A 56612-nucleotide genomic window follows, 5' to 3' on the forward strand; every position below is an offset into this window, starting at 1 on the left:
CGGCCGAGCTTGTCGCCCAGGTGGCCGGCGATGATCGCGCCGAGAGGGCGGAACAGGAACGAGATGCCGATCGTCGCGAACGAGAGCACCTGGGCGAGCCCGGGGCTCGACTCGGCGATCGGGGCGAGGAACAGCGGTGCGAGCACGAGGCCGGCGGCCTGCGCGTAGATGAAGAAGTCGTACCACTCGATCGATGTGCCGACGAGCGTTCCCGCGAGGACGCGGCGCTCTTCGGCGGGCATTCGCCGGGTGCGGACAGGTGCTTCAGACGTCATGCGAACTCCGTTGTTCAGCGGTGGATGTCGGGCGGACCACTTACCGAATGATCGGTCAGTAATTGCCGAGCGTACCGCATACCGTCGTCGCGTGCCCAGAGGTCTCCGGTCAGATGCGTCCGAAGGCGCGCAGCGGATGCTCGATCAGGTCGGTCACGCGCTTCAGGAAGCTCGCTGCGTAGCCGCCGTCGCATACGCGGTGATCGAACACGAGCGACAACTGCGCGATGCGGCGCGCGACGATCTCGCCGTCGACCACCCAGGGGCGCTCGATCATGCGACCGATGCCGAGGATCGCGACGTCAGGGTGGTTGATGATGGCTGCCGAGCCGTCGACTCCCAGTCCGCCGTAGTTGTTGAGTGTGAAGGTCGAGCCGCGGAGGCGCTCCGGGGGCATCGAGCCGCTGCGCGCGGTGGTCGACAGCTCACGCAGCCCTGCATCGAGCGCGTCGACGCTGAGCGCGTCGGCATGGGGCATCACGGGTACCAGGAGGCCGCGGTCGGTGTCCACGGCGACGCCCAGGTTGACCCCGTCGAACGACACGAGCTCGGTCGCGTCATCGCTGAGGCGTGACGCCAGCACCGGATGCTCGGACAGCGCGATCAGCACGAATCGAGCCACCAGCGCGGTGATCGACGGCGCGCGCCCCTCGGGCGGCGCCATGCGGCGACGGAGCTCCCACAGCTCGGTGGCGTCGACGTCGACCCACACGGTCGCCTCGGGGATCTCGGAACGGCTGCGCGACAGTTTCGCGCTCACCGCCTTGCGCAACGGCGACAGTCTCTCGCGCGATCGGACGGCCAGTCCGTCGATCGTCGCGGCGTCGCTCTTGTCGATGGTGCCGGTGGTGTCGGGGGTGGTCGTGTCGGTGGTGGTCATACGGGCGTCGGCGCCGGGCGCGTCGCCACCCGTTCTGGCCCCGACCTCGTCCGAGTGCGTGCGGACCCCGTCGACCGCGCTGTCGACCGCCGCCGCGATGACGTCTGCTCGGGTGATCGCGCCGTCGTGGCCGGTGGGCGTGATCGTGCGCACGTCGAGACCCAGGTCGCGAGCCAGGCGGCGCACGAGAGGGGATCGCACCGCGATGGGCCGCGCAGCCGGCTGCGCAGCGGCGGCGCTGCTCTGCTCCGCCGGGCTCGGCTCCGCCGAGCCCGGCACCGCCGGGGTGTGATCCGCCTGACTCGGCTCCGCCGGGCCAGGCCCCGCCGGGTTCTGCTCCGCCTGGCTCGGCTCCGCCGGGGTCAGTTCCGCACGGGTCTGCTCCGTGCGCGCGACGTTCCGCGGCGGGCGTCGCCGGCCTGAACCGGTGCGCGCGCTGGTGCCGTATCCGATCAGCACGTTGCCGGACCCCGCGCGCTCCTCCGCCCGGTAGGCCTCGTGCTCGACCGTGCCGGCATCCGCGGTGCCGACCGCATCCACAGGCTTCGCAGCGTCGGGATCATTCGCAGCATCCGCAGCATCCGCGGTGATCCCCCCTCCCGCCGTGCCCGCAGCTTCCGAGACTTCGAGCACCGGAGCGCCGACGTCGATCGTGTCTCCGGGGGCGCCGTGCAATGCCGTGACGACTCCCGCGTACGGCGACGGGAGCTCGACGATGCTCTTCGCCGTCTCGACCTCGGCGATCGGTTGATCCGTGGCGATCGTGTCTCCCACCGCCACCAGCCATTGCACGAGTCCCGCTTCGGTGAGACCTTCGCCGAGATCCGGCAGCCGGAACACCCGGGCGGTGAGCGCGGTCATGCGCCGTGCTCCCAGTGCAGCGTGTCGATCGCGTCGAGGACGCGGTCGACGTCGGGCAGATACCAGTGCTCGAGCTTCGGCGGGGCGTAGGGCGTGTCGAATCCGGTCACGCGACGCACCGGTGCCTCCAGGTACTCGAAGCACCGCTCGAACACGCGCGCCTGGATCTCCGAAGCGACGCTCGCGAATCCCGGAGCTTCGGCGATCACGACCGCGCGTCCCGTCGACCGGACGGCGGCCGTCACGGTCGCGTCGTCGAACGGCGAGATCGAGCGGATGTCGACGACCTGCACGCTTCGCCCCTCGGCCGCGGCGGTCTCGGCGGCCTCGAGCGCGAGCGGCACGGAGGCGCCGTACGCGAGGAGGGTGACGTCGGAGCCCTCGCGGGCGATGCCCGCGGCGCCGATGTCGACGGTCACGCTCGTGTCGACCTCGCCCTTGCCCCAGTAGAGCTTCTTGGGCTCGAGGAAGATCACGGGGTCGGGTGACGAGATCGCGGCACGCAGCAGCGAGTAGGCGTCCTGAGGCGTCGAGGGGCTGACGACCGTGAGCCCGGGGGTGTGCGCGTAGTACGCCTCGGAGGAGTCGCAGTGGTGCTCGACGCCGCCGATGCCGCCGCCGAAGGGGATGCGGATGACGAGCGGCAGTCGCACGCCGCCCCGGGTGCGGTTGCCGAGCTTCGCGACGTGACTCACGATCTGCTCGAACGCCGGGAGCGCGAACGCGTCGAACTGCAGCTCGACCACCGGGCGCATGCCGTTCATGGCCATGCCGACGGCCATCCCGACGATCCCCGATTCGGCGAGCGGGGTGTCGAAGCAGCGGTCTTCCCCGAAGCGGGCGGTCAGCCCGTCGGTGATGCGGAAGACTCCGCCGAGCGCCCCGACGTCCTCTCCGAACACCGCCACCTCCGGATCTGCGGCGATCGCGTCGGCGAGGGCGAGATTGAGTGCGGCCGCCATGCTCATGGTCTGCACGGAGGGTGTCGTGGCGTCGACGCGGATGTCGTCGTGGGCGATGGTCATCGGACTCCTCCGGCGGTCTCGTGGGTGGTGTCGCTCGGCTGTGCCGTCTCGCGCTCGATCTCGTCGCGCAGCAGTTGCCACTGCTCCTGCAGCTGCGGTGAGCGGATGCTGGTGACATGGCGGAAGAGGTCTTCGGGGTCGAGCTCGGCGTCGGTGTTCAACGCGGCGCGCATCGAGGCGGCGATGCTCTCGGCCTGCGCGGCGGCGTCCTCCTCGACCGACGCCGTGAGGGCACCGGTGCGGGCGAGGTGGGCGCGCAGTCGGGTGAGCGGGTCTCGGTCGACCCACGCGCGCACCTCGTCGCGTTCGCGGTAGCGGGTGTCGTCGTCGGCGTTCGTGTGCGCCTGCATCCGATAGGTGTGCGCTTCGATGAGGGTCGGGCCTCCGCCCGATCGCGCGCGGTCGACGGCCTCGCCGAGCACGGCGAGCACGGCGGCGACGTCGTTGCCGTCGACGCGCTGACCGGGCATCCCGTATCCGATGGCCTTGTGCGCGAGTGAGGGCGCCGCGGTCTGGCGGCTGAGGGGCACCGAGATCGCGAACTCGTTGTTCTGCACGAAGAACACGACGGGGACGTGGAAGACGGCGGCGAAGTTCATCGCCTCATGGAAGTCGCCCTCGCTGGTCGCGCCGTCGCCGCACAGCGCGACGACGACCGTGTCTTCGCCGCGCCGGCGGGCCGCGTGCGCGAATCCGACCGCGTGCAGGAGCTGGGTGGCGAGAGGGGTGGCCTGTGGTGCGACGCGGTTCGCGTGCACGTCGTATCCGGAGTGCCAGTCGCCCTTCAGGAGCACCATCGCCTCGGCGGGATCCACCCCGCGCGCGATCACGGCGACCGAGTCGCGGTAGGTGGGGAACAGCCAATCGTCGTCGCCGAGAGCGAGCGCGACCCCGATCTGGCAGGCTTCCTGGCCGTGCGATGACGGGTAGACGGCGAGTCGTCCCTGGCGGACGAGGGCGCTGGCCTGGTCGTTGATGCGGCGGCCTTCGACGAGTCCGCGGTATGCGGCCAGCAGTGTCTCCGTGTCGGGGAGGCGGTAGTGCTCGTCGGAGACCTCGTCGCCGTGCTGATCGATCAACTGCACCGCGGTGTCTCGCGGGAGCATCTCCTGGTGCTGCATCCGTCCGCCCTCCTTGCCGAACCCGATGAGGACAGCATGACTCCCTGCGCGCAATCGTCCAAGGGGAAGCGCTCATTCATGGATGAATGCTCCGATGTTGCACGTGCATGCGACGAAGTGTCAGAATTCCGGGACGGGACGAAGGGGTGTCATGATCACGCTGGACGACATCGATCGCGCGATCCTCGACGAGTTGCGTCGCGATGCGCGCTCGTCGATGACGGCGATCGCGGAGGCGGTGCACGTGTCCCGAGCCGGCGCGCACGCGCGGATCAAGCGGATGACGGATGCCGGGGTCATCACCGGATACACGGTACGGACCGATCCGGTGCTGCTCGGCCATCATGCGAGCGCGTACGTCACGCTGGCGATCGAACAGGCGACCTGGCAGGACGTCAGCGCGCGGCTGCGGGCCATTCCGGAGATCGAGCACATGGCTCTGGTCGGAGGTGACTTCGATGTGATCCTGCTCGTGCGCGCGAACGATGCGCGAGATCTGCGACGCATCGTGCTCGAGGACATCCAGGCGATCCAGGCGATCCGCTCGACTCGCACCACGCTGATCTTCGAGGATCTCGCACTCGTCTGAGCGCAGTGAGCACAGGCGGGCACAGGCGGGCACAGGCCGGCACAGGCGCGCGCAGGTGGGCGCAGGTGCGCGCAGGTGGGCGCAGGCGGGCGGGTGCGAACACGTGTGGACGCGGGTGGGCGCGCGCGACCGCGGGGCACATCAGAACGGCGGGGGCACGGGGTCGCGCGTCGTGACTGTGTTCGGCGGTGGTGGTGCGTCGATGTATGTGTGCCCCGCGGGACTCGTCCAGGCCAGCACCCCGCCGCCTCGGTGCCTCACGTGCCACGGAGTGTGGTGCTTGAGTGAATGATGCCGTCGGCAGAGCACCGCGAGGTTGTCGACGCTCGTGGCGCCGCCGAGTGCGTGGTCGTGCGAGTGGTCGAGGTCGTTGTCACGAGCGCGTTGCCCGCAGGTGGGGAATCGGCATCGTTGATCCCGCGCCAGGAGGTGCCTTCGCATCTCGGCGGATGGGCGGTACCGATCGACCGCCAACAGGGCCCCGGTCACGGGGTGGGTCAGCACGCGATCCCATCCGGAGGCGGCCCCGGCCAGACGTTTCGCCGTCGCGGTGTCGATCGGCGTGTGGCCGTCGATCTCAGCCGGAACCGTGCTCGCGCCCATCAGTGTCAGCGCGGGCACCGTCACTGAGACGGATCCGCCGATGCGGGCGAGCATGCCGTCGGGGGAGTCGTGCCCGAGCGGCGCACCGGAGAGCATCAGATCGAGCATGACGTCGCAGCGGACCTGCGCCAGCGTTCGCTCGTCGTCGGGCGCGGTGTTGTGGAGGGCCGGACTGCGATGCTCGTCGGGAGAGGCGGAGTCGTCGCCCGAGACATCGCCCGCGGTCGCAGTCTCGGTGAGCACCGTCTTCGCCATGGCCGTGATCCGCTGGAACGCCCCGTGCACCAGTACCGAGGGGCCCAGCAGGCCGAGCTCAGACATGCCGTCGGCGCGGTCTTTCACCCAGATCGCGCGCTCCTGCCCTGCTTCACGATGGCGCTCGTCGATCGTGCGTCGCTGGAAGCGCTCAGCCGTTCGTCGAGCGAGGCGTGCCACACGGTTAGGCGACTCCACGCGAGACGCGTCGATCATCTCGCCGGCGTAGGCGTCGCGGTCGGCGTCATCGCGGATGTGCAGCCCCGCATCGACGATCGCTCGCGCGTGCGCGGCGCTCAGGATGCCCGCGCCCTGTGCCTGCCAGATCCGCGGGAACAGGGTCACCAGGAGGTCGGCGTCGGCCATGCGCCGCTGCATCGTGCGGTCGCTCGCGCGCAGTGCGGCGCCGAACTCGGCGGCGACGGCGCGCGTCGCCATGTCGCCGCCGTCGCGATCGTCCGCGGCACGCGCGATGTCGACCGCGATCCTCGCCCCGAGTGCCAGGAGACCGTCTCGCGCCGCCTGCACGGACCCGAGTGTGCGCTCGACCTCGACGAGCATCTCGGTCACCGCGGCGAGCGCGCCGATCTGCTCCGTGGTCGCATCGTGCAGGGCTGGCATGCCCTCACTCAACCACCCACCACCGACATTCCAACCGTCGGGAGTGGGCTTCAGAAGAGTCCTGTGACCTGGAGTTTCGGTACTCCGGAGTATCAGCCGATGCCGAGCTCGATCCCGCCCGCGCCACGCGCGACCGTGACCTGCGTGAGGTCGTCGACGTGGTACTCCGGCGAGAGCGTCCGCGCGTGCGATCCGACGCCGACCACGCGCATCCCCGCGGCGTGCGCCGCCTGGATCCCAGCGCCGGAGTCCTCGAAGACGACGCAGTCGGCGGGGTCGACGCCGAGCAGCGCCGCGCCCAGCAGGAATCCCTCGGGGTCGGGCTTCGATGCCGAGACGCTCTCCGCGGTGACCGCGAGCTGCGGCACCCGGAGGCCGGCCTCGCCCATCCGGGCGTGCAGAAGGGGGACGTTCGCCGAGGTGACGATCGCGTGCGGAAGTTCGGTGAGCGCGTCGAGGAACACTCCCGCCCCACGTATCTCCACGACCCCGTCGACGTCGCTCGCCTCGGTCGCCAGCATCTTCTCGTTCTCGACCAGGTTGATCGAGTGATCGCGTTCGGGGAGCATGATCGCCATGCTCTGATGGCCCTGCCTGCCGTGGATGACACCCAGCACGGTGGCGGGATCGAGGCCGTGGGGCTCGGCCCACGAGAGCCACAGTCTCTCGACCACGGCGGTCGAGTCGACGAGAGTGCCGTCCATGTCGAGCAGGAGTGCGCGGGCGGAGATCGTCTGAGTCACCCGACCAGGGTACTGCCGCGGTTCGCGCATCCGTCAGGGGCGCTCGCCTCCTTCTAGGATGTCCACGAACGCACCCGTGAAAGGGGATGCCATGCGGTGGATCGGTGACAGGATTGTCGGTGTGCTGCGTCAGCTGCGCGGCCCCGACACCGCGGACGCCGTGTTCGAGGCGACGGCTCTCATCGTCGGCGCCGTGTTCCTCGTGATCGGCTTCGCGATCGGCTGGCCGTCGTTCTGGGGTCGGGAACTGCCGATCAGCGGCACCGGTTCGATCGGCGCCTTCGCGGCGATCGGCGGCGCGATCACCGCAGCACTCGCGTTCGCGATCGGGCGTCTCGTGGTGCGCCCCGCCGAGCCGGATGCGCGCGGCGTCCGCGACGGGTTCGCGGTGCCCGGCGATCGGCTGCGCTGGTACGACCTCGCCGCGATCGCCTTCGCCCACGCCGCGATCGCGTATCTGGGGTGGCTCGGCATCGCCGAGCTGCTGGAGCGCAGCTTCACCGATGCCCCCGTCTTCCCGTTCCCCGGCGCTGTGCTGATCGCGGTGGCCTTCGCCCTCACCGCGTACGTGTCGTTCCTGAGCGCGGTCGCGCTGACGCCCATGGTGCTGTCGCTCGTGCTCGCGGTGTTCCTGGTCGTCGGCGCCTTCGCGAGCATGCTCGCCTCCAGCGACGTGCACTGGTGGCGCGACAACCTCTCAGCTCTCGGCATGAGCAGCAACAGCTCGTCTCTCGCCTTCAACGTCACGCTCATCATCGCGGGCGTCATGGTCACCACGATCTCGCGATATGCGACAGCCGGGCTGCCTGTCGACGACCCCGTCGATCGGCGCGGACGCTTCATCGTGCGCGGCGGCCTCATCCTCCTGGGGATCTTCCTCGCCTGCGTCGGCGTCTTCCCCGTCGACGAGTTCTTCCTGGTGCACAACACCGTCGCGACCGGGATGGCGGTGGTGTTCGCCGTGGTGGTCGTGGGTCTGCCCTGGTTCCTGCGCAGCATCCCTCGAGTGTTCGTCGCGTTCGGGTGGGCGTACGTGCTCGTCATCGTGCTGCTCGCGGCGTTCTTCGCGGTCGGGTACTACAACCTCACGGCGGTCGAGCTCATCGCCGCGGTGCTGATCTTCAGCTGGATCATCGTGTTCCTGCGCACCGCGGGCTCGGTGGGCGTCGTGCGGCGCCCGGCGGGCGAGCAGCGGGTCGTCGCCTAGGCGGATCAATCGACGCGGAGCGTGCGGGCGGCCGCGGCGGTGCGTTCCAACGCGTCGACCGCGTCGGCGTGACGTCGCCGTGCGACGCCGACGAACAGGCAGTCGACGAGGGCGAGCTGGGCGATGCGGCTCACCATGGCGCCGGCGCGGAGGCGGGGTTCGCGCGCTCGTGTCAGGAGAGCGTGGTCGGCTGCGTCTGCGAGCGCGGAGTCCGACGCGCCGGTGATCGCTATCGTCGTGCTCCCGGCGTCCCGTGCGGCTTCGATGAAGCGCAGGGTCTCGACGGTCGTGCCCGACTGCGAGATGCCGAGCGCGACCATGCCGGTTCCGCCGAGCGAGGCCACGGCGCTCGCGACGTGCGCGTCGCCCAGGACGACGGCGGTGCGGCCGATGCGCAGGAGCTTCTGCGCGAGATCGGCGGCGACCAGTCCGCTCGCTCCGATTCCGAACAGCAGGATGCGGGGAGCGGCGTCGAGCGCCGCGACGACGGTGTCGAGGGTCTCGTCATCGATGCCGCCGATGGTCTCCTCGATCGCGAGGAGCTCGAGGGCGGCGACCTTCGCGCTCGCTTCGCGCAGCGTGTCGTCGGGCGAGATCTCCGACCCGAATCCCGTTGAGGCATGGAACTGCGCCGATTCCCGCCCCAGCTCGGCGGCCAGCGTCATGCGCAGTGCGGCGTAGCCGTTCACGCCGATCGCGCGGCAGAAGCGGATCACGGACGCGACGGAGGTGTCGCACTGCGCGGCGAGCTCGGTGATCGTGCTGTCGATCACGACGCGCGGTTCGTCGGCGACCACACGGGCGATCCTGCCGAGCGAGGGCGGCAGCGTCTCGGCGGCGCTCGCGATCGTGGTCTGGATGCTCATCGGCTCGGGCTCCGTTCGTGATATGAAGAATTCTTTCACACAAGGATGATCGTGCGTAGACTATTTTTATGACCTCCGTTCACCGTGTCCTCGCCGTCGACCTCGGCAAGACCCGATGTCGGATGCTGGACGTCGGCCGCGGCGCGCGCACCATCACCGACGGCAGCGGTGCACCGGGTCTCGCGGCAGCCGGAGGCGTCGACGCCGCGCTCGCCGCCATCCTCGCCGTGGTCCAGGACACCGCGAGCGTCGACGGTGCGAGTCGCAGCATCTCGGTCGGCGCCGCGGGCGCGTGGGCCGCTCCGGAGGCGGCGGACGCCCTCGCCTCGCGGCTCCGCGACACGCTCTCCGCCCCCGCCGCCGTGACCTCCGACGTCGTGTCCGCACACGTCGGCGCACTGCACGGGGGAGAGGGCGTACTGCTCATCGCCGGCACCGGTGCGGCCGCCCTGGGCGTCGACGGCGACGGCATCCGCCTCGTCGACGGCTGGGGTCCGGAGCTCGGCGACTTCGGCGGCGGCTCCTGGTTCGGCCGCGAGGCGCTGCGCGCGGTGCTGCGCGCCGCGGTCGGCCTCGGCCCGCATACATCTCTCACCGACGCCCTACGCGAGCCGGTCGGCTCGGTCGACGACGTTCAGCGCTGGCTCGCCTCCGGTGACGCCCTCGCGCGTCGCCTCGCCTCGCTCGCGCCTCTCGTGCTCGATGCCGCGGCCGGCGGGGATCCGCGAGCCGCCGAGATCGCGGATGACGCCGTGCGCCTGCTCGTCGCCTCGGCGACCGCGGCGTCGACGCGCTCTCGCGACGTCGCTCTCCACGGAGGACTCACCGCACACGACTGGTTCCGGGAGCGCCTCGAGAGCGCGCTCCGCGCCGCCGGGCGCACCCCGGTCGCGCCCCTCGGCGACGCTCTCGAAGGTGCGCTCATGATCGCCGACCGCGTCGATCTTCCCCATGAGAGGTTCGTGCACCGTGCGGGATGACGACGATCGACGCGACCGTTCTCTGCTGATCTCCTCCCCGAAAGGCTCTCCCGTGCCGCACGATGACGACCGTCTGAACGACCTGCTTGAGGTGCTCTCGTCGCTCGGCACCGAAGCCTCGACCACGGAGCGCGGCGACCTCGATCTGCTCGGCACCGACGAGCTCGTCCGGCGTATGAACGCGGGAGACCAGCGGGTCGCCGAGGCCGTCGCCGAGCGCGCCTCCGAGATCTCGACGGCGGTCGACGGCATCACGGCGCGGTTCCGACGCGGCGGCCGCCTGATCTACATCGGCGCCGGCACCGCCGGACGCATCGGCGTGCTCGACGCGAGCGAATGCCCGCCGACCTTCGGCACCGACCCGTCGATGGTGGTCGGGCTGATCGCGGGCGGCGAGACCGCCATCCGCGCGGCCGTGGAGAACGCGGAAGACGACGAGGATGCCGCCGGAGCGTCGCTGCGCGACCTCGCGCTCACCGCCGACGACACGGTCGTGGGCATCTCGGCCTCCGGGCGCACGCCCTACGTGGTCGGCGGACTGTCCTTCGCCCGCAGCGCGGGAGCGCTCACCGTCGCGATCGCCTCCAACGCGGAGTCCGAGATCGGTGCGGTCGCCGACATCGCGATCGAGGTCGTCACCGGTCCCGAGTTCATCTCCGGGTCGACGCGCCTCAAGTCCGGCACGGCGCAGAAGCTCGTCGTGAACATGCTCACGACCCTCTCGATGATCAAGCTCGGCAAGACGTACCACGGCGTGATGGTCGACCTGCTCGCGACGAACGAGAAGCTGCACGCCCGATCCGTGCGCACGGTCGTCGAGATCACCGGATGCTCGGTCGCCGACGCGGCATCGGCGCTCGCCGAGGCCGGCGGCTCCGTGAAGCTCGCGATCCTGATGATCACGACCGGCGCCGATGCCGAGGCCGCCGCGACCGCGTTGCGTGAGGCCGACGGCATCCTGCGCGTCGCGATCGTCGCGCTGGGGAGCGACTCCCGCGACTGACGTCCGGCATGCCGGGCCGTGGCGACCATAGGATGCCGGAGTGGATCACCTGCTGCCCGCCGCGCCGTGGCTCCTGGCGATCGCCGGGGTCGTGGCGGGAGCCGCATGCCTCGCGGCCGGATCGTCGGCCCCGTGGCAGGCGCGGCAGATGGCGGTCGTCCGCCTGGTCGCGCTCGTCGTCACCGCCCTCGTCGGCGATCACACCCTCGTGCGCGTCACGCTGGGCGTCGTCCTGATGCTCTCGGCGATGATCGGCGCGATCGGAGTGCGCGGCACCGCGGCGGCGCCGATGTGCGTGCACCGGGCCGCGGTCTCGGTCGTGCTCGCGATCTGCCTGTGGGAGGGACTCGCGACCGGCCCGCTCGCGGAGCCGGTCGAGCACCACGGATCCGGTCTCTCCGGCGTGCTGTCTGTGTTGGGCGTGGTGGGCGTGATCGGCGTGGTGCTGTGGACGGTGGTCGCCGACCGCGTCCTGCCCGCGCCGACCGACCGACGAGCCGCACGGCTCCTCGCGGTCGAATCCTGGGCCATGGCCGCCGGCGTCGCCGTGCTGTGCCTCGCGACCTGAACGGCGCGCACGCGGGTCAGTGCGCCCCGCCGAGCTCGATCAGCACGACGCCGATCGCGATCAGAGCCACCCCGATCGCCATCACTACCGAGAAGTGGTCCTTGAAGATCACGCGTCCCAGCACCGCGGTGATCGCGACGCCCGCGGCCGCCCACACCCCGTAGGCGACGCCGACCGGCATCCCCATCGCGAGAAGCGCCCCGAGCAGGCTGAACGCGAGCACATACCCCACGACGATCACCGGGATCCACCGTCGTCGACGCAGGCCCTCGGAGGCTCGCAGACTCAGCGTCGCCGTGACCTCGCTCGCGATCGCGAGCACGAGCAGCACCCAGGTCACGACGCGGTCTCCGCAGCAACCCCGCTGTCGCTGTGCGCCCGGGCGTGCGATCCGAGCTCGACGAGCAGCACCCCCACCACGATCACGCCGATGCCGACGATCTGCACGGCACCCAGCAGCTCGCCGAACAGCACCGTGCCGAGCACCGCGGTCAGCACGACCCCTATCGCCGACCAGATGCCGTAGGCCACGCCCACCGGCATCCCGCGATCGAGCACGACCGAGAGCAGCAGCAGCGACGAGGTGTAGCCGACGACGACCGCGATCAGCCACAGCGGGTGGGTGAACCCCTCGGCGGCGCGGAGCGAGAGCGTCGCCCCGACCTCGAGGGCGATCGCGAGGAGCAGGGGCGGCCAGGCCGACGGACGGCGGTCGGTCATCGGGAGCCTTTCGAAGAACGTGACAGGGGACGAGCAGGAGAACCCGAGGGATGCTGACAGGATTCCCTGTCCGGCAGGTGAACGAGATGCCTTTCGGGACAGGCGCACGGGCGCGATTTCCGCGCACCGCTCCGCGACCCGTACCCTGGGTGCATCCCCCGAAGCTCACCCGGCAATCTCGCGCGCCGGCGACCTCGGCGCGCTCGCACATGCAAGGACGCAGATGACCGCACCCACCGCACCCACGGCATCCTCCGACGACTGGACCTCCCGTGAGGAGCTCGCCGAGCGGATGATCCCGCTGATCGGTTCCCTCAAGCGCGACCGCGACGTGGTGACGTCGTTGCACGGCCATCGGCTGGTCGGACTCTCGGCCACGGGGATCGTCGAGATGCACGACCGCGTCGCGCAGCTCGGGCACGGCGAACTCGCCCTCGACGACACGCTCGCCGTGATCGAGGCCGTGCACGCGCTCGCACCCGGCGCCTCGTCGCTCGACGTCGCACGTCTGGTCGAGGGGCATGCCGACTCCGACGCCGCCCTCGACGACTACCTCGCCGAGGCTCTCGCACCGGCCGTCGGCGCGGTCGCGGCGGCGCCGACCGACGTCGTGCTGTACGGCTTCGGTCGTATCGGCCGGCTGCTCGCCCGCATCCTCATCGCGCACACCGGGGGAGGCAGCGGGCTGCGTCTTCGCGCCATCGTCGTGCGCCGAGGATCGGCGAACGACCTCGTCAAGCGGGCATCGCTGCTGCTGCGCGACTCCGTGCACGGACGCTTCGCCGGTTCCGTCACGGTCGACGAGGAGGCCGAGCAGATCATCGCGAACGGCACCCGCATCCAGGTGATCTACTCAGACGACCCGGCATCCATCGACTACACCGCGTACGGGATCCACGACGCGATCGTCGTCGACAACACCGGGCGCTGGCGCGACGAGGCCGGGCTCAGCCGGCACCTCGAGTCGACGGGCGTCGCGCGCGTGCTGCTCACGGCTCCCGGCAAGGGCGCGCTGAAGAACATCGTGCACGGCATCAACGACCGCACGATCACGCCCGACGACCGCATCGTCACCGCGGCGTCGTGCACGACCAATGCGATCACCCCCGTGCTCAAGGCCGTCGACGAGGCGTACGGCATCGTGCGCGGACACGTCGAGACCGTGCACTCGTTCACGAACGACCAGAACCTCATCGACAATTTCCACAGCGGAGACCGTCGAGGCCGCTCGGCCGTGCTCAACATGGTCATCACCGAGACGGGTGCGGCGAAGGCCGTGGCCCGTGCGCTGCCCGAGCTCGAGGGCAAGCTCACCGGCTCGGCGATCCGCGTGCCCACGCCCGACGTGTCGCTCGCGGTGCTGCACCTCACGCTCGACCGCCCCGCGGTCAAGGACGAGCTGAACGACTACCTGCGGCGCGTGTCGCTGCACTCGCGGCTGCGACAGCAGATCGACTACGTCGAGAGCCCCGAGGTGGTCTCGACGGACTTCGTCGGCTCGCACCGCGCCGGCATCGTCGACGGCCTCGCGACCATCGCGAACGACCGCGACGTCGTGCTGTACGTCTGGTACGACAACGAGTACGGCTACTCGTGCCAGGTCATCCGCGTGCTCGAGGTCATGGCCGGGTCGCACCCGGTCGTGCTGCCGGAACGCCGCGAGGTGACTCTGCAGGGGTAGCTCGCGACCGTCTGTCCGACACAGCGGGCATGATGGGGGCATGAAGACCGCGACCCTGCTGTCGGAGCGCCCCCGTTCGCATCGCCTCTCGGCGCCGGCGGCCACGGTGACGGATGCCGCGGCCCACATGCTCGCGGTGCAGAGCCAGGACTTCACGGCCGGACGATGGGTGCTCGCATCGCGCACCCGCGGTGAGCCGGCGATCCGCACGGTCGACCGAGCGTTCGACCGCGGCGACCTCGTGCGCGCCTGGACCATGCGGGGCACGCTGCACACGATCCGGGCGCGGGATCTGGGCTGGGTGCTGTCGGTGACGGGGGAGCGGCAGCGTCAGCAGGCCGCAGGGCGTCGCCGCGACCTCGGGATCGACGAGCACATGCTCGCCGCGGCGCGCGAGGCCGTCGTGCCACGGCTGCGCGACGGCGGACTCACCCGTGCCGAGATGTTCGCGGGGTTCCAGGGCGCGGGCATCGACCCCACAGGGCAGCGCGGCATCCATCTACTCAGCGAACTCACGCTGCGGGGGCTCGTGTGCCAGGGACCCGTCGTGCGTCGTGAGGGGATCGCCCGCGAGCAGCGCTTCGTGCTCGTCGAGCAGCACATCCGCGAGCACGAGCATCCCGCCGACCCGCTCGCCGAGCTCTTCGTGCGCTACATCGACGGGCACGGCCCCGCGACGGTCGCGGATTTCGCCTGGTGGTCGGGGCTGACCCTCGGACTCTCCCGGGAGGCACGGGAGCGCGCCTCAGGCAGAGTCGTCGAGGTCGACGAGGGCGTCTTCACAGCCGTGCGTCGTCCGCGGCGCGCGACCGCTGCGGCATCCGTCCACGCGCTCGCGGCCTTCGACGAGTACTACATCTCGTACGCCGATCGCACGGGCGTCTGCGCTCCCGAGGATCTCGCGGCCGTCGGCCCCGGCAAGAACGGCATGGTCCGTGCGACGCTCGTGGCCGACGGGCGGGTGGTCGGATGCTGGACGCACAGCGCGGCGGCGCTCGGCTCAGAGCCTGAGCTGTTCGAGGACGTGGACATGGATGCGGTGCGCGAGGCGCTCGCGCGCTTCTCGCGGTTCCTGGAGGACTGAGCGTCGACTATTCGCTCGCGTGACGGCCGAGGAACGAGTGCGCGCGTGCTCGATGGTGCGACGGCTGCGGCGCGATGTCTGTCATTCGCTCGCGTGACGGCCGAGGAACGAGTAGACCTCGTTGTCGTCGACGCCGGGGAACGCGCCGCGGGGGAGCGGCGAGAACATCGTGGTGTGCACCCGCGCGCTCGGCCACGCCTTGCCGGTCCAGCGTTCGGCGATGTCGGCCGGGGGGCGGCGGCAGCACGACTCGTCGGGGCAGGTCGACACCGCGCGGTCTGCGGTCTCGCGGCCCCGCCACCACCGGGCGTCGTCGAAGGGCACCCCGACCGTGACGGAGAACTCGCCGTCGGTCGACGACCCGGTCTGCGTGGAGCACCAGAACGTGCCCGAGGGCGTGTCGGTGTACTGGTGGTGCTCGGTCGTGCGGTTCTGCTGCGTGAAGGCGCTCCGCGCCTGGAACTTGCGGCACACCCGCTGGCCCTCGACCGCTCCCGTGACGTCCATCGGAAGGGGCAGGTCGTCGTTCTCGTACACGCGGGTGATCGCGCCGGTCGCGTCGACCCGCAGGAAGTGCAGCGACATCCCGAGATGCTGCGTCATGAGGTTGGTCATGCGCATGCCTGCGGCCTCGTGGGTGACGCCGAACGCGTCGCGGAAGTCCTCGACGGCGAGGTTGCGGTCCTTCTTCGCCTGCTGCAGGAAGGCGACGGCCGCGGTCTCGGGCATCAGGCACGACGCCGCGAAGTAGTTGATCTCGAGGCGCTGCTGCAGGAAGTCGGCGTAATCGGTGGGCGGGGTGTGGCCGAGCAGACGGTGCGCCATGGCCTGCAGCGCCATCGAGCGCAGGCCGTGGCCGCCGGGGATAGAGGCCGGCGGCAGGTAGATCCGCCCGTTCTCGAGGTCGGTGACCGAGCGCGTCGAGTGCGGCAGGTCGTTGACGTAGATGAGCTCGAATCCGAGCTTCTCGGCCATGATGCTCACGGTGCGGTGCGTGAGCGCGCCCTGCACGTGTCCTGCCGAGCGGAGCTGTTTCTCGGCGAGCTTGTCGATGTCGCCGAGGTAGTTGTGCTGCGCACGCATGCGCAGGCGCAGCTCGGTGTTGGCGCGGCGCGCCTCCTCGGGGGTGGCGATCGCCTCGCGCTCGCGGCGCTGCAGTTCGCGGTGCAGGCCGAGCACCGACTCTATGGTCTCGTCGCTCATACCCTTCGTGACGCGCACGGGCGCGACGCCGAGCTGGCGGAACACCGGGCTCTCCTGCGCGCGTTCCAGCTCGATCTCGAGGGCGGCACGCCGGTTCGGAGGCTCACCGGAGATGAGATCGGTGACCTCGGTGCCGGTCGCCAGCGCGATCGCCTGCAGCAGCGAGAGCTTGGGCTCTCGCTTGCCGTTCTCGATCAGGCTGAGCTGCGAGCCGGCCACGCCGACCAGGGCGCCGAGTTCGTCGAGCGTGTGGCCGTTCGCGAGGCGGTGATGCCTGATGCGGTGACCGAGAGTCGTGAGATGGATGCCGGAGGGAGCCATTCCTTGATCCTAGCGAAAGAATCTCATTTCTTATCGCTCGAATCGGCGAAAAGTGACGGAGAAAGCGGAAGAAGATAGGTGCAACGCCCCCTACTTCCAAGGAGCAGATGTCATGGCGATCGCCGAAGTCTTCACCCCTCGTGCCGCATCCGTCGCACCCGTGCGCACCTTCGGGACGGCTCCGACCTATGACACCCCCGACATGGCGGAGCTCGCCTCCTGGGTCGACGAGATCGCCGCGCTCACGCAGCCCGACCGCATCCACTGGGTCGACGGCTCGCGCGCCGAGAACGACTGGCTGCTGCGCGGCCTCGTCGACGAGGGCAAGCTCATCAAACTCAACCCCGAGTGGCGCCCCGGTTCGTACCTCGCCCGCTCGCACCCCAGCGACGTCGCCCGCACGGAGGGGCGCACGTTCATCGCCTCGGAGCGCGAGGAGGATGCCGGCCCCACGAACAACTGGGCGGCCCCTTCGCAGATGCGCGAGAAGATGACCGAGATCTTCGAGGGGTCGATGCGCGGACGCACGATGTTCGTCGTGCCGTTCTCGATGGGCCCCGTCGGCGGTCCGCTCTCGCATATCGGCGTCCAGGTCACCGACAGCGCCTACGCGGTCGCGTCGATCGGCATCATGACGCGTGTCGGCGACGCCGTGACCCGTCAGATCGCCGACGGCGCCCCGTGGGTCAAGACGGTGCACTCGGTCGGCGCCCCTCTCGCCGAGGGCGAGGCCGACGTCGAATGGCCGTGCAACGACGACAAGTACATCGTGCACTTCCCCGAGACGCTCGAGGTCTACTCCTTCGGGTCGGGGTACGGCGGCAACGCGATCCTCGCCAAGAAGTGCTTCGCACTGCGCATCGCCTCGGTGATCGCCCGTGACGAGGGGTGGCTCGCCGAGCACATGCTGCTCATCCGCGTGATCGACCCGACGGGCCGTGCGTTCCACGTCGCGGCCGCGTTCCCCTCGGCCTGCGGCAAGACGAACCTCGCGATGCTGCGCCCGACCATCCCGGGCTGGCGCGTCGAGACGCTCGGCGACGACATCGCGTGGATCCGCCCCGGAGAAGACGGCCGCCTGTGGGCGATCAACCCCGAGGCCGGGTTCTTCGGCGTCGCGCCCGGCACCGGCGAGTCGACCAACGTCACGGCGGTCGAGACGCTCTGGGGCAACACGATCTTCACGAACGTGGCTCTGCGTCCTGACGGTGACGTGTGGTGGGAGGGCCTGACCGACAACGCGCCGGCCGAGCTCATCGACTGGGAGGGCAACCCGTGGACGCCCGACTCCGGACGCCCCGCCGCGCACCCGAACTCGCGCTTCACGGTGTCGGCAGCGCAGTGCCCGCAGATCTCCGAGGACTGGGAGGAGGCGGTGCCGCTCGACGTCATCCTGTTCGGCGGACGCCGTGCCAGCAACGTGCCGCTCGTGGTCGAGGCGACCGACTGGACGCACGGCGTGTTCCTCGGCTCGAACATCTCGTCCGAGCGCACCGCCGCCGCCGAGGGCACCGTCGGCGAGCTGCGCCGCGATCCCTTCGCGATGCTCCCGTTCTGCGGCTACAACATGGCCGACTACTTCGGGCACTGGCTGAAGGTGGGTCGTGGTCTGCGCTTCGACCGGGCACCGCGCATCTTCCAGGTCAATTGGTTCCGCCGCGGCAGCGACGGTCGGTTCCTGTGGCCCGGATTCGGCGACAACTCGCGGGTCGTCGACTGGATCATCCGCCGCATCACCGGCGAGGTGTCGACGGTCGACAGTCCGATCGGCCGCCTGCCGATCGTGTCCGACCTCAACCTCGACGGCATCGACGTGCCCGAGGCCGACCTCGAGGAGCTCTTCTCGGTCGACGCCGACGCGTGGAAGACCGAAGCCGACCTCACCGAGGCGTTCTACGACACGTTCGGCGACAAGGTTCCGGCCGCACTGCGCGCCGAGCTGTCGTCGCTGCGCTACCGCCTCGACAAGGCGTGAGAGACCGGGCGCCGGTTCGGGGGAGCCGGCGTCCTACAGCTCCCGCCCGCGAGGGCGGGGGAGCCCCCAGACCCGCGAAGGCGGGAAGTCAGAGACGAACCCATGGCTGAGTGGTCTCCGGCATCCCGCCTTCGCGTTGGTGTGCCCGCTATGCCAGCAGCTGGTGCCGGGCGAGGTCGCGATACAGCGGCGTGGACTCCACGAGCTCGGCGTGCGTCCCTCGGCCCACGACCACGCCCTCCTGCAGCACGACGATGAGGTCGCTGTCGACCACGGTCGACAGGCGGTGGGCGATCACGACGAGCGTGCGATCGGTCGACACGGCGTCGATGGCCTCGCGCATGCGCTGCTCGTTCACACCGTCGAGCGACGACGTCGACTCGTCGAGCAGCAGGATCGGCGCGTCGGTCAGCAGGGCGCGGGCGATCGCGAGGCGCTGGCGCTCGCCACCCGAGAGCATCACGCCGTCCTCGCCGACGGGGGCCTGGAGTCCGAGCGGGCTGCGCCCCAGCACGTCACCGAGGTTCACGGCCCGCAGCACCTGCTCGCACGCTTCGTCGGAGGCGTCGGGGGATGCGAGGCGCAGGTTGTCGGCGAGGGTTCCGGCGAGGGTCGGTGCGTCCTGCTCGACGTAGCCGAACTGCGCGCGCAGCTCGTCGCGCGGGTACGTGCGGGCATCGTGACCGTACAGGCGGATCGATCCGCCGGTCGGGTCGTAGAAGCGCTCGACGAGCGCGAGGATCGTGCTCTTGCCCGCGCCGCTGGGACCCACGAGTGCCACGCGGGCGCCGCGCGGGACCGCGAAGGAGACACCGCGCAGCACCTCGCGGTCGGACTCCGGCGCGGTCTCCTCGGCCTGATCCAGGTGTGCGTCGGCGAGCAGCGTCCGCGCCTCGCGCTCGGCGGCCGCGCGCGCTGCGACCACGTTCTCCGGGTACCGGAAGCGCACGTCGCGGAACTCGATCGCCGGGCCATCGGGGTCGGCATCGTCGCGGGGGAGTGATGCGGCGGTCGCGGCATCCTCCTGCGTCTCGGTCGGGAGGTTCAGGATCTCCTGGATTCGACCGAGCGCGCCGAGAGCCTGGTTCACGGAGGTGATCGCGCCGAACGTCGTCGCAAGCGGCATCACGAGCATGAACAGGAACATGATGAAGGTGATGAGCGAGGCGATCGTGAGGTCGCCCGCCGCGACGCGGAATCCGCCGACGCCGAGCACCACGAGAAGAGACAGCTGCAGGGCCACGCCGGCGATCGGCACGACGAGCGACGAGATCTTCGCGATCCGCACGCCGATGCCGTAGGCGTCCGATGCGAGCGTCGACACGGCCTCGGTCTCGCGTTCCGTCGCTCCCGAGGCCCGCACCGTGCGGATCGAGCCGACCGCGCGCTCGACGCCGGAGGCGAGTTCGCCCACCTTCTCCTGCTGCGCGGTCGACGCGGTGCGGATGCGTCCGCTGAGCACCGTCACGACCGCGACCGAGGCGCCGATCACCAGCACGATCAGCAGGAGCAGCACGGGGTCGATCACGAGCATCGCGATCAGTGCGCCGAGGAACAGGATGGCGCTGCCGACGGCATCCGCGAGTCCCTGCGTGAGCACGGCGTAGAGGAGCGTCGTGTCGGTGCCCACGCGGGAGACGAGGTCGCCGGTGCGGCGGGCGTCGAACTCGCTGACCGGGAGGTGCAGGATGCGGGCGATGAGCTTGCGGCGGCTCGAGTAGACGACCGCGGTGCCCGTGCGCTGCAGGAGGTAGTGCTGGTAGCCCGAGATGACCGACGACACGATCACGAACGCGATCAGGAGCCACACCAGGATGCCGAGACCGCGGTCCGACTGCACCGCCTCGATGACCTGGCCGACCAGCAGCGGTTGCGCGAGCGACGTTGCAGCGCCGAACACGCTGAGCACCGCGACGACGATCAGCGTGCGCTTGTGCTCGAAGAGGAAGGGGAGGAGCTGGCGGAAGGTGGCGCGCGGACCGTCCTGCGGTGCGCCCCGTCCGCGTCGGCGTGACGTCGCCGTGCTGGACATGCGGGACCTCGTTCTGAAAAGGGTTACTCCGACCGTACTTCGTGTTCGGTCGGTTTCTATGCGGGGGCTGTACGCGCCGGAGGCGTCAGCGGCGCCCGAAACGGCGGTGGGCGGCCTGCTTGCTCACGCCGAGCGCGCCCGCGATGGCCTGCCAGGAGTATCCGAGGTTGCGTGCGCGGCGCACCTGCGTCTCCTCGATGCGCGCGATCTCGGTGCGGAGCGCGGCGAGCCGGTGCAGTTCGGCGATCGGCTCGCCGCTGTCGTCGAGTGCGTGGGCTGTCTTCACGGTCATGAGGTACCTCCTGCGTCAATATTCGTTGACGGAGTCGTGGATGTCAACACTTGTTGACGGATGCGTCTCTCCGAACGCAGGAGATCTCACGATCCGCAGGAGTGATCGAGCGAATCTCTCCTTCGGATCGTGCGATCTCCGGCTGTGAGGATGCGCGGGGCGGGCCGCGAGGAGGGGCATCCTCACCGTCGGTTCGCATAGGGTGTGCGGATGCCGGAGAATCCCTGGATCCTGTTCGATATCGGCGGCGTGCTGGAGGTCGTCGACGACGACACCTGGCAGGAGCAGTGGTGGGAGCGCGTGCGCGCGGCGTCAGGGCTGACCCGCGATGCTGTCGACGCCCGCGTCGCCGCGGCTGACCTCCCGCGCATCGACCTCACGGCCGGCACCGAGCCAGCATTCTGGGCGGGACTCGCCGCGGCTCTCGATCTCGACGACGCGCAACGGGATGCCGTTCGCACGGACTTTTGGGACGCCTACTGCGGCACCGGAAACGACGAATTGATCGAGTATGCGCGCTCGCTGCGCGGCAGGGCGCGGACGGCGATCCTGTCGAACTCCGCCGACGGAGCGCGCGAGGAGGAGGAGCGGCGCTTCGGATTCGCGTCGATCTTCGACCCGATCTGCTACAGCCACGAGCTCGGCGTCGCGAAGCCCGAGCCGCAGGCATATCTGCGCACGCTGGAGGCCCTCGGCGCCGAACCCGAGGACGTGTTCTTCATCGACGACCACGGGGTCGCGATCGACGGGGCGGCCGCTGTCGGCATCCGCGGTGTCCTGCATCGGGAGAACGGCGCGACGATCTCCGCGATCGAGGCGTTCCTGCACGGTCGCGGATGAACGGGAGCGGCCGCACCCCGTGCGGGATGCGGCCGTTCTCATGGCGACGCGGGATCAGAGCTCGGCGGATGCAGCGACGCCCAGATCGGCTTCGTAGTCGGTGTCCTTGGTCTCGGGCGAGAAGATCAGCGCCAGGAACGTCAGCACGCCCATTGCCGAGAGGTACAGGCCCACGAGCCACGGGGCGCCGTCGCCGGCCTCCCACAGGGCGACCGCGATGATCGGAGCGACAGCCGCGCCGAGGATCGACGACACGTTGTACGAGATGGCCGACCCCGTGTAGCGCACGTTCGTCGGGAACAGCTCGGGCAGCAGCGCGCCCATCGGACCGAACGTCGCGCCCATCAGCATGAACCCGAACACGAGGAACGCCTGTGCGAGAGCACCCGTGAACTTCGGGTCCATCGCCGGCAGCAGGAACGCGTTGAACGTGAGGCCGAACACGATGATGAGACCCGTGACCCAGAGCAGGAGCTTGCGGCGGCCGACCTTGTCGGCGATCGGGCCGGACAGCAGCGTGAAGATGCCGAAGAACACGACGCCGACGATCTGCATGAGCACGAAGTCGGTGTATCCGAAGCCGAGTCCGGGGTAGAACTGCGAGGCGAAGGCGGCGGCGTCGAAGTCGTTGCCTGCGGCCTCGGCGGCGGCCTGCGCGGCGGCGGATGCCGTCTCGAGCGAGGCGGGCTTCGTGCCGTACGCCAGGGTGAAGTTCGTCATCAGGTAGAACAGCACGTACGTCGCCAGCATGATGAACGTGCCGAGGATGAGCTGCTTCCAGTGGTGGCGGAACACGGTGGCGAGCGGCAGCTTGCGGATCGCGCCGACCTTCTCAGCCTTCGTGAACGTGTCGGACTCGACGAGCTTGAGGCGCACCCACAGGCCTACGACGACCATGACCGCGGAGAACAGGAACGGGATCCGCCAGCCCCAGTCGAGGAACGCCTGCGACTTGAGGGCGGGGTTCTCGGCGTGCGGCAGCAGCCAGTTGATCGCCAGGAACAGGAAGTTGGCGATGATGAAGCCGAGCGGCGCACCCAGCTGCGGGAACGTGCCGTACCAGGCTCGCTTGCCCTTCGGGGCGTTCTCTGTCGCGACGAGCGCGGCGCCCGACCACTCGCCACCGAGGGCGAAGCCCTGGAACAGGCGCATGATGAGCAGGAGGAGGGCCGCGACCCATCCGATCTGCTGGAACGTGGGCAGCAGGCCGATCAGGAAGGTCGCGATGCCCATCGTGAGCAGGGACGCCACGAGCGTCGCCTTGCGGCCGAAGCGGTCGCCGAAGTGTCCGAAGACGACGGCGCCGATCGGGCGCGCGACCATGGCCGCGCCGAACACCGCGAACGAGGCGAGGAGCGAGGTGGTGTCGTTGCCCGTCGGGAAGAAGAGGACGGGGAAGACGAGGACCGCCGCGGTCGCGTACGCGTAGAAGTCGTAGAACTCGATCGTCGTGCCGACGAGGCTGGCGGTGATGACGCGCGATCGCGGATTCGCGGGCGCTGTGGACGTACTCATGCTGCTCCTTAGATCCGTGCGCCGGTATACCGGGGCACTCGGGCGATCTTACGCCTACCTGGGAGTTGGCTGGATGCGGATGACGTCGTCGGACACTGCCCATCGGCGCGCACACGGGCGCGTCAGATCGGTGCGCGGGACCCGCGGATGATCCTGGCGACCGCGGTGATCAGGAACAGCTGACCCGTGATCGCCTCCGCGACCGCCACGCCCTGCACCGCAGGGGCGACGGGCACGAGGTTGCCGTATCCGGTCGTCGTGAGGGCGGTGAACGAGAAGAAGAGCTGGCTCGACAGCGAATCGACGACGCCCGCGCCGAACATCGGATCGACGGTCAAGAGCGCGATGAGGTTGTAGACGAAGGTGAAGAACATCCCGACCAGGACGTACGCCGCGATGGCGGCGAGGAGCGCCTCGACGTCGAGACCACGCCGCATCATCTGGTGGCGGATGATGGCGATCGGCGCCACGAAGAACGCGACCATGGATGCCGCCGACAGGATGACGTCGAGCGCGTGTCCGCCGGAGCCGAGCGCGGTCGCCGTGATCGCGGACACGCCCGCCACTGCGAGCACCACCCATGAGACGCGTTGGAACCGCATCCTCACATCGGTCACGCGGAGCACGGCCGCGACCGTCACGAGCTGCACGACGAAGGCCGCGGGACTCGGGTCGGGCCCCGCCTGCGCGGCGCACAGCGCATAACCGGAGACGAGGAGAGCGAGCACGATCCAGTACCCGCTGCGCCATCCCGACGTCGGGGCCGGCGTGGCGCTCGTGAGATCGTCGGCGCCCATCGCGATCCTCTCTCCCGTGTGGGCGAGTATCGCAGGGTGCGGCGCTCAGGGCCACGGGTCGACGGATGCCGTCATCGGATCGTCGGCGACATCACCCCGCTCCGAGGCGCGTCGACAGCTCTCGCGCAGCCCGCGACACGAGTCCGCCCAGCGCGTCGAGGCGATGCCCGATCCGCGCTTTCGGAGCGCTCACGTTCACCGCGGCGACGATGCGACCGGTGAAGTCCACGATCGGCGCCGATGCCGCGACGACGCCGAACTCCAGCTCCTCGTCCGACAGCGCGTAGCCCTGCTCGCGGATGCGGCCCAGTTCGGTGTGCAGGCTCGCGAGGTCCGTCACGGGGGAGTTGCCGGGCGGAGGCGAGTCGAGTACCGGGAATCCCGAGGGGTCGGCCTGGTCGAAGCGGCCGACGAGGGGTTGGTCCTGTCCGTGGTCGTCGTACCAGCGTGCGAGGGACTCCTCGTCCCAGTCACTGAGCAGTGCACGGCCGGACGGCGTGCGCCATGCGGCTGTGGTGGTGCCGGCCCAGCCGGTCGTGCGCACGTCGTGCGGGCTCAGCTCGCTCAGCAGCGTGAGCACGTTGCCGCCTCGCAGCACGCACAGATGGCTCGTCTCGCGCGTGGACTGCACGAGACGACGCAGGATGCTGCGTGAGGCGTGCACGAGCGTGGACGTGGCCGTGTGCGCGGCCAGCGCGTAGAGCCGCGGTCCGAGCAGGTAGCGCAACGACTCCTCGTCGCGTTCGACGAGTCCGGTCTCGGCGAGCGTCGCGAGCGTACGCGACACGACAGCTTTGTCGCGCCCGGTGAGCTGCGCGACCTGCGAGACGCCGAGGCCGCCGGAGCGCAGCGCCTCGTCGCCGCCGAGCAGCTCGAGGATCTCGATATCGCGTCCGAGGCCGGAAGAGTTCCGGCGAGGGCCGGCAGAGGGGGAGGTCACGCAAGGAGTCTAACGCAGCGTGTTGCCATATACACAACCCGCTTTGACGAAATGGCCACACCAGCTACCGTGAATCTCACGCCCGGTACCGGCCTCAACGACGAGACAGGAGCCCTCTTGACCGGATTCAACTGGGAAGACCTCATGGCCTTCCTCACACGTCGCGCGGACGACATCCTCGAGCTCACGCGCGACCACCTCGTCGTCGTCCTCGTCTCGGTCGTCCTCGCGGCGATCATCGGCATCGGCCTCGGCATCCTGGTGCGCGACAGGCGCATCGCCCGCACCAGCGTGCTCACGGCGGCCGCCGTCGCGATCACGATCCCGTCGCTCGCACTCCTCGCGCTCCTGAGCCCGGTGCTCGGCCTCGGCTGGCTGCCGACCGTCGTCGCCCTCGTCTTCTACTCGCTGCTGCCCGTCGTCCGGAACACGGTCGTCGGACTCCGGGAGGTGCCCGTCTCGGTGCTCGAGTCGGCCAGGGGCATGGGACTCGGCCCCACCCGCATCCTCTTCACGGTGCAGCTGCCCATCGCCTGGCCCGTCATCATGACCGGGATCCGCGTCGCGGCCCAGCTCACGGTCGGCATCGCCGCGATCGCCGCCTACGTCGCCGGCCCAGGTCTCGGCGAGTACATCTTCAAGGGGCTGAGCTCGCTCGGCTCGAAGAACGCGCTCAACTACGCGCTCACAGGCACCGTCGCCGTGATCATCCTCGCGCTCGTCCTCGACGGCATCCTCGTGCTCGTCGCCCGCCTCACCACCTCAAGGGGTCTCCGTGCCTGACATCACCACGAACACCGGCGTTCTCACCTCCCTCGCAGCGCAGCAGGGCGGCGTCGACATCGTCCTCGACCACATCACCAAGCAGTACCCGGGCCAGCAGACGCCCGCCGTCGAGGACTTCTCGATGCGCGTCGAGCCCGGCGAGCTCATCATGTTCGTCGGGCCCAGCGGCTGCGGCAAGACCACGACCATGAAGATGATCAACCGCATCATCGAGCCGACCTCCGGATCGATCCGCATCAACGGCGACGACGTGCTGTCGCTCGACGGCAACGAGCTGCGCCGCCATATCGGCTACGTCATCCAGCAGATCGGCCTGTTCCCGCACTTCACGATCGCCGAGAACATCGCGATCGTGCCCAAGCTGCTCGGCTGGTCGAAGACCCGCATCGCCGAGCGCGTCGACGAACTGCTCCGCACCGTGCAGCTCGACCCCGGCACGTTCGCGCAGCGCTACCCCCGGCAGCTCTCCGGCGGACAGCAGCAGCGTGTGGGTGTGGCCAGGGCGCTCGCCGCCGACCCGCCCGTGATGCTGATGGACGAGCCCTTCGGCGCGACCGACCCGATCACGCGCGAGAAGCTGCAGGCCGAGTTCCTGCGGTTGCAGGCCGACATCGGCAAGACCATCATCTTCGTCACGCACGACTTCGAAGAGGCGATCCGCATGGGCGATCGCATCGCGGTGCTGAGCGATCGCAGTCAGATCGAGCAGTTCGACACCCCGGCCCGCATCCTCGCCGAGCCCGCGAACGACTACGTGCGCTCGTTCATCGGGGAGGGTGCCGCGCTCAAGCGGCTCGCTCTGATCCCCGTGACCGACGCGCGCATCGGCTCCGCGGATGCCGCAGCTCCCGCCGCCACGGTCGACGAGAACGCCTCGCTGCGCGAAGCCCTCGACACGCTCGTGCTGACCGGCGCTCCGCGCGTCAACATCACGCGCGCCGGGGCGGTCGTCGGCTCGATCGACCAGGCGGCCATCTCGGCGGCGCTGGGCTCCGAGGGCCCCGCGCGTCGCGCCGAGGAGGCGTGATCGTGACCGGCCCTCAGGTCGTGCCCTCCGCGACCACGATGCTGCGCACGCAGCCCGCGCCCCGACGCGGCATGCCGGTGCTGCTGCGCCGCCTGATGCCGCTCATCGTCGTCGCGGTCGTGCTGGCGCTCACCTACGTGTGGGTGTCGAGCCTCGAGCTCGACTCGATCGAGCAGCGCACGCTCAACGCCGACTACATCACGGCGCGCATCGGCGAACACCTCGTGCTGTCGATCATCGCCTCCGTGCTCGTGTCGGTGCTGGCGATCCCCGCAGGCATCGCGGTGAGCCGCTCCCGCTCCCAGGTGTTCCGCGGCGTCGTGATCGGCATCGCGAACATCGGTCAGGCGACACCCGCGATCGGTGTCGTGATCCTGCTCGCGATCGTCTGGCAAACGGGGTTCACGACCGCACTGCTCGCACTCGTCATCTACTCCTTCCTCCCCGTGTTGCAGAACACGATCGCGGGCCTCACCCAGGTCGACCCCAGCATCCGCGAGTCCGCTCGGGGCATGGGCATGACTCCGATGCAGGTGCTGCGGCGCGTCGAGCTGCCGCTCGCCTCGCCCGTGATCCTCGCAGGACTCCGCACCGCGCTGGTCTTCGCGGTCGGGGTGGCCACGGTCGCGACGTTCATCAACGCCGGCGGTCTCGGCGACATGATCATCAACGGCCTCAAGCTGCAGCGCTATCCCGTTCTCGTCGTCGGAGCGATCCTCGTCGCCTCGATCGCCGTGCTCATCGACTGGGCCGCCGGTGTCGTGGAGGACATCGTGCGTCCCAGGGGCCTCTGACACCGCACCACACCGCATCCCTTCCCGAAAGGAAACCGCAATGAACCCACGCACCATCACCACAGCCTCCTTCGCGGCGCTCGCCGCCGGCGCGCTGCTCCTCACCGGCTGCTCCTCCGGGGCGGGCGGCGGCTCCGGGGCCCAAGGCGACGAGCTCGCCGGTCTCACCGGCGAGATCGGCTCGAAGGACTTCTCGGAGCAGTACATCCTCGCCTACATGACGGCCGAGCTGCTCAACGCGCACGGCGCCGACGTCGAGGCGAACACCAAGCTCGTCGGCTCCGCCAACGTGCGCCAGGCGCTCGAGAACGATCAGTTCCTCGGCTACTGGGAGTACACCGGCACGTCGTGGATCACCTACAACGGCAACACGACGCCGGTGAAGGGCGCCGAGGCGCAGTTCGACGCCGTCAAGGAGGCGGATGCCGCGAACGACATCGCCTGGCTCGACCCCGCGCCGTTCAACAACACCTACGCGTTCGCGGTCCGCAAGAGTGAGGCCGACGAACTGGGTGTCAAGACGCTCAGCGACGTGGCAGGCCTGCCGAGCGCCGACCAGACGTTCTGCATCGAGAGCGAGTTCTCGACGCGCGACGACGGCTGGCCCGGACTCAAGGCCGCCTACGGCTTCGACGCTCCGGACTCGAACGTCACGATGCTCGACACCGGCGTCATCTACACGGCGACCCAGAAGGGCGACGACTGCAACTTCGGGGAGGTCTTCCAGACCGACGGCCGCATCCCCGCGCTCGACCTCGTGGTGATGGAGGACGACCAGGATTTCTTCCCGAGCTACCAGGGCGGATTCACGCTCAAGCAGAGCACTCTCGACGAGTACCCGGCGATCGCCGACGTGCTGGCCGAGCTGAGCCCGCTGCTGACCACCGAGGTCATGCAGGAGCTCAACGCCAAGGCCGACGTCGACGGCGAGGACCCCGAGGACATCGCGATCGATTGGCTCGAGGAGCAGGGACTCATCTGATGACCTCGACCCTCCAGATCGGCGAGAGCTTCGTCGGAGACGGCGTCAACGCGGCGCACATCAACACCGTGCTCGGCCATCGCGAGGGCCCGGCGGGGACGGCGTGGGCCACGGCCCTCGCCGGCCCCAGCCAGGGGCACGTGCCGTTCGTGGCCGTGCTCCGTCCGTCGCTCCCGGTGAAGCCGATGACGCTGTTCGTCACCAAGGCGGCACCGGCGAGCGACGAGCACGGGCTCCTCATCTGGGGTCCGGCGCAGGCCGGCGTCGCGGCGGGTGTCGCGGACGCCGTCGCCGACGGGGCGATCCCGCGCGAGGCCGCCGACACGCACGCTCTCATCGCCGCCGTCTGGGTCAACCCCGCGGCCGATGACGCCGACACCGTCTACCGCAACAACCGCGAGGCCACCCGCACGGCGCTCGCGAACGGCGCGGCCGGTCTTCCCGACCTCGACGCCGTGCTCGACGCCCGGCATGCGCCGACCAACCCTTTCTACACACCCTCCACGGCATCCGCCTGATCCACGAAGGACACGCATCACCGATGAGCTCTCCCACTCCCGTCCTCGACGCCGCACGCGTCGGGACCCGACCCACCGTCGGGTTCATCGGACTCGGCAACATGGGGTCAGGCATGACCCGCAACCTGCAGGCAGCGGGCTTCCCGCTGGTCGTGACAGACCTGCGCCGCGAATCGGCCGCCGACCTGATCGCGGGTGGCGCGCACTGGGCCGAGAGCCCGCGCGAGGTCGCCGCCGCCAGCGACCTCGTCATCACGATGCTGCCGACGCCCACACACGTCGATGCCGTGGCCTCCGGCCCGGACGGCCTCGTCGCCGGGCTGCCCGACGGAGGCACCTGGATCGACATGTCGACCTCGGTGCCGGAGGTGCTGGACCGCGTGCGCGCCGCGACCGCCGGTCGGGGGCTGCACCTGCTCGACGCTCCGGTGAGCGGGATGTCGGTCGGCGCCGCGAACGGGATGCTGCAGATCTTCGTGGGCGGCGACGCCGACGACGTGGAGCGGCTGCGTCCCGTGTTCGAGGCGATGGGGGACCCGGAGCGGATCCTGCACGTCGGCGGACATGGCGCGGGGTACGCCGTGAAGCTCATGATCAACCAGCTGTGGTTCTCCCACCTGGTCGCGACGGCCGAGGTGCTCTCGGTCGGGGTGGCCGCCGGCGTCGATCTCGGCGTGCTGCGTGACGCCCTGATCGCGAGCCCCGCGAACAGCACATTCGTCTCGCGCGACGTGCTCTCGATCCTCGACCACGGCGACTACGACGAGGGCTTCGCCATCGCCCTCGCCTGCAAGGACCTCGGTCTCTCGGTCGATCTCGCCCGCTCGGTCGGGATGCCGGTCGAACTGTCGTCCCTGGTCGAGCAGATCTTCCGTCGAGCCCGCGCGAGCTATGGCGACCGTGCCGGGGAGATGACGCCCGTGCGGCTGTACGAGGACCTGCTCGGCCGCGACCTCCGCCGGGAGGTGCCCGCATGACCGCGGCACGCGAGGCCGAGGTGATCGCCTCTGTCCCCACCGGCCTGCTGATCGGCGGGGAGTGGCGGGATGCCAGCTCCGATCGGACGTTCGACGTGCACGACCCGGCGACCGGCGAGGTGATCGCCCACGTCGCGGACGCGACGCCCGAGGACGGCATGGCAGCACTCGACGCCGCTGCTGGGGCCCAGGCCGCGTGGGCGGCGACCCCTCCACGAGAGCGCGGCGAGATCCTGCGCCGGGCCTTCGAACTCGTGACGGCCCGCGCCGAGGACTTCGCCCTCGTCATGACGCTCGAGATGGGCAAGCCGCTCGCCGAGTCGCGCGCCGAGGTCGCGTACGGAGCCGAGTTCCTGCGCTGGTTCTCGGAGGAGGCGCCGCGGATCTCGGGGCGCTACGCCACCGCGCCCGACGGCCGCAACCGGCTGCTCGTCGCGAAGCGTCCCGTCGGACCGAGCCTGCTGATCACGCCGTGGAACTTCCCGCTCGCGATGGCCACCCGCAAGATCGCGCCGGCGCTCGCAGCCGGATGCACCTCGGTGCTCAAGCCCGCCGCGCTCACGCCGCTGACGGCGCTCCTGTTCGCCGAGGTGCTCCGCGAGGCCGGGGTGCCGGACGGTGTCGTGAACGTGATCCCCACGAGTCGTGCCGGGGCAGTGACCGGGCCGCTCATCGCCGATCCGCGGCTGCGCAAGCTGTCGTTCACCGGCTCGACCGAGGTGGGCCGTCGCCTCATCGCGGATGCCGCGCACCAGGTGCTCCGCGTCTCGATGGAGCTCGGCGGGAATGCCCCGTTCCTCGTCTTCGAGGACGCCGACGTCGACGCCGCCGTCGAGGGCGCCCTGCTCGCGAAGCTCCGCAACGGCGGAGAGGCGTGCGTCGCGGCGAACCGCTTCCTCGTGCACGAGAGCGTGGCGGAGGAGTTCACCGCGCGTCTCGTCGAGCGCATGGCCGGATACGTCAACGCCCGCGGCACCGATCCCGACTCGACCCTCGGGCCGCTCGTCGACGAAGCGACCAGGAGCAAGGTCGCCGAGCTCGTCTCCGGCGCGCTCGAGGACGGCGCGCGCGTCGCACTCGGCGGTAGCATCCCGCAGGGCCGCGGGTACTTCTATCCGGCGACCGTGCTCGTGGACGTGCCGCAGGACGCTCGCATCCTGCAGGAGGAGATCTTCGGCCCCGTCGCGCCGATCACCGTGTTCCGCGACGAGGACGAGGCCGTGCGCCTCGCGAACGCGAGCGAGTACGGGCTGGTGTGCTTCGCGTACACCCGTGACCTGAACCGCGCGCTCCGTCTCGCCGAACGCCTCGAGACGGGCATGTTCGGACTCAACACGGGACTCGTGTCGAACCCGGCCGCGCCGTTCGGCGGCGTCAAGCAGTCCGGTATCGGTCGTGAGGGTGGTTTCGAGGGGATCGACGAGTACCTCGAGACGACCTACATCGGCATCGCCGACCCGTTCGCCGGCACTCACTCCTGAAGGATCATCCGTGCACATCACCGACTTCTCCCTCGATCACTTCTCCCTGCGGGGCAAGCGGGCGATCGTCACCGGAGGCAACACCGGCCTCGGCCAGGCGTTCACCCTCGCCCTCGCCAAAGCGGGCGCGGACGTGTTCGTCCCGACGCTGTTCGACGACGGCGGCGAGACCGCGGCACTGCTCGCCGAGGCGGGCGTCGGCTACCGGGAGCTGCGCGTCGACATCACCGCTGACGGCGCACCCGGGCGCGTGGTCGACGAGTGCGTCGAGGCGTTCAGGGGAGTGGACATCCTGGTCAACTCGGCCGGGATCAGCCGCATCGCCGACGTGACGGACTTCGGTCGCGGGCAGTGGGACCCGATGGTCGCGGTGAACCTCACCGCCGCCTTCGAGATGTCCCACGAGGCCGCCAAGCGGATGATCCCGCAGGGCTCGGGCAAGATCATCAACATCGCCTCGCTGTTCTCGTTCCTCGGCGGACTCGGATCTCCCGCGTACGCCGCGACCAAGCACGGCATCGCCGGTCTGACGAAGGCCTACGCCGACGAGCTCGGCGGACACGGCATCCAGGTCAATGCGATCGCCCCCGGGTACTTCGCCACCCCGATCACCTCCGAGACGCGCGCCGACGCGGAGGCGAACCGGCGCATCGTCGACCACACCCCGGCGGGGAGGTGGGGGGACGTCGCCGACCTCATGGGCGCGACCGTCTTCCTCGCGAGCCCCGCCTCCGACTTCGTCAACGGGCACGTGCTGTCCGTCGACGGCGGCTACCTGGTGCGCTGACCGCAGCGCCCCGACACCCTCAACGAACAGGACACCTTCCCCATGGTCACTTCACGATCCGCTCTCTCGCGCGAGGAGATCGTCACCCGACTGCAGGAGATCCTCGGCGCCGACCAGGTCGAGACCGATGAGCGGGCGCTGCAGGAGGCGAGCGTCGACCGCTTCAAGAAGTACACCTCGGTGCACGGCATCTTCGACGGTCCGATCCCCGCCGCGATCGCCTATGCGCGCTCCACCGCCGACGTGTCAGCGATCCTCGCTTTCGCGGATGAGAACCTCGTCAACGTCGTGCCCCGCACCGGCCGCACCGCCACCGAGGGCGGTCTCGAGACGGTCGTCGACGACTCGATCGTGCTCGACGGCTCGCGCATGGACGCGATCCTCGAGATCGACCCCGTCGACATGATGGTCACGGCGCAGTGCGGCGTCCCGCTGCAGGTGCTCGAGGACACGCTGCGGGCGCAGGGTCTCACGACCGGACACTCGCCGCAGTCGAAGCCGCTCGCACAGATGGGCGGTCTCGTCGCGACCCGGTCGATCGGCCAGTTCTCGACCCTGTACGGGGGTATCGAGGACATGGTCATCGGCCTCGAGGCCGTGCTGCCCGACGGCGAGGTCGTGCGCGTCAAGAACGTGCCGCGTCGCGCGGCCGGACCGGACATCCGCCATATCGTGATCGGCAACGAGGGGTCGCTCGCCGTCATCACCGAGGTCACCGTCAAGGTGTTCACCTACCAGCCCGAGAACAACCGCTTCCTCGGGTATCTCGTCGACTCGCTCCCCGCGGGCGTGGCAGGTCTCCGCGAGATCATCGTCGCCGGCTACCGCCCCTCGGTCGCTCGGGCGTACTCGGAGGAGGATGCCGCGCAGCACTTCTCCCACTTCGCCGACGGCAAGGCCGTGGTCGTGGTCGTCGCCGAGGGTCCGAAGGGCGTGGCGGACGCCACCGCAGCCGGGGTCGAGGACATCTTCGCCGGCATCCCGCATGAGAAGGTCGACCCGGCCCTGATCGAGAACTGGTTCGACAACCTCAACTGGGGGCAGGACAAGATCGACGCCGAGAAACGTGAGATGCTCGAGAAGGCGCGCCTCGGCTACACGACCGAGGTGTCGATCGACTGGTCGGGCGTCGAGGAGCTGTTCGAGTCGGTCATGCGTCGGGCGCGCACGGAGTTCCCGCGTGCGGCGGATCTCAGGATGCTCGGCGCACATTCTTCGCACAGCTACCAGACCGGCACGAACCTGTACTTCGTGTACGACTACGACATCACGTGCGAGCCGCGCGAGGAGATCACCGAGTACCACGAGCCCCTCAACGCGATCGTCGTGGAGGAGGCCCTGCGTCTCGGCGGTTCGATGGTGCACCACCACGGCATCGGCAAGTACCGCACGCCGTGGACGCACGAGGAGCATGGCAGCGCGTACCGCCTGCTGCGCACGCTGAAGGACGGGCTCGACCCGCACGGGATCATGAACCGCGGCACGATCTACCCCCTGGATGATGTCGCGGCGCCGCACGGGGTCGAGACGGCGACGCGAGCGTGAGCGCACCGGCGACGGGATACGTCGTCGCGATCGACAACGGCTCGCAGAGCACGAAGGTCCTGATCGTCGACGGCGACGGGACGGTGCATGCGAGCGCCCGTGTCGCGCTGCGCCCGTACTCGTCGCCCGCGCCCGGTCGGTGGGAGCACCCCGACGACGATCTGTGGGATTCGATCGTCGCGGCGACGCGAATCGCGGTGTCGGGTTTCGCCGGCGATCCGTCCGAGATCCGGGGGATCGGCCTCTGCACGATCCGCTTCTGCCGAGCCGTGCTCCGCGCAGACGGCTCACTCGCCCAGCCCGTCATGAGCTGGATGGACGAGCGCCTGCCGCGGCCGTTTGAACGCGAGACCGACGACGCGGCGTATGTCACGACGTCGTCCGGATACATCGGCCATCGCCTCACGGGGCAGAGGCGGGATGCGGCCGGCAACGTGCAGGGAGTCTGGCCGATCGACACCGCGCGCTGGGCGTGGAGCACGGACGACGCTGAGTATGCTCGGACGGGCATGGACCCGGCGATGCTGTTCGAACTGGTTCCACCCGGCGAGACGCTCGGTGCGCTCACGGCGGAGGCTGCGGCGTTGCTCGGCCTCCCCGCAGGGCTCCCGGTCATCGCGACCTCGAACGACAAGGCCGTCGAGGCGCTCGGTGCGGGGCTGCGCGACGAGGGCGAGGCGCTGCTGTCGCTCGGCACCTATGTCGCCACGATGACGCCGGGCGACAGGCCGCTGCCGCCGCATTCGGACGTGTGGACGAATTTCTCGTCGGTTCCCGGAGGGTATCTCTACGAGAGCTCGGGCGTGCGGCGTGGCATGTGGACCGTGAGCTGGTTCCGCGAACTCCTGTCGTCGGCTGCGGGCGACGCCACGGAGGAGGAGCTCAACCGCGGTGCCGAGGACGTGCCGGTCGGCTCCGGAGGTCTCGTGGCGGCGCTGGACTGGCTCGCCCCGACCGACGAGCCCTGGCGCCGCGGTGCTCTGGTCGGATTCGACGGCACCCAGGGTCGATTCCACGTCTACCGCGCGATTCTCGAGGCGCTGGCGATCGAGACCGAGGCCGGCGACGCGCGAGCACGGCACGCGCTCGGACGGCCGCGCCGCGGGCTCGTGGTCACGGGAGGTGGGAGCGGCTCAGACCTGATGCTCCGCATCCTCGCCGCGGTGTACGACGTCCCCGTTCGAGCGCCGCGCGTGCACGACGCGGCCGGGATGGGAGCGGCGATCTGCGCTGCGGTGGGCACCGGACTGCATCGACGCTGGGATGCGGCGATCGACAGCATGGTCGGATCCGGGGCCGTGGTGCAGCCCGACATCGAACTCGTCCAGGAATACGCCGATGTGCGTTTGACCTACGAGCGCGTCATCCCGCGCGTTCGCACACTGTTCGCTCCGCCCGCATGAGAGACTCCGGCGCCGCGTAGAGTCGGACGTATGGCGGCGCCTGAAGAGATTCTCGTCTACCGCGCGCCGATGCGATCGCGCGATGACGCGGTTCCGCGGGGGGCGGGCCCGGAGCGGGCGCTCGCGCTCGGCATCTGCGGGATCGGCGGGAGGGTGCACCCTGCGCCCCACTCCCTGGAGGATGCGCTCACGACGGCGGATGCGCAGTCCGGCATCCGACTGGCCTGGCGCATCGAGAGGTTCGCGAAGGCGCCGATCGGCTCCTTCGTCTGGACGCGGGATGCCGACGGCCTGACCTATCTCGGACGCATCGTCGGGCCCTGGACCTACGACGCCGACGATACGGCCGATGCCGTGGACCTCGTGCACGTCCGTGCCTGCCAGTGGATTCCGGAGCCCATCGCCGACGCGGTGGTGCCGGCAGACGTGCAGGCGTCGTTCGGGCGGGGCGGGCGCAACTGGCAGCGGATCCGCGCCGCGAGCGTCAGCGCACCGACGCAGGCGGTCTGGGAGGCCGCCCCCGAAGCGTGAGGTCAGCGCCAGATCGCGGCGATCGCGGCGTTCGCGGCTGTCAGGATGCCGACGAGCCAGAACATCGCGGCGGGCACGCCCGTACCGCGCTTCTGGCGGGCCGTGCCGATGCCGAGGAGTGCGCCGATCACCAACAGCAGAACGAGCTTGACGCCGATCTTGACGTAGTTCAGCTCGTAGGAGATGCCCCACGGAGCGGCCAGGGCGAGGCCCGCCACTGCCGCGATCGTCATGCCGATGCTCATGAGACGCGTGAACTCGCGCTTCCCGCCGAAGGCCTGCACCGCCCAGGCGCCGAAGAGCACGGCGAAGCCGATCAGGTGGACGAACAGCACGATGTGGCGCAGGGTCTCCATGTGCACACCGTACGTTCTGCGGGGCGAACGCTGCCAGCAAGGACAGCCTCCCCTCACCGGAATATCAGTTGACGGGCGGGTGACTCCCGTCAGCCGCGCAGGTCGCGGATGACGAGCGCCGTGCGCAGCGCTGCGTCCGCAGCCTCGGCGCCCTTGTCCTCGTGCGACCCCTCGAGTCCCGCACGGTCGAGGCCCTGCTTCTCGTCATCGAGCGTCAGCACGCCGAAGCCGATCGGCTTGCCCGCGTCGAGCGACACGCGGGTGAGCCCGTCGGTGGTCGCCGCCGAGACGTACTCGAAGTGCGGGGTGCCCCCGCGGATGATCACGCCGAGCGCGACGACCGCATCGGCGCCGCCCGCGAACGCGGCCTGTGCCGCCACCGCGAGCTCGAACGACCCCGGTACCCGAACGACGCGGTACGACGCACCGGACTCGTCGAGCACGCGCTGCGCTCCGGCGATGAGTCCGTTCGTGATGACGTCGTGCCAGGTACCGGCGATCACGACGATGTCGAGTCCCGATCCGTCGATCTTCTCCGTGCGGGGTGCTGCTCCTGCGCCGCTCATGCGTCGTCCTTCTTTCCGTCGGCCTGCGACCGTTCACCGTCGGCGAGGGCCTGTGCGAGTTCCGCCTCGCCGATGATGTGACCCATCCGGTCGCGCTTCGTCTCGAGGTACTGGTGGTTGTTGGGGCCGACGCCGACGATCAGCGGCACCTGCTCGACCACGTCGAGTCCGAGGCTGCGCAACTGCGCGACCTTGTCGGTGTTGTTCGTCAGCAGGCGCACCTTCGACACCCCGAGGTCGGCGAGGATGCCGGCTGCGGCGGCGTAGTCGCGGGCGTCGGCGGGGAGGCCCAGTGCGAGATTGGCGTCGACCGTGTCGAGGCCTTCCTCCTGCAGGCTGTACGCCCGTAGCTTGTTGATGAGGCCGATGCCGCGCCCCTCGTGGCCGCGCATGTAGATGACGACCCCGCCGTCCTGCTCGATCGCGTCGAGCGCGGCATCCAGCTGCGGTCCGCATTCGCACTTGAGCGAGCCGAAGGCCTCGCCGGTCAGGCACTCCGAGTGCACGCGCACCAGCGCGGTCTCGGAGGGCTCGCCCGACACGACCGCGATGTGGTCGGTTCCGGTCACCCGGTCTTTGTAGGCGAGGAAGCGGAACGACCCGTGCGTGGTCGGCACGGTGGCGTCGGCGCGCAGACTCACGCGGCGACTCGCCCTCTCCGGCGACCATCCGGACGGGTCGATTTCGTTGAGATGCGCGATCAGCTGCTCGATCGTGATGACCGGGACGCCGTCGCGCGCGCCGAGCTCGAGGAGCCCGGGTAGACGCATCATGCTGCCGTCCTCCGCGACCACTTCGGCGATCGCGCCGACCGGGCGCAGGCCCGCGAGCTTCATGAGGTCGACCGCGGCCTCGGTGTGCCCACTCCGCTCGCGCACGCCCCCGTCGACCGCGCGCAGCGGCAGCACGTGCCCGGGGCGGATGATGCTCGTGGCGGTCGATTCGGGATTCGCGAGCACGTTGAGGGTGTGCGCGCGGTCGTGCGCGCTGATGCCCGTCGTGACGCCCTCCGCGGCATCCACGCTCACGGTGTACGCGGTCGAGCGGGCGTCCTCGCTGGCCGCGACCATGGGCTGCAGGTTGAGCGTGTCGGCGAGGTCGGCCGGCATCGGGGCGCAGATGAAGCCCGACGACCAGCGCACGGTCCAGGCGACCCACTCGGGAGTCGCGAGCTCCGCCGAGAGCACGACGTCGCCCTCGTTCTCGCGGTTCTCGTCGTCGGCGACGAGCACGGGGCGACCTGCGCGCAGCGCGTCGAGCGCCTCGGTGATGGTGGACAGGCTCATCGCGAGCCTCCTTCCGGTGCTGCCCGGAACGCAAGCAGACGCTCGACGTGCCGGGCGAGGATGTCGGTCTCGAGGTTCACGCGGTCGCCGACCGCGCGGGCGCCCAGGGTGGTCGCGGCGAGGGTCTCCGGGATGAGGGAGACCTCGAGCCAGTGCTGCTCGGCGTCCGCGGCGCTCACGGCGCTCACCGTGAGCGAGGTGCCGTCGATCGAGATCGAGCCCTTGTCGACCACGAGAGGGGCGAGGTCGGCGGGGATCTCGATGCGCAGCACGCTCCACTGCGCGCCGGGGCGCACCTCGATCACGGAACCGACCCCGTCGACATGTCCCTGCACGATGTGCCCGCCCAACCGCGCCCCTACGGGCATCGCCTTCTCGATGTTGACGCGCGTGCCGACGGTCGCAGTGCCGAGGGCGGCGACGTCGAGGGTCTGCTTCATGACGTCCGCGTCGAACGTGTCGGCGGTGGAGTCGACCACCGTGAGACAGACGCCCGACACCGCGATCGACTCGCCGTGCACCGCGTCCGCCGCGGCCTTCGGGGCGCGCACGGTGAGGCGCCAGCCGTCGCCGGCGGGCGCGACCTGGGTGATCTCGCCGATCTCCTCGATGATTCCGGTGAACATCAGTGGGTTCCTTCTTCCTGAGAGGTCACGGGTTCCTCAGACGACACCGGGTGTGCGATCGCCAGGAGGTCGGCGCCGAGGGGCAGCCAGCGGTCGATCGTCAGGCGACGAGCAGCATCGATCGACGGGACGCCGATGTCGGTGAGCGCGAGTCGTCCTCCGCCCAGCAGCACGGGTGCGATGTATGCCAGCACGCGGTCGGCGAGGCCTTCGGCGAGGAAGGCGCTGGCGAGCGTCGGGCCGCCCTCGACGAACACGCTCTGCACGCCGCGCATGTGCAGGTCGGCGAGCACCGCGTGCACGTCGTGGGTCTCGTAGGCGAGCGGAGCGTGCGGATGCCGACGGATAGCGGCGTCGTCGGGGATCGCGCGGGTGCCGATCACCACGGGGACGGGTTGTGCCGGGTAGAGCTCGTTGCCGTCGCGAGCCGTGAGTGCCGGGTCGTCGGCGAGGAGTGTGCCCGTGCCGACCACGATCGCATCGGCATCTGCGCGGCGCCGGTGCACGTCGGCGCGAGCCTCGGGGCCGGTGATCCACTGGCTCGACCCGTCGGATGCCGCGGCGCGACCGTCGAGGCTCTGCGCCCACTTCACCGTGACGTGCGGGCGACCGAGTCGCTGCGCGGTGAGCCATCCGTCGATCACGCGGTGCGCGGACTCGGCCTGCTCACCCGCCTCGACACTCACGCCTGCGGCGCGCAATCTGTCGGCGCCGCCGCCCGAGATGGCACCGGGGTCGTCGAGCGCGTACACGACACGGGCGACTCCGGCCTCGATCAGCGCGACGGCGCAGGGTCCCGTGCGGCCGGTGTGGTTGCAGGGTTCGAGCGTGACGACCGCGGTGGCGCCGCGCGCAGCACCCGGAGCGAGCTTCGAGAGAGCGTCGACCTCGGCATGGGGCGTGCCGGCACCGTGATGCCAACCCTCCGCGAGGACCTCGCCGTCGGCAGACAGGATGACGGCCCCCACCTGCGGGTTCGCGCCGCGCGGGCCAAGGCTCGCGAGTTCGAGCGCTCGGGTCATCGCCCGGCGTTCCGCCTCGTTCACTGCCATCCGTCGGTCCTCTCTGGACTCCAGGGGTCGCAGGGGAGGCGGGACGGAACGCGCATGCGGCGGCCCACCGTGCTGCCTCCCTTCCGGACTAGCGAGGCTGCGCCTCGCATCACCGTCGGTCCCGGATTTCCACCGGATCGGCATCTCGACGAATCGAGACGCTCGCGGACTGTCACCGCCGGTTCGGATTCCCACCGACCCCGGAGCACGTTGATGCTCTGAGTGTACTCAACACGCCTGGGCGCGTTTCATTCCGCGTAACAGAGCGCGGAACGGCCGGTCACTTCAGGAGTCGGGAGAGTCGTCTGTCGGCGAGGATCTTGCGGCCGGTCTGGCAGGTCAGGCAGTGTTCACTTGAGCAGGCGAGAGAGTCGTCTGTCGGCGAGGGTCTTGCTGCCGGTCTGGCAGGTGGGGCGGTGTTCACTTGAGCAAGCGGGAGAGTCGTCTGTCGGCGAGGATCTTGCGGCCGGTCTGGCAGGTCGGGCAGTGTTCACTTGAGCAAGCGGGAGAGTCGTCTGTCGGCGAGGATCTTGCCGCCGGTCTGGCAGGTCGGGCAGTACTCGAGCGAGCGGTCGGCAAAGAACACGCTGCGCACGGTATCGCCGCACACGGGGCAGATCTCACCGCGGCGGGCATGCACCTGCATCCCTCGTCGCTTGGCGTCTTTCAGGTCGGCGGGCGGCTTGCCCGACGCCTCGGCGATCGCGTCGGTGAGCGTCGATCGCATCGCGGCGTACAGCCGGTCGACCTCGCCGGTGTCGAGCGTGCCGGCGATCGCGTACGGAGACATCTTCGCGACGTGCAGGATCTCGTCGGAATAGGCGTTGCCGATGCCCGCGATCACACCCTGGTCGCGCAGGAGTCCTTTGATCTGCATCCGGCGCCCGTCGAGCACGGCTCCGAACGCCTCGCGCGTGAAGCCGTCGTCGAGCGGGTCGGGGCCGAGCCGTGCGATCCCCGGCACCTCCTCAGGGTCGCGCACGACGTACACCGCGAGCGACTTCTTGGTTCCGGCCTCGGTCAGGTCGAAGCCGCTGTCGTCGTCGAACGCGACGCGCAGGGCGATGGGGGACTTGCCCGGCTTGATGAGCGTCGTCGGGAGGAGCTCGTACCAGCGCAGCCACCCGGCCTTCGCGAGGTGGAACACGAGGTGCAGGTCGTCGCCGGCGGACAGCACGATGAACTTGCCTCGCCTGGTCGCCGCGGTGATCTGGGCGCCGTGCAACGCGGTGTTAGGCGGGTCGTACGTCTTGAGGGCCGCGATCGCCCCGACGCTCGTGCGCGTGACCGTGCGCCCCACCACCCGCTCGGTGAGGAACGTCGTCAGGCCCTGGACCTCCGGCATCTCCGGCATGCGCCCATCCTGCCACCGGGGTCGGACACCGGGCCAGCGGGGGGCGTGACCGGTGGCGAGGGGAGGGGATCGCGCCGGCGTAGGACGTTCCGGTCAGAATCCACCTACCTTCGCGTCATCGCCTACCTCGGCGTGCGCGAGGGGAGGGCCGGGGCGGTGCGACGCGCTCAGCCGAGCACGGGCCAGGGGGCGGGGGTGCGGTCGTCGTCGCGGAGGAGGCCGGCGATCCAGCTGTCCTCGCGGCGGTCGCCGCTCGCGAAGGCCTGCCGGAGGCGACCCTCGTAGCGGAAGCCGAGCGCGCGGGCGGTCAGCGCCGACGGCACGTTGCCGGCGATCGCGCGCCATTCGATCCGGGAGAGCCCGAGCTCGCCGAAGCCCCAGTCCACCACAGCGGTCGCCGCCTCGACGACGTAGCCCTGGCCGCGCGCGGCGTCGGTCACCCAGAACCCGATCTCGGCATCACCGCCGTTCCCTGATCGCCGGATGCGGTGCAACCCGATCATTCCCACGAGCTCGCCGTCGCGGCGCAGGGCCCAGGTCGTCTCGCTGCCGTCGACCCACCAGCCCTCGACCAGACGCACGAAGTCCTCCGCATCGGTCCGCGCATAGGGACTCGGCACCGTCGTCCATCGCGCGATATCCGGGTCCTGGCAGGCCTGGGTAATCGCGTCGACGTCGGCATCGGTCGGAGCGCGCAGCTCAAGTCGTTCGGTGGTGAGGGTGACCGGTTCCATCCGGGAATCCTAGCGACGGGACCGCCGATGTCGGATGCCGCGGCTAGGCTTGTCCGGTGACTGTTCCGGGGATTCTGCGCGCCTTGGAAGAGGCGTCTCTGTATCGCGACGCCCTCACCTGGGCGCAGACCGACGCCGATCTCGGGCTCGTCGACGGGCTCGACGCGCCCGCGCTCGCCGGACTCCTCCAGAAGCGCCGCGCCGCCGGGCATCCCGCCGCCCTCCTCACGGTCGTGCCGACCGGTCGACGCGCCGAGAGCCTCTCGCAGGCGCTCGCCGCGTACCTGCCCGATGCCGAGGTCGTGACCTTCCCCGCCTGGGAGACCCTGCCGCACGAGCGCCTGAGCCCGAGCCCCGACACGGTCGGCCAGCGTCTGCAGACGCTGCGCCGTATCGCGGAGTGGTCGGGCGAGCGGCCGCTGGTCGTGGTCGCTTCGGTGCGCGCGGCGCTGCAGCCGATCGCCGGCAACCTCGGCGAAATCGCGCCGCTCGAACTCGCGATGGGATCGCGCGGGCACGAGCTCGATCGCGTCGCCGAGCAGCTCGTCGAACGGGCGTACTCGCGCGTCGACATGGTGTCGCGCCGCGGTGAGTTCGCGGTGCGCGGCGGCATCCTCGACGTGTTCCCGCCGACTTCGGAGCATCCGTACCGCATCGAGTTCTTCGGCGACGAGGTCGACCAGATCCGGGCGTTCTCGGTTGCCGACCAGCGCTCCCTTCCCGGTGACGTCGCCCTCGTCGATCTGCCGCCCAGCCGCGAGCTGCTGCTGACGCCCGATGTGCGCGACCGCGCGCGGGCGCTGATCGGCGGGTTCCCGGCGATCTCGCAGATGCTCGAGAAGATGGCAGAGGGCATCCCCGTCGAGGGCATGGAGTCGCTGCTGCCCGCGGTGGCCGGGCCGCTGAAGTCGCTCGCCGAGTACCTGCCCGAGGGCACCGCGACGGCGGTCGTCGATCCCGAGCGCTCCAGCGCCCGAGCCATCACCCTCGGCGAGACGAACCGCGAGTTCCTCGACGCCGCCTGGAGCGCCGCGACCTCCGGCGCATCCGCTCCGATCGACCTCGGCGCGGGCGACTTCCTCACGATCGCGCGGCTGCGCGAGATCGTCCGCGACCGCGGCGGCGTGTGGTGGCGGCTCAGCCCCTTCGCGATGGGCGGGGAGGACGCCGAGACGATCGACGCCTCCGTCATCCCCTCGTTCCACGGCAATGTCGACGGCGCGATCTCGTTCGTCGACGCCAAGGTCGCCGACGGCTGGCGCGTGGTCGTGATCGCCGCAGGCTCCGGGCTCGTCGACCGCGCCCGCGACGTGCTCGCCGACCGGGGGATCGCGGCGCGCGTGGTCGAGACGGTCGACGGGATGCCGGATGCCGGGGTCGCGACGCTCGTCACGGGCACGGTCGAGTCGGGCTTCCAGGTCGCCGAGGCGAAGCTCGCCGTGCTCACCGACAACGAGTTCTACGGCCGCACGATCGGCGGTGACCAGCGAGTTGTCAAGAAGCTCGCCTCGCGACGCAAGAACGTCGTCGACCCGCTGCAGCTCAAGCCGGGCGACTTCGTGGTGCACAACACGCACGGCATCGGCCGCTTCGTGGAGATGACGAAGCGCGAGGTGTCGACCGGCGGACGCAACGCGACGAAGTCCACGCGCGACTACCTCGTGCTGGAGTACGCGCCGTCGAAGCGCGGCTACCCCGGCGACAAGCTGTACGTGCCGACCGATCAGCTCGACCTGCTGTCGAAGTACGTCGGCGGCGAGGGGCCCACGCTGTCGAAGATGGGCGGCAGCGACTGGGCGCAGGCCAAGGGCAAGGCCCGCAAGGCCGTGCGCGACATCGCGGTCGAGCTCGTCAAGCTGTACTCGGCGCGCATGGCGGCCAAGGGGCACGCGTTCGCGCCGGACACTCCGTGGCAGCGCGAGCTGGAAGAGGCGTTCCCCTTCGCCGAGACCCACGACCAGCTGCAGACCATCGACGAGATCAAGGCCGACATGGAGCGGCCCATCCCGATGGACCGCCTGCTCTCGGGCGACGTCGGCTTCGGCAAGACCGAGGTCGCGGTGCGTGCGGCGTTCAAGGCGATCCAGGACGGCAAGCAGGTCGCGATGCTCGTGCCGACCACGCTGCTCGTGAAGCAGCACCTCGAGACGTTCACCGAGCGCTTCGCCGGGTTCCCCGTCAAGGTGCGGCCGCTCTCGCGCTTCCAGACCGACAAGGAAGCGCGGCTCACGCTCGCCGGCCTCCTCGACGGCACGGTCGACATGGTCATCGGCACCCACCGCATCCTCACAGACCAGGTCATGTTCAAGGACCTCGGGCTCATGATCATCGACGAGGAGCAGCGCTTCGGCGTCGAGCACAAGGATGCGCTGAAGAAGATGAAGACGAACGTCGACATCCTCGCGATGAGCGCGACGCCCATCCCGCGCACGCTCGAGATGGCCGTCACGGGCATCCGCGAGATGTCGACCCTCGCGACGCCGCCGGAGGACCGGCATCCGATCCTGTCCTTCGTCGGCCCCCGCAGCGACAAGCAGATCGCGGCGGCGATCCGTCGCGAGATCCTGCGAGAGGGCCAGGTGTTCTTCGTGCACAACCGCGTGCAGTCGATCCAGCGCGTCGCGGCTCAGCTCGCCGAGCTCGTGCCCGAGGCGCGGATCGCGGTGGCGCACGGGCAGATGGGGGAGCACGCGCTCGAGCAGGTCGTCGACGACTTCTGGGAGCGCAAGTTCGACGTGCTCGTCTCGACGACCATCATCGAGACCGGCCTCGACATCTCCAACGCGAACACGATCATCATCGATCGCGCCGACAAGTACGGCCTGAGCCAGCTGCACCAGCTGCGCGGACGCGTCGGTCGCGGGCGCGAGCGCGCCTACGCCTACTTCCTGTACGACGAGATGAAGCCGCTCAGCGAGACGGCGGCCGACCGCCTGCAGACCATCGCGATCAACAACGACCTGGGATCGGGTATGCAGGTCGCGCTCAAGGACCTCGAGCTGCGCGGCGCGGGCAACCTGCTCGGCGGCGAGCAGGCCGGGCACATCGCGGGCGTCGGCTTCGACCTGTACCTGCGGATGATCGGCGAAGCGGTCGCGACGTTCCGCGGCGACGAGGTCGAGTCGGGACAGGAGCTGCGGCTCGAGCTGCCGCTCGACGCCCGCATCCCCGAGTACTACATCGACAGCGAACGGCTGCGCCTGGAGGCGTATCAGAAGCTGTCCGCCGCCTCAGCGGCGACGGCCAAGGACGACGCGATCGACCTCGTGATCGAGGAGCTCACCGACCGCTACGGCACCCCGCCGGAAGACGTCGAGGGCCTGGTCGCGGTCGCACGTCTGCGTCGTCGTGCCGCCAGGGCCGGGCTCGCCGACGTCGTCGTGATGGGCTCGAACCTGCGGATCGCGCCCGCCCGCCTCGAGGACTCCATCAAGGTGCGCCTGCAGCGGCTCTACCCCAAGGCCAAGCTGGTCGCGAGCGGCGAGGCGCTCGTGGTGCCGATGCCCACGATTCCCGCCGCCGTCGGTGTGGGTCTCGAGCCCCTGCCCGACGCCGAGCTGCTCGAATGGGTCGGCCAGCTCTTCACCGCGATCTTCCCGGAGCCCGTCCCGGTCGAGTGATCGGGCGGGTGCGGAGAGTGGCGCGTCAGTCTGCGGGGCGAGTCGCCACGTACAGCAGGTTGCCGTCGGGGTCGCGCACCTGGGCGACGCGCTCGCCCCACGGCAGATCCTCGGGCGGTGCGACGGCGGCGGCCCCGGATGCGAGCGTCGCGGCGTACGCGGCATCCGCGTCGTCGACGTACAACCAGACCGCGATCGGGTCGCCCGGCGTGATGTCGGCGTCGAGCCCTATCCCGAGCGCCCCGCCGCCCACCGCCAGCGCGACGTAGACGTCCGCGCCGTCGTGCGCGTAGCGATAGGTGACCGTCGCGGCGAAGGCCTCCTCGTAGAAGCGGCTCAGACGCGGGAGGTCGACCGTGCGCAGGATGGGGAACAGACTCGAGACACCCATGTCGGCAGGGTAGAGCGGGCGCGGGTCCCGTGCAACGGCATCAGAGCGAGAAGCCGCCGTCCGAAGTGAGGACCTGTCCGACCACCCACGACCCGGCCGGCGTGCAGAGCCACCCGATCAGGCGCGCGGGGTCGTCGGGAACGCCGACCCGTCCGAAGGGCTGTGCAGCGATCCAGTCCGGAACGCCCGACAGGTCACGATCCGTCGTGTCGGGGTCGAGGTAGCCCGTGTTCACGGGGCCGGGGTTCACGGTGTTGAGCACGAGTCCGACGCCCAGCAGCTCCCGGGCGACCGATCGAGTGATGCCGGCGAGCGCGGCCTTGCTCGTCGCGTATGCGATCTCGCCGACCATGGCGCCATGGCCCTGCCCCGACGTCATCCAGATCACGTGTCCGGTTGGCGTGTCGAACGGGCCGAGATCGACCATGCGATCGCCGGGTCGCGCGGCGTCCGCGGGCGCTCCGCCGAGCTCGCGTCGACGCCTCCGCGCGAGTCCTGACGTGAGCAGCAGCGACGCCCGGGCATTGGTCTGCCAGTGCGCGTCGAGGCGCCCGGGGGTCATGTCGAAGATCGACCCGTCTCCACCGCTGAGCGCCTGGTTGCAGACCAGGATGTCGGTGCGCCCGGTCACGCCGGAGGCGGCGTCGAGCACGGCCTCGACGGTCGCGTCGTCGCGAAGGTCCCCGTGATGATCGGCCAGCACCGCACCCGGTGCGAGGGACGCGGCGATGCCCGCGCGGACGGCGTCGATGTCGTCGCCGCCCCACGGCTGGTCGACGTCGTGCGGTCGGTAGTGGTGCATCACGACGTTCGCGCCGAGGGACGCGAGCGTGCGGGCGGTCGCGAAGCCGATGCCGCGCAGCCGTGAGACGCCGGTGACGAGAGCGGTCTTTCCGGACAGAGGGAGGAGGTCGGCGGAGGTCATGGTCGAGCCTTTCGATCGGGATGCCGAGGCGCGCGGGAACGCAGCCGAACGGCGGGGAAGGGATCGAGTCAGAGGCCAGCCATGCGGGCCAGCGTAGCAGCGGCGCTAGCGACAGTCGAACGGCGCGTCAACGGGGGTGGTCGGCGCTGCACGGCAGCGAGAGAATGAGGGCATGTGGGCATTGCTGATCATCCTCCTCATCGTCTGGGCTGGCCTCGCGGTCTTCGGTTTCGTGATCAAGGGACTCCTGTGGCTCGCGGTCCTGGGCATCGTGCTGTTCCTCGCGACGCTCGTGATCGGGATGCTGAGACGCGCCGGCGCATCGAACAAGTAGATCCCTCGCGACCGGGCGGTGCGTCGCACTACGCTGACGTCATGCTGTACGAGCACCTCGGGGCTCGGCCCCGCGTCCACGACACCGCCGTCATCGCCCCCACCGCCGTGGTCTCCGGCGATGTGGAGATCGGACCGGGCTGCCAGGTGCTGCACGGTGCGGTGATCACGGCCGAGGGAGGGCCGATCACCCTGGGCGCGCACGTCATCGTGATGGAGAACGCGTTGATCCGCGCGACTGCGGCGAACGCCGTGCACATCGGTGCGCACACGCTGATCGGCACGCTCGCGAGCATCGCCGGAGCGACCGTCGGCGAGGAGGTCTTCTTCGCCTCGGGCGCCCGGATCTTCAACGGCGCCCTGGTCGGCGACCGCTGCGAGGTGCGGGTGAACGCCATCGTGCATCGCCGTGCCGTGCTGCCCTCGGGCACCGTGGTGCCGATCGGATGGGTCGCGGTGGGCGACCCGGTGCAGCTGCTGTCGCCCGATCGCAAGGAGGAGATCGCTGCCGCGCAACCGGATCTCGACTTCCCCGGGCACGTGTTCGGCGTCGATCGTGACACCCCCGATCTCATGGTGCAGCTGACGGAACGCTATGGCTCGTCTCTCGCGCGGCACGCCGACGACGTGCGCATCGACGCGCCGGCGGCGGGTCGCGAGTGAGCGCGGGCGCCGGTCTCGTCCGTCCCGAGGTGACCACGGCCGACGCCGCGCTGATCGCCCGCGAGTGCTACGGCATCGAGGCCACCGCGACCGAGCTCGGCAGCAATCAGGACCGCAACTTCGTGCTGCTCGAGGCCGACGGTGCGCGCAGCGTGCTGCGCGTGGACAATCCCGTGTTCGGCGACGACGCCCGCGACGCCCAGCACCGGGCGCTCGACGCCTATCGTGACGCCGGAGTCGTCGTGCCCGCCGTGCTCCCGGGACTCGACGGCGCTCTCACACAGCGCTGGGGCGGCTTCGCCGTGCGGCGCAGCGAGTTCGCCGAGGGCGAGCCGCTCGTCGATGCGGGCTACCTGGCGCCGGTGGTGCTGACGGAGTTCGGAGCCCTCGCCGCGGCCTCCGTCACGGCGCTGGCGGGTCTGCGGCATCCGGGTCTCGACCGCGAGCAGATGTGGGACATGAGGGTCGCGCACGAGCAGGTGCGACTTCTCGCGCCGTCGATCGCCGACTCACGTCTGCGCTCCCGGGTGCGCGACGCGGCCGAGGAGGCGCAGGCCGCGCTCGCCGCCGTGGCCGATCGGCTTCCTGTACAGCCGATCCACGGCGACCTGACCGACGACAACGTCATGGGGATGCGCGGAGAGGACTCGCGCCTGCATCCGCGCGTCGTGATCGACCTCGGCGATCTCGGCACCGGGTGGCGCGTCGCCGAGCTCGCGGTGTGCGCCTCGTCGATGCTGCACCACGAGCCGGATCGTCCGCTGCGCGTGCTCGACACGATCGCCGCCTTCCACGAGGCCGTGCCGCTCGACGTCGAGGAGATCGACGCCGTGTGGCCGCTCATCGTGCTGCGTGCCGCGCTGCTCGTGGCGAGCGGGTGGCGGCAGCTCGAGATCGACGGCGACAACGAGTACGCGGCCGAGCGTGTGGCGGGGGAGCAGGCGATCTTCGACGCCGCGACCGCCGTGCCGTTGATCGAGGCGGTCGAGCACGTGCGCGCGCGGCTCGGGATCGATGCTGCGGCGTTCGACGCCGCGGGGAGGCCCGACGTCGCGTCGCTGATCCCCGACCTCGAGGGGCGGGTGTCGATGATCGATCCGGGTGTGGAGGCTCCGGATCTGGATGCCGGGAGATGGCTCGCCCCCGACATCGAGGCGCAGCTGGTCGCGGACGCGCACGCAGCCGGGGCCTACGGCGCCGTGATGCCGTACGGGGTGTACCGGCTCACGCGCACGGCGATCGACACCGCCGACGCCGCCGCGACCTGGCCCGTCGAGACCGAGGTGCACATCGCCCCCGGGCCGTCGATGCGCCTGACCGCACCGGTGGGTGGGGAGGTGACGGTGCTCGACGGGAGGGTGCTCCTCGCGCACGGCGGCGGGTGGATCGTCGAGGTGCGCGGGGCCGACATCGATCCTTCGCGAGGCGGGCCCGTCGAGAGCGGCGACGCCATCGGGCGGATCGCCGCGTCGTTCGGCACTCGCGTCGTCGTGGTCGGCGTCCGTCGTGCGGACACCCCTGCCCCGATGCCGCCGTCCACGGCGTCGCCCCTGCTCCCGCCCGCCCCCGCGAGCGCCCGGCTCGTCGCTCCCGACGAGGTCGCGGCGTGGGCGCGGCTGACCGCCGATCCCGCTGCGCTGCTCGGCATCCCGTCCGTCGCCCAGCGCGACGAGTCGGCGCACGAGCTCCGCCGCCGCGAGCGCATCTTCGCGGCAGCCCAGGAGCGGTACTACGAGCATCCGCCGCAGATCGAACGCGGCTGGCGCCATCATCTGGTCGACACCACGGGGCGCAGCCACGTCGACATGGTCAACAACGTCGCGGGTCTCGGCCACGCGCACCCGGGTGTCGCCGACGCTGCGAGTGCCCAGCTGCGCCTGCTCGGCACGAACTCCCGATTCCTGTTCCGCGACCTCGCCGAATACAGCGAACGGCTGCTCGCGCTCATGCCCGAGGGGAGCGGCCTCGACACGGTGCTGCTCGTCAACAGCGGATCCGAGGCCGTCGATCTGGCGATCCGTCTGGCGCAGGCGGCCACCGGACGGCAGACGATCGTGGCACTCCGCGAGGCCTATCACGGCTGGACCCAGGCGAGCGACGCCGTCACCACCAGTGCGTACGACAACCCCGACGCGGTCGGCACGCGCCCCGACTGGGTGCACGTCGCCGACGTCCCGAATCGGTTCCGCGGCACATACCGGGGCGACGACACCGCGGGTGCGTACCTCGCCGATCTCGCCGCCGACCTCGACCGGCTCGCCGACGAGGAGCGGCCGGCAGCGGCCTTCCTGTGCGAGTCGGTGCTCGGCAACGCCGGCGGCGTGCTGCTGCCGGAGGGATACCTCGCGGGCGCCTACGAGCGGGTGCGCGCCCGCGGCGGCCTCTGCATCGCCGACGAGGTGCAGGTCGGCTTCGGTCGCATGGGGTCGACGTTCTGGGGCTTCGAGCAGTCCGATGCGGTGCCCGACATCGTCACGATCGCGAAGCCCATGGGCAACGGGTTCCCGATCGGCGGCGTGATCACCACGACGCGGATCGCCGACGCGCTCAGTTCGCAGGGGCAGTTCTTCTCGTCCGCCGGAGGCAGTTCGCTCAGCTGCCGGGTCGGGATCGCCGTGCTCGACGCCATGATCGAGGAGGACCTGCAGCGCAACGCGGTCGAGGTCGGCGCGCACCTGGCCGAGGGATTCCGGGAGCTCTCGCTTCGGCATCCGCTCATCGGCCCCGTGCACGGCACCGGCCTGTACCTCGGCGTCGAGCTCGTGCGCGACAGGGAGACGCTGGAGCCGGCAGCGGCCGAAGCGGCCGCGATCTGCGAGCGGATGCGGGAGCTCGGCGTGATCGTGCTGACCACGTCGGAACGCTCCAATGTGCTCAAGGTCAAGCCGCCCCTGTGCCTCACGGTCGAGAGCGCCGACCACGTGCTCGCGATGCTCGACCGGGTGCTGACCGATGGGTGGTGATCGCCTCCGCCTTCGAATCCAGCTCCGTCGTGCGATGTTAAATGCGTATTTCGAATCAGATTCGCTCTTCCGCTGACGAATAGCCGGGGTACATACTGAGGCTCAGCGTCGGACGACCCGAAGTCCGGCCCCTGCGCTGGTCCCGAGGGAGTACACATGGCAGAGAAGACGAAGCCGCTCGCGCACGGCGGCGGAACGCTCCGACGCAACCTGGGCCTGTGGGCGATCGTGGGCCTCGGACTCGGCTACATGACGCCGACGGTGGTGTTCGACACGTTCGGCATGGTCGCGCGCGACACGAACAACGTCGTTCCCGCCGCGTACCTCGTCGCACTGGTCGTGATGGTGTTCACCGCCATCAGCTACGGCAAGATCGCGAGCGCGATCCCCAGCGCCGGGTCGGCGTACACCTACGTGCGCGAGTCCATCCACCCGAATCTCGGCTTCATGGTCGGCTGGACCTCGCTGATCGACTACGTGCTCCTGCCGATGGTGAACTGCCTCATCATCAAGAGCTACCTCGAGGCCATGTTCCCCGACGTCCCCGCCTGGATCTGGGTCGTGCTCTACTGCATCGCCGTCACGAGCGTCATCTACATGACCATGCGCGGCACCTCGAACCTCAACATGATCCTGCTCGTGTTCTCGATCGTCGTCATGGTCGTGTTCGTGGCGCTCGTGGTCGCGCAGCTGATGCGCGGCGACGGGGCGGCGACGATCCTCTCGGTCGGAGCCTTCCTGCACGACGACGTGACGATGGGCGCGGTGCTGACCGGCGCCACGATCGTGTGCTTCTCGTTCATCGGCTTCGACGCGGTCACGATGTACGCCGAGGAGGCCAAGGACCCGAAGATCATGCCGAAGGCCATCCTGCTCACGGTGATCCTCGGCGGCGGCATCTTCCTCGTCGCCTCGTACGTGTCGCAGCTGCGGTTCCCCGACTGGAACGAGTTCGCCCCGGGCGGCGACATGCAGTTCGTCGAGGACTCGACCTTGCCGATCATCGGCGACCTCGTCGGCGGCAACGTCTTCATGGCGGTGCTCACGGCGGCGGGCTTCTGCGCCACGCTCGCGTCCGGCCTCGCCTCGCACGCCTCCGTGTCGCGGATGCTGCTCGTGATGGGACGCAACAACGTGCTGCCGCAACGCGCGTTCGGCTACATCAACACGCGCACCCACACGCCGACGTTCAACATCGTGCTGGTCGGGGCGATCTCGCTGCTCGCGATCCCGTTCACGCTCGAACTCATCGCCGCCTGGATCAACTACGGCGCGCTCATCGCGTTCACCTTCGTGAACATCTCGGTGATCGCGTGGTTCGCGATCCGCAAGGGCATGCGCCACACACCGCGCGAGATCTTCTCGTACATCGTGATGCCCGCGATCGGCACGCTGCTGACCGGACTGCTCTGGGTCAACCTGCACCCCGACGCTCTGATCGGCGGCATCACCTGGACGATCCTCGGCCTGATCTACCTCGCCGTGATCACGAAGGGATTCCGCAAGAAGGTGGTCGCCTTCGACGAGAATCAGGCCGTGACCGGTTACAACAAGGTCGTGAAGGTGCCGGTCGACGAGAGCTGAGGGGGAGGGGCGCCTTCGCGGGCGCCCCTCGGCTCAGATGACGCCCTGTGCGAGCATCGCGGCGGCGACGCGCTCGAAGCCCGCGATGTTCGCTCCGGCCACGTAGTCGCCTGCCACGTCGTACCGCTCGGCCGCGTCGAACGCCGCCTGGTGGATGTCGGCCATGATCTCGCGGAGCCGGTTCTCGCTCGCCTCGAAGGTCCACCGCTGGCGCGAGGCGTTCTGGCTCATCTCGAGCGCCGAGGTGGCGACGCCTCCGGCGTTCGCGGCCTTGCCGGGCGCGAACAGCACGCCCGCGGCCTGGAACGCGTCGACCGCCGCGGGGAGGCACGGCATGTTCGCGCCCTCCGACACCGCGCGCACGCCGTTCGCGATCAGGGCCTCGGCGGCCCGCAGGTCGAGCTCGTTCTGCGTGGCGGAGGGCACGGCGATGTCGACGGGAACCTCCCAGACGCTGCCGCCCTCGACGAATCGGGCACTCGAGCGGCGGTTCGCGTACTCGACGATGCGCGCGCGCTCGACCTCCTTGATCTGCCGCAGCAGATCGACGTCGATCCCGGCGTCGTCGACGACGTAGCCCGACGAATCGGATGCCGTGACGGCGGTCGCTCCGAGCTGCGTGGCCTTCTGGATAGCGTAGATCGCGACGTTGCCGGAGCCCGAGACCGCGACCCGCTTCCCCTCGAGCGATTCGCCGTGCACCGCGAGCATCTCCTGCGCGAAGAACACCGCGCCGTACCCGGTGGCCTCGGTGCGCACCTCGGCGCCGCCCCAGCCGGTGCCCTTGCCCGTGAACATGCCCGACTCGTGGCGGTTCGTGATCTTGCGGTACTGCCCGAACAGATAGCCGATCTCACGCCCGCCCACGCCGATGTCGCCGGCGGGCACGTCGGTGTGCTCGCCGAGGTGGCGGTAGAGCTCGTTCATGAACGACTGGCAGAAGCGCATGATCTCGGCATTCGAGCGCCCGTGCGGGTCGAAGTCGGAGCCGCCCTTGCCGCCGCCGATGCCCTGGCCGGTGAGCGCGTTCTTGAAGATCTGCTCGAAGCCGAGGAACTTGATGATCGACAGGTTCACCGAGGGGTGGAACCGCAGACCTCCCTTGTAGGGGCCGAGCACCGAGGAGAACTGCACGCGGTAGCCGCGATTGACCTGCAGGCGACCGTCGTCGTCGACCCACGGCACCCGGAACAGGATCTGACGCTCGGGCTCGACCACGCGATCGAGGATGCCGCCGTCGACGTACTCGGGGTGCCGATCGAGCACCGGTGCGATCGAGGTCAGCACCTCGTGCACGGCCTGCTGGAACTCGGGTTCGTGCGCGCTGCGCGCGAGCACCGTGTCGAACACGGGCTGCACCGAGTCGGCGAGCGGGTGGAAGGCGGTGGAGGGCAGAGCGGAAGTGGTCACGGGAGAGAGCTTTCTGATCGGAGCGACGGGAGACGAGGCGTGCCCGACGTCATCCCGTGTTCTGAAGCCCGGCCGCGACCCCGCTGACGGAGAGGAGCAGCAGTCGACGCTGTTCGTCCTCCGAGCCCGAACCGTTCGCCTCGGCCGGGTCGCGCAGCGCGCGCAGGGCACGCAGCTGCAGGAGCGACAGGGCGTCGACGTAGGGTGTGCGCAGTTGCACGGCGCGCTGCAGGATCGGCTTGTTCTCGAGCAGTCCGACGCCGCCGGTGAGGCGGATGACCCACTCGCGGGTGAGGGCGAGCTCGTCGAGCACCAGGGACGCGAGGTCGTCGCGGTCGCCCAGGGCGAGGTACTCGCGGGCGATGCGCTCGTCGGTCTTGGCCAGGCTCATCGCCACGTTGTCGATCATGGTGCGCAGAAGCGGCCACTCGCCATACGCCTCGATCAGACGCTGCTCGTCGCCCACGGCGGCCAGTGCCGTGCCGAGACCGAACCAGCCGGCGAGGTTGATGCGGGCCTGCGTCCACGCGAACACCCACGGGATCGCGCGGAGGTCTTCGAGGGACTCGACCGAGAGGCCGCGACGAGCGGGGCGCGAGCCCAGCGCGAGCAGGCCGATCTCCTCCATCGGCGTCACGGTCGCGAACCAGGGCGCGAAACCCTCGGCCTTCACGAGCGAGAAGAAGCGCTCGCGCGACGAGGAGTCCATGACCGCGGCGATGTCCGCGAACCGCTCGGCCGCGTCACTCGTGCGCTTCTCGACCGTCGGCGAGGAGGCGAGCAGCGTCGCCGCGGCGACCTGGTCGATGTGACGCATCGCGATCGCGGGCTCGCCGTACCGCGCGAAGATGACCTCGCCCTGCTCGGTGAGCTTGAACCGGCCGTCGACCGAGTGCGGCGGCTGTGCGAGGATCGCGGAGTTCGCGGGGCCGCCGCCGCGCCCGAGGGCGCCGCCGCGCCCGTGGAACAGCGTGAGCTCGATGCCCGACTCCAACGCCCACTGCGCGATCTTCTCCTGCGCCTCGTACAGTGCGAGGTTCGCGGCGACGGGGCCGACGTCCTTCGACGAGTCGGAGTAGCCGAGCATGACCTCGAGGCGGTTGCCGGTCGCGGCCATGCGCTCGCGGAACTCCGGGAACTGCACGGCCTCGGCGAGGATGCCGGGGGCGGCCTGCAGGTCGGCGAAGGTCTCGAACAGCGGCACGACGTCGAGCACGGGGGCGTCGTCGCCCAGGGCGTGGCGGGCGAGAGCGTGCACGTTCGCGAGGTCGGACGCCGCCTGCGTGAACGACACGACGTAGCGGCCGGCCGCGCGCAGTCCGCGGTCGCGCTGGATCTCGGCGATCGCGCGGAAGACCTCGAGGACCTCTTCGGTCTGCGCGCTGAGCGACTCGCCGCCCTCGAGCTCGGCCAGGGCCTTGGCGTGCACCTGGGAGTGCTGGCGGACTTCGAGCTCGGTCAGGTGGAAGCCGTAGGTCTCGACCTGCCAGATCAGGTGCTGCACGCCGCCGAACGCGTGCCGGGTGGCGCCCGCCGCCACGAGCGAGGACTGTACGGCGCGCAGATCGGCGAGCAGCTCTTCGGGCGCGGCGTAGCGCTCGTCGTCGCCGCGGCGTGTGGCGCCGACGCGGTGCGCGAGCGCGACCACGACGCGGCGGTGCGGCTCGCCCGGCGAGCGGGCGCCCAGCTCTTCGGCCAGGCTCGGCTGCGCGGTCGCGAAGCGCTCCCAGAGAGCGATGACCTCGTCGCTCGGCGGTGTGCCCTCGGCATCCAGGGTGAGGGTGCGTCCGATCCGCTCGAGGGCGCGCTCCAGCCCGCGCAGCACGTGATCGGAGGCGATCTGCGAGGCCTCACGGGTGACGGATGCCGTGACGAACGGGTTGCCGTCGCGGTCGCCGCCGACCCAGGAGCCGATCCGCACGAACGCGGGCACGACCGGAGCGCTCGCGCCGGAGTCCTCGCCGCGCAGCGCGTCGTCGATGCGGCGGTACACGTGCGGCACGGTGGTGAACAGCGTCTCGTCGAACACGCTCATGACCGTGCGCACCTCGTCGGTGGGCGAGGGCTTCTGGGCGCGCAGGGGAGCGGTGCGCCACAGCGTGTCGATCTCCTCGAGCATGCGGCGACGCGCGCGGTGCTGCTCGGCTCCGCCGTCGCTCGCGGCGTCGTGCTGAGTGAGCAGCTCCGACAGCCGGCGGATGCTCGACGACACCGCGCGGCGACGCGCCTCGGTCGGGTGCGCCGTGAACACCGGGTGGAACCGCAGTCCCTCGAGGCGGCGCCGGGCCTCGTCGTCGCCGATCTCGGACTTCAGTCGAGCGTACGCGGACGCCACGGTGTCGGCGGCGTCCTCCCGGCCCGGCTGCCCGGCGCGCTCGCGCAGCACGCGCACACGCTGGTGCTCCTCGGCGAGGTTCACCAGGTGGAAGTAGCAGGTGAACGCCCTGGCCACCTCGTCGGCACGCTCGATGCTGAACGACTCGGCGATCGCGGCAGCACGCTCGAACGCGTCGGAGGTCTCCTCGTCGTACGCCTGGATCGTGGCGAGCCGCAGTCGCTCGACATCGGCGAACAGGTCGTCGCCGCCGGCTTCGCGCAGCACCTGCCCGAGGAGCCCGCCGAGCATCCTCACATCCGAGCGCATGGCGTCGGGGATGCCGCGCCCCGCTTCGAATCGGCCGATGATGCGGATGGCCGAGGTATCGGTGGGCTCGGGAAAACTCTGTGCGGGGGTCACGCTTCGAGAGTATCCCTGTCTAGCGGGGTGCCCTGCACGCATGACGGCCGAAGACGTCGCCCGTGCGGGAGGCGGGTCCTAGCATGGAGGCGATGCGCATCTCGGCGAACCCCCTCCGCGGCCAGCAGTTCCCTGCCGTGCTCCTGCTCGTCGCTGCGGCGCTGGGCCTCCTCCTCGCGAACCT

52 protein-coding genes (2 of these 52 running past the window's edge) are annotated in these 56612 nt (G+C 70.2%); 26 read left to right on the forward strand and 26 right to left on the reverse strand.

Features of this window, described 5'->3' with window-relative positions:
- The 4 genes from ACIPYT_RS09425 to pdhA form a co-directional block, all read right to left on the reverse strand.
- A protein-coding gene (locus ACIPYT_RS09425) for an MFS transporter (protein ID WP_401072910.1) crosses the window boundary here: on the reverse strand, nt 1-275 show its beginning. The gene continues 1039 nt to the left of window position 1, outside the view; 275 of the gene's 1314 nt are visible here — the first part of the coding sequence; it begins with the start codon at nt 273-275; its stop codon lies off the left edge, out of view.
- Between the two features lie 109 nt (nt 276-384).
- Nucleotides 385-2016, reverse strand: coding sequence for a dihydrolipoamide acetyltransferase family protein (locus ACIPYT_RS09430; protein ID WP_401072912.1), 1632 nt, complete (start codon nt 2014-2016; stop codon nt 385-387).
- A complete protein-coding gene (locus ACIPYT_RS09435) occupies nt 2013-3041 on the reverse strand; it encodes an alpha-ketoacid dehydrogenase subunit beta (RefSeq protein ID WP_401072914.1) in 1029 nt (342 codons plus the stop codon). The genes ACIPYT_RS09430 and ACIPYT_RS09435 overlap by 4 nt, the downstream gene beginning before the upstream one ends.
- Nucleotides 3038-4162 (reverse strand): pyruvate dehydrogenase (acetyl-transferring) E1 component subunit alpha, encoded by a 1125-nt coding sequence (gene pdhA, locus ACIPYT_RS09440; protein ID WP_401072916.1) that lies wholly within the window; start codon nt 4160-4162, stop codon nt 3038-3040. The genes ACIPYT_RS09435 and pdhA overlap by 4 nt, the downstream gene beginning before the upstream one ends.
- Before the next feature lie 151 nt (nt 4163-4313).
- Here pdhA and ACIPYT_RS09445 point away from each other — a divergent pair, with 151 nt between their 5' ends.
- Nucleotides 4314-4751, forward strand: coding sequence for an Lrp/AsnC family transcriptional regulator (locus ACIPYT_RS09445; RefSeq protein WP_401072918.1), 438 nt, complete (start codon nt 4314-4316; stop codon nt 4749-4751).
- A 141-nt stretch (nt 4752-4892) separates the two neighbouring features.
- Here ACIPYT_RS09445 and ACIPYT_RS09450 read toward each other — a convergent pair whose 3' ends face one another.
- Nucleotides 4893-6230 carry a DUF222 domain-containing protein gene (locus ACIPYT_RS09450; RefSeq protein WP_401072920.1) on the reverse strand — a complete coding sequence of 446 codons (1338 nt, stop codon included), beginning with the start codon at nt 6228-6230 and terminating at the stop codon, nt 4893-4895.
- 92 nt (nt 6231-6322) lie between these two features.
- Nucleotides 6323-6973 carry an HAD-IA family hydrolase gene (locus tag ACIPYT_RS09455; protein WP_401072922.1) on the reverse strand — a complete coding sequence of 217 codons (651 nt, stop codon included), beginning with the start codon at nt 6971-6973 and terminating at the stop codon, nt 6323-6325.
- A 91-nt stretch (nt 6974-7064) separates the two neighbouring features.
- Between ACIPYT_RS09455 and ACIPYT_RS09460 the strand changes: the two genes are divergently transcribed.
- On the forward strand, nt 7065-8180 hold the full coding sequence (locus ACIPYT_RS09460) for a DUF998 domain-containing protein (RefSeq protein ID WP_401072924.1): 1116 nt from the start codon (nt 7065-7067) through the stop codon (nt 8178-8180).
- 5 nt (nt 8181-8185) lie between these two features.
- On the opposite strand, the gene ACIPYT_RS09465 is transcribed toward ACIPYT_RS09460, so the two are convergent.
- A complete protein-coding gene (locus ACIPYT_RS09465; RefSeq protein ID WP_401072926.1) occupies nt 8186-9046 on the reverse strand; it encodes a MurR/RpiR family transcriptional regulator in 861 nt (286 codons plus the stop codon).
- Nucleotides 9047-9114: 68 nt separating this feature from the next.
- Here ACIPYT_RS09465 and ACIPYT_RS09470 point away from each other — a divergent pair, with 68 nt between their 5' ends.
- Genes ACIPYT_RS09470 through ACIPYT_RS09480 form a run of 3 tightly spaced genes read left to right on the forward strand, consistent with a single transcriptional unit; the run spans nt 9115 to nt 11597 of the window.
- Nucleotides 9115-10026, forward strand: coding sequence for an N-acetylglucosamine kinase (locus ACIPYT_RS09470; protein ID WP_401072928.1), 912 nt, complete (start codon nt 9115-9117; stop codon nt 10024-10026).
- Nucleotides 10027-10078: 52 nt separating this feature from the next.
- Entirely contained in the window at nt 10079-11029 is a 951-nt protein-coding gene (gene murQ / locus ACIPYT_RS09475) for an N-acetylmuramic acid 6-phosphate etherase (RefSeq protein WP_401072930.1), read from the forward strand.
- Nucleotides 11030-11069: 40 nt separating this feature from the next.
- Nucleotides 11070-11597: a hypothetical protein gene (locus ACIPYT_RS09480; protein ID WP_401072932.1), complete on the forward strand. Its 528-nt coding sequence runs from the start codon at nt 11070-11072 to the stop codon at nt 11595-11597.
- A 16-nt stretch (nt 11598-11613) separates the two neighbouring features.
- Here ACIPYT_RS09480 and ACIPYT_RS09485 read toward each other — a convergent pair whose 3' ends face one another.
- Together ACIPYT_RS09485 and ACIPYT_RS09490 are read right to left on the reverse strand one after the other, a co-directional pair.
- Nucleotides 11614-11937, reverse strand: coding sequence for a DMT family transporter (locus ACIPYT_RS09485; protein WP_401072934.1), 324 nt, complete (start codon nt 11935-11937; stop codon nt 11614-11616).
- Complete coding sequence (locus tag ACIPYT_RS09490) at nt 11934-12317, reverse strand: DMT family transporter (protein ID WP_401072936.1); 384 nt, start codon at nt 12315-12317, stop codon at nt 11934-11936. Before ACIPYT_RS09490 ends, ACIPYT_RS09485 begins: the two co-directional genes overlap by 4 nt.
- Before the next feature lie 223 nt (nt 12318-12540).
- On the opposite strand from ACIPYT_RS09490, the gene ACIPYT_RS09495 reads away from it, so the two are divergent.
- Entirely contained in the window at nt 12541-13998 is a 1458-nt protein-coding gene (locus ACIPYT_RS09495; protein WP_401072938.1) for a glyceraldehyde-3-phosphate dehydrogenase, read from the forward strand.
- Nucleotides 13999-14038: 40 nt separating this feature from the next.
- The gene (locus ACIPYT_RS09500; protein WP_401072940.1) at nt 14039-15082 is read left to right on the forward strand and encodes a winged helix DNA-binding domain-containing protein; all 1044 of its coding nucleotides are present in this window, start codon (nt 14039-14041) and stop codon (nt 15080-15082) included.
- A gap of 81 nt (nt 15083-15163) precedes the next feature.
- Here the strand turns inward: ACIPYT_RS09500 and ACIPYT_RS09505 are convergent, their stop codons facing one another.
- A complete protein-coding gene (locus ACIPYT_RS09505) occupies nt 15164-16606 on the reverse strand; it encodes a helix-turn-helix domain-containing protein (protein ID WP_401072942.1) in 1443 nt (480 codons plus the stop codon).
- Between the two features lie 112 nt (nt 16607-16718).
- Here ACIPYT_RS09505 and ACIPYT_RS09510 point away from each other — a divergent pair, with 112 nt between their 5' ends.
- The gene (locus tag ACIPYT_RS09510) at nt 16719-18581 is read left to right on the forward strand and encodes a phosphoenolpyruvate carboxykinase (GTP) (protein ID WP_401072944.1); all 1863 of its coding nucleotides are present in this window, start codon (nt 16719-16721) and stop codon (nt 18579-18581) included.
- A gap of 148 nt (nt 18582-18729) precedes the next feature.
- Here ACIPYT_RS09510 and ACIPYT_RS09515 read toward each other — a convergent pair whose 3' ends face one another.
- Both ACIPYT_RS09515 and ACIPYT_RS09520 read right to left on the reverse strand, forming a co-directional pair.
- Nucleotides 18730-20613 (reverse strand): ABC transporter ATP-binding protein, encoded by a 1884-nt coding sequence (locus tag ACIPYT_RS09515; RefSeq protein WP_401072946.1) that lies wholly within the window; start codon nt 20611-20613, stop codon nt 18730-18732.
- Nucleotides 20614-20698: 85 nt separating this feature from the next.
- The gene (locus tag ACIPYT_RS09520) at nt 20699-20905 is read right to left on the reverse strand and encodes an AsnC family protein (protein ID WP_401072948.1); all 207 of its coding nucleotides are present in this window, start codon (nt 20903-20905) and stop codon (nt 20699-20701) included.
- A gap of 210 nt (nt 20906-21115) precedes the next feature.
- Between ACIPYT_RS09520 and ACIPYT_RS09525 the strand changes: the two genes are divergently transcribed.
- Nucleotides 21116-21745, forward strand: a complete 630-nt coding sequence (locus ACIPYT_RS09525; protein WP_401072950.1) for an HAD family hydrolase — start codon at nt 21116-21118, stop codon at nt 21743-21745.
- Nucleotides 21746-21799: 54 nt separating this feature from the next.
- Here ACIPYT_RS09525 and ACIPYT_RS09530 read toward each other — a convergent pair whose 3' ends face one another.
- The 3 genes from ACIPYT_RS09530 to ACIPYT_RS09540 form a co-directional block, all read right to left on the reverse strand.
- Nucleotides 21800-23260 carry an MFS transporter gene (locus tag ACIPYT_RS09530; protein ID WP_401072952.1) on the reverse strand — a complete coding sequence of 487 codons (1461 nt, stop codon included), beginning with the start codon at nt 23258-23260 and terminating at the stop codon, nt 21800-21802.
- A gap of 122 nt (nt 23261-23382) precedes the next feature.
- Nucleotides 23383-24057: an ion channel gene (locus tag ACIPYT_RS09535; RefSeq protein WP_401072954.1), complete on the reverse strand. Its 675-nt coding sequence runs from the start codon at nt 24055-24057 to the stop codon at nt 23383-23385.
- Between the two features lie 91 nt (nt 24058-24148).
- The gene (locus ACIPYT_RS09540) at nt 24149-24997 is read right to left on the reverse strand and encodes an IclR family transcriptional regulator (RefSeq protein ID WP_401072956.1); all 849 of its coding nucleotides are present in this window, start codon (nt 24995-24997) and stop codon (nt 24149-24151) included.
- Nucleotides 24998-25048: 51 nt separating this feature from the next.
- Here ACIPYT_RS09540 and ACIPYT_RS09545 point away from each other — a divergent pair, with 51 nt between their 5' ends.
- From ACIPYT_RS09545 to ACIPYT_RS09595, 11 genes are read left to right on the forward strand one after another with little or no spacing between them, the layout of a single operon-like run.
- On the forward strand, nt 25049-25780 hold the full coding sequence (locus ACIPYT_RS09545; protein ID WP_401072958.1) for an ABC transporter permease: 732 nt from the start codon (nt 25049-25051) through the stop codon (nt 25778-25780).
- On the forward strand, nt 25773-26810 hold the full coding sequence (locus ACIPYT_RS09550) for an ABC transporter ATP-binding protein (protein WP_401072960.1): 1038 nt from the start codon (nt 25773-25775) through the stop codon (nt 26808-26810). The genes ACIPYT_RS09545 and ACIPYT_RS09550 overlap by 8 nt, the downstream gene beginning before the upstream one ends.
- Nucleotides 26807-27604, forward strand: coding sequence for an ABC transporter permease (locus tag ACIPYT_RS09555; RefSeq protein WP_401072962.1), 798 nt, complete (start codon nt 26807-26809; stop codon nt 27602-27604). The genes ACIPYT_RS09550 and ACIPYT_RS09555 overlap by 4 nt, the downstream gene beginning before the upstream one ends.
- Nucleotides 27605-27644: 40 nt before the next feature.
- A complete protein-coding gene (locus tag ACIPYT_RS09560) occupies nt 27645-28586 on the forward strand; it encodes a glycine betaine ABC transporter substrate-binding protein (RefSeq protein ID WP_401072964.1) in 942 nt (313 codons plus the stop codon).
- Nucleotides 28586-29104 carry a formaldehyde-activating enzyme gene (gene fae, locus ACIPYT_RS09565; RefSeq protein WP_401072966.1) on the forward strand — a complete coding sequence of 173 codons (519 nt, stop codon included), beginning with the start codon at nt 28586-28588 and terminating at the stop codon, nt 29102-29104. The genes ACIPYT_RS09560 and fae overlap by 1 nt, the downstream gene beginning before the upstream one ends.
- 23 nt (nt 29105-29127) lie before the next feature.
- Nucleotides 29128-30081: an NAD(P)-dependent oxidoreductase gene (locus ACIPYT_RS09570; protein WP_401072968.1), complete on the forward strand. Its 954-nt coding sequence runs from the start codon at nt 29128-29130 to the stop codon at nt 30079-30081.
- Nucleotides 30078-31562 (forward strand): NAD-dependent succinate-semialdehyde dehydrogenase, encoded by a 1485-nt coding sequence (locus ACIPYT_RS09575; protein ID WP_401072970.1) that lies wholly within the window; start codon nt 30078-30080, stop codon nt 31560-31562. Before ACIPYT_RS09570 ends, ACIPYT_RS09575 begins: the two co-directional genes overlap by 4 nt.
- A gap of 10 nt (nt 31563-31572) precedes the next feature.
- The gene (locus tag ACIPYT_RS09580) at nt 31573-32349 is read left to right on the forward strand and encodes an SDR family oxidoreductase (RefSeq protein ID WP_401072972.1); all 777 of its coding nucleotides are present in this window, start codon (nt 31573-31575) and stop codon (nt 32347-32349) included.
- 42 nt (nt 32350-32391) lie between these two features.
- The gene (locus ACIPYT_RS09585) at nt 32392-33894 is read left to right on the forward strand and encodes an FAD-binding oxidoreductase (protein WP_401072974.1); all 1503 of its coding nucleotides are present in this window, start codon (nt 32392-32394) and stop codon (nt 33892-33894) included.
- Nucleotides 33891-35297 carry an FGGY-family carbohydrate kinase gene (locus ACIPYT_RS09590; protein ID WP_401072976.1) on the forward strand — a complete coding sequence of 469 codons (1407 nt, stop codon included), beginning with the start codon at nt 33891-33893 and terminating at the stop codon, nt 35295-35297. Before ACIPYT_RS09585 ends, ACIPYT_RS09590 begins: the two co-directional genes overlap by 4 nt.
- A gap of 30 nt (nt 35298-35327) precedes the next feature.
- Nucleotides 35328-35828: a GAF domain-containing protein gene (locus ACIPYT_RS09595; RefSeq protein ID WP_401072978.1), complete on the forward strand. Its 501-nt coding sequence runs from the start codon at nt 35328-35330 to the stop codon at nt 35826-35828.
- A gap of 2 nt (nt 35829-35830) precedes the next feature.
- Here the strand turns inward: ACIPYT_RS09595 and ACIPYT_RS09600 are convergent, their stop codons facing one another.
- From ACIPYT_RS09600 to ACIPYT_RS09630, 7 genes are all read right to left on the reverse strand, one after another.
- The gene (locus tag ACIPYT_RS09600; protein WP_401072980.1) at nt 35831-36184 is read right to left on the reverse strand and encodes a Fe-S protein; all 354 of its coding nucleotides are present in this window, start codon (nt 36182-36184) and stop codon (nt 35831-35833) included.
- Nucleotides 36185-36273: 89 nt separating this feature from the next.
- Nucleotides 36274-36750 (reverse strand): 6,7-dimethyl-8-ribityllumazine synthase, encoded by a 477-nt coding sequence (ribH, locus tag ACIPYT_RS09605; protein WP_401072982.1) that lies wholly within the window; start codon nt 36748-36750, stop codon nt 36274-36276.
- Nucleotides 36747-38036 carry a GTP cyclohydrolase II gene (ribA, locus tag ACIPYT_RS09610; protein WP_401072985.1) on the reverse strand — a complete coding sequence of 430 codons (1290 nt, stop codon included), beginning with the start codon at nt 38034-38036 and terminating at the stop codon, nt 36747-36749. The genes ribH and ribA overlap by 4 nt, the downstream gene beginning before the upstream one ends.
- Nucleotides 38033-38662 (reverse strand): riboflavin synthase, encoded by a 630-nt coding sequence (locus tag ACIPYT_RS09615; RefSeq protein WP_401072987.1) that lies wholly within the window; start codon nt 38660-38662, stop codon nt 38033-38035. Before ACIPYT_RS09615 ends, ribA begins: the two co-directional genes overlap by 4 nt.
- Nucleotides 38662-39714 (reverse strand): bifunctional diaminohydroxyphosphoribosylaminopyrimidine deaminase/5-amino-6-(5-phosphoribosylamino)uracil reductase RibD, encoded by a 1053-nt coding sequence (ribD, locus tag ACIPYT_RS09620; RefSeq protein ID WP_401072989.1) that lies wholly within the window; start codon nt 39712-39714, stop codon nt 38662-38664. Before ribD ends, ACIPYT_RS09615 begins: the two co-directional genes overlap by 1 nt.
- A gap of 490 nt (nt 39715-40204) precedes the next feature.
- Nucleotides 40205-41068 carry an Fpg/Nei family DNA glycosylase gene (locus ACIPYT_RS09625; protein WP_401072991.1) on the reverse strand — a complete coding sequence of 288 codons (864 nt, stop codon included), beginning with the start codon at nt 41066-41068 and terminating at the stop codon, nt 40205-40207.
- A 167-nt stretch (nt 41069-41235) separates the two neighbouring features.
- Nucleotides 41236-41802 (reverse strand): GNAT family N-acetyltransferase, encoded by a 567-nt coding sequence (locus ACIPYT_RS09630; protein ID WP_401072993.1) that lies wholly within the window; start codon nt 41800-41802, stop codon nt 41236-41238.
- Between the two features lie 56 nt (nt 41803-41858).
- On the opposite strand from ACIPYT_RS09630, the gene mfd reads away from it, so the two are divergent.
- Nucleotides 41859-45422: a transcription-repair coupling factor gene (gene mfd, locus ACIPYT_RS09635; RefSeq protein ID WP_401072995.1), complete on the forward strand. Its 3564-nt coding sequence runs from the start codon at nt 41859-41861 to the stop codon at nt 45420-45422.
- A 25-nt stretch (nt 45423-45447) separates the two neighbouring features.
- Here mfd and ACIPYT_RS09640 read toward each other — a convergent pair whose 3' ends face one another.
- On the reverse strand, nt 45448-45813 hold the full coding sequence (locus tag ACIPYT_RS09640; RefSeq protein ID WP_401072997.1) for a VOC family protein: 366 nt from the start codon (nt 45811-45813) through the stop codon (nt 45448-45450).
- A gap of 40 nt (nt 45814-45853) precedes the next feature.
- Complete coding sequence (locus tag ACIPYT_RS09645) at nt 45854-46738, reverse strand: SDR family oxidoreductase (RefSeq protein ID WP_401072999.1); 885 nt, start codon at nt 46736-46738, stop codon at nt 45854-45856.
- A 172-nt stretch (nt 46739-46910) separates the two neighbouring features.
- Here ACIPYT_RS09645 and ACIPYT_RS09650 point away from each other — a divergent pair, with 172 nt between their 5' ends.
- The 4 genes from ACIPYT_RS09650 (at nt 46911) to ACIPYT_RS09665 (ending at nt 52281) form a co-directional block, all read left to right on the forward strand.
- Nucleotides 46911-47072 (forward strand): hypothetical protein, encoded by a 162-nt coding sequence (locus ACIPYT_RS09650; protein ID WP_401073001.1) that lies wholly within the window; start codon nt 46911-46913, stop codon nt 47070-47072.
- A 41-nt stretch (nt 47073-47113) separates the two neighbouring features.
- Nucleotides 47114-47734, forward strand: coding sequence for a gamma carbonic anhydrase family protein (locus ACIPYT_RS09655; RefSeq protein ID WP_401073003.1), 621 nt, complete (start codon nt 47114-47116; stop codon nt 47732-47734).
- Entirely contained in the window at nt 47731-50697 is a 2967-nt protein-coding gene (locus ACIPYT_RS09660) for an aminotransferase (protein ID WP_401073005.1), read from the forward strand. The genes ACIPYT_RS09655 and ACIPYT_RS09660 overlap by 4 nt, the downstream gene beginning before the upstream one ends.
- Before the next feature lie 156 nt (nt 50698-50853).
- On the forward strand, nt 50854-52281 hold the full coding sequence (locus ACIPYT_RS09665; RefSeq protein WP_401073007.1) for an APC family permease: 1428 nt from the start codon (nt 50854-50856) through the stop codon (nt 52279-52281).
- 33 nt (nt 52282-52314) lie between these two features.
- On the opposite strand, the gene gdhA is transcribed toward ACIPYT_RS09665, so the two are convergent.
- Both gdhA and ACIPYT_RS09675 read right to left on the reverse strand, forming a co-directional pair.
- Entirely contained in the window at nt 52315-53676 is a 1362-nt protein-coding gene (gene gdhA / locus ACIPYT_RS09670) for an NADP-specific glutamate dehydrogenase (protein WP_401074786.1), read from the reverse strand.
- A 64-nt stretch (nt 53677-53740) separates the two neighbouring features.
- The gene (locus ACIPYT_RS09675; RefSeq protein WP_401073009.1) at nt 53741-56428 is read right to left on the reverse strand and encodes a phosphoenolpyruvate carboxylase; all 2688 of its coding nucleotides are present in this window, start codon (nt 56426-56428) and stop codon (nt 53741-53743) included.
- A gap of 92 nt (nt 56429-56520) precedes the next feature.
- On the opposite strand from ACIPYT_RS09675, the gene nhaA reads away from it, so the two are divergent.
- On the forward strand, nt 56521-56612 hold the beginning of the coding sequence (gene nhaA, locus ACIPYT_RS09680; protein ID WP_401073012.1) for a Na+/H+ antiporter NhaA. It continues 1075 nt past the right edge of the window; 92 of the gene's 1167 nt are visible here — the first part of the coding sequence; the start codon lies at nt 56521-56523; its stop codon lies off the right edge, out of view.

The organism is Microbacterium sp. NPDC089695 (assembly GCF_044749085.1).
Lineage (GTDB): Bacteria > Actinomycetota > Actinomycetes > Actinomycetales > Microbacteriaceae > Microbacterium.

Excerpts from the sequence above, each read along its gene's own strand:
- ACIPYT_RS09430 (WP_401072912.1), bottom strand. The coding sequence starts at position 2,016 with ATGACCGCGCTCACCGCCCGGGTGTTCCGGCTGCCGGATCTCGGCGAA.
- ACIPYT_RS09435 (WP_401072914.1), bottom strand. The coding sequence starts at position 3,041 with ATGACCATCGCCCACGACGACATCCGCGTCGACGCCACGACACCCTCC.
- pdhA (WP_401072916.1), bottom strand. The coding sequence starts at position 4,162 with ATGCAGCACCAGGAGATGCTCCCGCGAGACACCGCGGTGCAGTTGATC.
- ACIPYT_RS09445 (WP_401072918.1), top strand. The coding sequence starts at position 4,314 with ATGATCACGCTGGACGACATCGATCGCGCGATCCTCGACGAGTTGCGT.
- ACIPYT_RS09450 (WP_401072920.1), bottom strand. The coding sequence starts at position 6,230 with ATGCCAGCCCTGCACGATGCGACCACGGAGCAGATCGGCGCGCTCGCC.
- ACIPYT_RS09460 (WP_401072924.1), top strand. The coding sequence starts at position 7,065 with ATGCGGTGGATCGGTGACAGGATTGTCGGTGTGCTGCGTCAGCTGCGC.
- ACIPYT_RS09465 (WP_401072926.1), bottom strand. The coding sequence starts at position 9,046 with ATGAGCATCCAGACCACGATCGCGAGCGCCGCCGAGACGCTGCCGCCC.
- ACIPYT_RS09470 (WP_401072928.1), top strand. The coding sequence starts at position 9,115 with ATGACCTCCGTTCACCGTGTCCTCGCCGTCGACCTCGGCAAGACCCGA.
- ACIPYT_RS09490 (WP_401072936.1), bottom strand. The coding sequence starts at position 12,317 with ATGACCGACCGCCGTCCGTCGGCCTGGCCGCCCCTGCTCCTCGCGATC.
- ACIPYT_RS09495 (WP_401072938.1), top strand. The coding sequence starts at position 12,541 with ATGACCGCACCCACCGCACCCACGGCATCCTCCGACGACTGGACCTCC.
- ACIPYT_RS09500 (WP_401072940.1), top strand. The coding sequence starts at position 14,039 with ATGAAGACCGCGACCCTGCTGTCGGAGCGCCCCCGTTCGCATCGCCTC.
- ACIPYT_RS09505 (WP_401072942.1), bottom strand. The coding sequence starts at position 16,606 with ATGGCTCCCTCCGGCATCCATCTCACGACTCTCGGTCACCGCATCAGG.
- ACIPYT_RS09510 (WP_401072944.1), top strand. The coding sequence starts at position 16,719 with ATGGCGATCGCCGAAGTCTTCACCCCTCGTGCCGCATCCGTCGCACCC.
- ACIPYT_RS09515 (WP_401072946.1), bottom strand. The coding sequence starts at position 20,613 with ATGTCCAGCACGGCGACGTCACGCCGACGCGGACGGGGCGCACCGCAG.
- ACIPYT_RS09520 (WP_401072948.1), bottom strand. The coding sequence starts at position 20,905 with ATGACCGTGAAGACAGCCCACGCACTCGACGACAGCGGCGAGCCGATC.
- ACIPYT_RS09525 (WP_401072950.1), top strand. The coding sequence starts at position 21,116 with ATGCCGGAGAATCCCTGGATCCTGTTCGATATCGGCGGCGTGCTGGAG.
- ACIPYT_RS09530 (WP_401072952.1), bottom strand. The coding sequence starts at position 23,260 with ATGAGTACGTCCACAGCGCCCGCGAATCCGCGATCGCGCGTCATCACC.
- ACIPYT_RS09535 (WP_401072954.1), bottom strand. The coding sequence starts at position 24,057 with ATGGGCGCCGACGATCTCACGAGCGCCACGCCGGCCCCGACGTCGGGA.
- ACIPYT_RS09545 (WP_401072958.1), top strand. The coding sequence starts at position 25,049 with ATGGCCACACCAGCTACCGTGAATCTCACGCCCGGTACCGGCCTCAAC.
- ACIPYT_RS09560 (WP_401072964.1), top strand. The coding sequence starts at position 27,645 with ATGAACCCACGCACCATCACCACAGCCTCCTTCGCGGCGCTCGCCGCC.
- fae (WP_401072966.1), top strand. The coding sequence starts at position 28,586 with ATGACCTCGACCCTCCAGATCGGCGAGAGCTTCGTCGGAGACGGCGTC.
- ACIPYT_RS09570 (WP_401072968.1), top strand. The coding sequence starts at position 29,128 with ATGAGCTCTCCCACTCCCGTCCTCGACGCCGCACGCGTCGGGACCCGA.
- ACIPYT_RS09575 (WP_401072970.1), top strand. The coding sequence starts at position 30,078 with ATGACCGCGGCACGCGAGGCCGAGGTGATCGCCTCTGTCCCCACCGGC.
- ACIPYT_RS09585 (WP_401072974.1), top strand. The coding sequence starts at position 32,392 with ATGGTCACTTCACGATCCGCTCTCTCGCGCGAGGAGATCGTCACCCGA.
- ACIPYT_RS09595 (WP_401072978.1), top strand. The coding sequence starts at position 35,328 with ATGGCGGCGCCTGAAGAGATTCTCGTCTACCGCGCGCCGATGCGATCG.
- ACIPYT_RS09600 (WP_401072980.1), bottom strand. The coding sequence starts at position 36,184 with ATGGAGACCCTGCGCCACATCGTGCTGTTCGTCCACCTGATCGGCTTC.
- ribH (WP_401072982.1), bottom strand. The coding sequence starts at position 36,750 with ATGAGCGGCGCAGGAGCAGCACCCCGCACGGAGAAGATCGACGGATCG.
- ribA (WP_401072985.1), bottom strand. The coding sequence starts at position 38,036 with ATGAGCCTGTCCACCATCACCGAGGCGCTCGACGCGCTGCGCGCAGGT.
- ACIPYT_RS09615 (WP_401072987.1), bottom strand. The coding sequence starts at position 38,662 with ATGTTCACCGGAATCATCGAGGAGATCGGCGAGATCACCCAGGTCGCG.
- ribD (WP_401072989.1), bottom strand. The coding sequence starts at position 39,714 with ATGGCAGTGAACGAGGCGGAACGCCGGGCGATGACCCGAGCGCTCGAA.
- ACIPYT_RS09625 (WP_401072991.1), bottom strand. The coding sequence starts at position 41,068 with ATGCCGGAGATGCCGGAGGTCCAGGGCCTGACGACGTTCCTCACCGAG.
- ACIPYT_RS09630 (WP_401072993.1), bottom strand. The coding sequence starts at position 41,802 with ATGGAACCGGTCACCCTCACCACCGAACGACTTGAGCTGCGCGCTCCG.
- ACIPYT_RS09640 (WP_401072997.1), bottom strand. The coding sequence starts at position 45,813 with ATGGGTGTCTCGAGTCTGTTCCCCATCCTGCGCACGGTCGACCTCCCG.
- ACIPYT_RS09645 (WP_401072999.1), bottom strand. The coding sequence starts at position 46,738 with ATGACCTCCGCCGACCTCCTCCCTCTGTCCGGAAAGACCGCTCTCGTC.
- ACIPYT_RS09650 (WP_401073001.1), top strand. The coding sequence starts at position 46,911 with ATGTGGGCATTGCTGATCATCCTCCTCATCGTCTGGGCTGGCCTCGCG.
- ACIPYT_RS09655 (WP_401073003.1), top strand. The coding sequence starts at position 47,114 with ATGCTGTACGAGCACCTCGGGGCTCGGCCCCGCGTCCACGACACCGCC.
- ACIPYT_RS09665 (WP_401073007.1), top strand. The coding sequence starts at position 50,854 with ATGGCAGAGAAGACGAAGCCGCTCGCGCACGGCGGCGGAACGCTCCGA.